Genomic DNA, 55,123 nt, shown 5'->3' with positions numbered 1-55,123 from the left:
GAGGATCGGGGTCATCCGCGCCAGCGTGATCGCATGGTCGAGGTCGCGGGCCTCGATGATGAAGATGCCCGCGATCATCTCCTTGGTCTCGATGAACGGCCCGTCGGTGATCAGGTCGCCGCGGATCGAGGTGGCCGTGCTGTTGTCCTCGAGGGCCATGCCGGCGACCACCTTGCCGCCCTGCTCCTCGATCCGTCCGGCCAGCCGCATGTGCTGCTCGACGATCTCGGGCGGCAGGTCGTTGCCATTGCGCTCGAAGATCATGACCGCGTATCGCGCCATCGTCCTCATCCTTCCTCTGTCAGGGATTCATACACCCGACAAACGGGGACGGCCGGAATCGACAGCGCCGGGGAGGAAAAGATGGCCGGTGGTCCAAGCGGAGGCTCTCGATCCCCTTGAACCACCGGTACACCCTTCGCTACCCGTTCGTGGCCGGGCTAACCACGCCGGACATCAATGTCGGCACGATCTCGGCCAGCACCGCCACGCCGTCGCGACTCAGCACCGACTCGGGGTGGAACTGCACGCCCGCGAAGCCCGGCCCGCGCAGCGCGTGCACGGCGCCGTCCACCGGGTCGCGGGCTATCTCCACCCGGCCGAGCGGCGAGTCCAGCGCGTCCGCCTCCGACACCGCGGCGAAGCTCGAGTAGAAGCCGACTCTCCGCTGCCGGCCGAACAGGTCGACATCGCGGGCCAGACCCTGGTAAGGCGAGTCGCGGCGATGCAGGCGCAGGCCGAGCAGCACGGCGAGGATCTCGTGGCCGAGGCAGACGCCGAGCAGCGGGCGGCGGGCGGCGAGCAGGTCGGCGACGAGGTCGCGCATGGCGGCCATCTTGGGATCGGCGAGGTCGCCCGGATCGCCCGGCCCGGGACCGACCACGATCAGGTCCGCCTCCGCCATCGCGTCGAACTGCTGCCACGGGACCACCCGGACCACCAGGCCGAGGGCCTTGAGCTGGTGGGCGAGCATCGCGGTGAACGTGTCCTCACCGTCGACGATCACCGCGGTCCGGCCGTCGAGCGCGGGCATCGTGAGCGCGCCGGGCGCCCGCGAGTCGAGCCAGAAGCGGGCGAGATCGTGGTTGCGCGCGGCGAGGGCGTCACGCACTTCGGGTGACTCCGCTTCCGCGCGTACGGGAAAAGCAGCGCGACCCCTCGCACCCAGCGCGACCAGGACGCCCGCAGCTTTGGTGTGAGTCTCCGCGACCTCGCCCTCGGGGGTCGAGTGGCGTACCAGCGTGGCGCCGACCGGAACCCGCAGCCGCCCGTCCGGGAAGATCTCGGCGGTGCGGATGAGGATCGGCGCGTCCAGCGTCTGCCGGCCCTCGTCGTCGTGCCCGAGCAGCGCCAGCACCCCGGCGTAGTAGCCGCGGCCCCGGCGCTCGTGCCGCGCGATCACCCGGCACGCGTTCTCGATCGGGCTGCCCGTGACGGTCGGCGCGAACATCGTCTCGCGCAACACCTCGCGCACGTCCAGCGAGCCGCGGCCGGCCAGCAGATACTCGGTGTGGGTGAGGTGGGCCATCCGCTTGAGGTACGGGCCGGCGACCTGCCCGCCGTGCTCGGCCACCGTTGCCATCATCTTCAGCTCTTCGTCGAGGACCATGTAGAGCTCGTCGATCTCCTTGGGATCGCGGAGGAACTCGAGCAGATCGCCCTGCCCGTGCCGGTACGTGCCGCTGATCGGATTCATCATGGTGATCCCGTCGGCGACGCTGACGTGCCGCTCGGGGGTGGCGCCGACCAGCGTCCGCCTGCCGGTGTGCACCAGGAACGTCCAGTAGGTGCCCTGCTCCTCGGCGAGCAGGCGACCGAACGCGGCCCGCGCCGCCTCGACCGGGTCGCCCTCGACCGACGCCTCGTAGACGCGGTGGATCACGAAGTTCGCGCCCTCGCCGTGGCCGATCTCGTCGCGCAGCACCTCGCCGACGATCTCGCCGTACTCGGTGTCCGAGAGATCGAATCCGCCGGGGCCCAGCGTCAGCTCTCCCGGCGGAAAGGCGCTGAGCGGCTGCGTGCTCCGCTCTTCGATCAAGAGGCATTCGAGCGGGGTGCCGTCGTCGACGCACTCGAACCCCCGTTCGGCTATCTGCCGATAGGGGATGAGGGCGAGCGTCTCCCGGCCGCGTTCCACGGGGATCTCGGCGAGCGTGGCGACCGTGATCACGTCGCCGGTGAGCACCTCGACGTGGTCGGCGCCGTCGCGGTGGAGCAGAGCGAAGGGCATTTTCGGACCTCTTCCTGGCGGGCGGCTACCGACCGGGGCGAGGCCATCACACGAGAACGGCCGCCTCGGGGAGGCGGCCGCGGTGTCTTACGCGCGGGGGAGTGTGGCCGCCGGTATGGCGGGCCACCACATGCTCAATCGCGCGTGCATGCCGAGGAGCTTAGGGGCGGGGAGGCTCTGGCGCCACCTCGCCGCCCGTCGGTGTGTCAGGCGAAGGCCAGCCGGATCGCCGACCGCGCCCACCGCATCCGGTCGGGCGCGCAGTCGGGGTGTTCGCCGAACTCCTGCGCCACGAGCTCGGCGCAGCGGGCCTCGCCGAAGCGGGTGACGATGGCGGTCACCGCCTCGCGGATCAGCTCGGCGGTCGGCTCCTGGGAGCGCTGGACATCCGAGACGAACAGCGCTTCGGTGCGAACCTCATCGATCATCGCGGTCATCGGATCCTCCAACCTGGCACGGCGCGGCGGGCGTCGTGGTATCAGGAAACGGCTCGCAGGATGCAGAAGCGATGCCGCTGGGTTGCAGCTAGGTTGCTGTGCCCGGGTTGGGCGAGCGCCCGACAGGCCTCAAATATCGGGATATGGTGCCGATTGGTAGTAAAAGATCGGGCAACCAACCGAGGAGTAGCCGTGACGGTGGTGCTGGTCGCCGACGATGACGCCGACATCCGTGACCTGGTCGCCTTCAAGCTGGAGCAGGCCGGCTTCGACGTGATCGCCGTCGAGGACGGCCAGACCGCGCTCGAGCAGGCCCGCAGCCGGCAGCCCACGCTCGCCGTCCTCGACGTCTCGATGCCGGGCCTCTCCGGCATCGACGTCTGCCGGATGCTGCGCGCCGACCCGGCCACCAGCGGCATGCTGATCATCATGCTCACGGCCCGGGTGCAGGAGCAGGACGTCGAGGGCGGGTTCAGCGCCGGGGCCGACGACTACGTGACCAAGCCGTTCAGCCCCCGCGAGCTCGTCTCACGGATCCAGGCGCTGCTGAGCCGAGCGCGGGCCTGAGAGCGGTCCGCGAGGAATCCGGCCGATGCCCAGGGTCGCGGCGTTCGCAGCCGGTCTCCTCGCGGGAGGGGTGGCGGCCGCGCTGGCGATCGGGCACGAGGCGGAGCGGATCCGCCGGGCGAGCGTGATCAAGGACGCCGAGACCGAGCGCTCCCACCGCCGTGAGGAGGAACTGCTGGCCCGGCTCCGCGCGCTCGACGCCGCCAAGACCGACTTCATGGCCACCGTCTCGCACGAGCTGCGCACCCCGCTGACCAGCATCTCCGGCTACGTCGAGCTGCTACGCGACGCCGAGCCGGGCGGGCTCACCGACGCGCAGGAGCGGATGCTCGAGGTCATCGCCCGCAACGTCCGCCGCCTGCGCGAGCTGATCGAGGACATCCTCACGCTCTCCCGGATCGAATCGGGCGGGTTCCGCAGCGAGCCGGGCGAGGTGGACCTCGCCCAGGTCATCGACCGGGCGCTCACCGAGATCGGCCCGGCGGCCGCCAAGGCGTCGGTCGGGCTTCATGCCGAGGTACGCGGTCCGCTGCCGTTGCGCGGTGACGGGGTGCAGCTCGATCGGGTGCTGGCGAACCTGCTCGGCAACGCGGTGAAGTTCACCCCGGCCGCGGGGACCGTGACCGTGCATGCCCGGCAGGACCCGGGCGAGACGGTGCTGATCGTGGCCGACACCGGGATGGGCATCCCGGCCGAGGAGCAGCAGGCGCTGTTCGTGCGGTTCTTCCGGGCCACCAACGCGATCCGGCAGGCCGTTCCCGGCACCGGCCTCGGCCTCGCGATCTGCCGCAAGATCGTCGACAACCACGGCGGCACGATCGACGTCGACTCCACCGAGAACGTCGGCACCACGGTCACCGTGCGGCTGCCCGCCTTCTGACAGGCGCCGCTCTTCCGGCGACCGCGGCCGCGGGTCTCCTCAAGGAAGCTTGCTTGCCGCCGATGGGTGTGCATCGGCGACAGGGGGAGACCATGACGAGGTGGCCACGCGCGGCCGCGCCGGCATGGCCGGTGCACGCCGGCTTCCTCGTCGCCGCGGTGACGGCCGGCGCGACGTACGCGATGGCCGGCCCGCACCTGCGCACCCAGATCTTCGCCCTCGTCACCCTCGTGCCCATCGCGACCTTCGCCGGCGCCCTCGGCGCCGGCCACCTCATCGACCGCCGCCCCTGGCTGATCGCCACCGCGGGGCTCGTGCTGCTGTCGGTGAGCTTCGCGTTCTGGTCGGACTGGGTTCCCGGCCACCATCTCGGGCGGGCCGAGGGGAGGGCCGCCGACTTCGGCATGGCCGCCGCCCACCTGCTGTTCCTCATCGGCACCGGCGGCGTGCTGCGAAGACACGGCGCCAACGATGTCGCGGGGCTGCTCGACGCGGCGCTGTTCGGCGTGTGCGTGGCCGGGCCGGCCTGGGCCTGGCTGATCGCGCCCCGGCTCACCTCGGCGTCCACCCCGATCGGCTCGATGCTCGCGCTGGCCGACGTGGCCGTGCTCGCCGCCGTGCTGGGCGCGCTCGCCCGCATCGGCAGACGGGCATCCCGGGCCCGCGGCCCGATCGCCTACCTCCTGTTCTGCTGCGGCGCCACGCTCGCCGCGCACGTCGCCGCGGTGCTCACCTCCTCGCACGGCAGCGCCACCCTGACCGCGGTGCTGCTGATGATGGCGTTTCTGACCATCGCCGCCGCGCCGATCCACCCGGCCGCGCCGATGGTCACCAACCCCGACCGGCCCGCCCGCGAGGCGACCGGCAACCCGCCGCTGCTCTGGATGGGCGCGGCGCTCTGCGCGAACCCGCTGATCGCGGCGATCCAGGCGGTGCGCGGCGACGCGTCGGCGAGCCTGCTGCTGCCGGTCGGGACCATGCTCGCGGTGCCGCTCGTGCTGCTGCGGCTGCAACAGATGTCGCTGCTGCGCAGCCGGGCCGAGCGCACCCTGGCCCACCACGCGCACCACGACGAGCTCACCGGGCTGCACAACCGGCGGCACGTGGTGGCCGAGATCGACCGGGCGCTCGCCGACCTGTCCCACGGCTCGCTGGACGAGGTCACGGTGCTGCTTCTCGACCTGGACGGGTTCAAGCCGATCAACGACCGGTACGGGCACCGGGCCGGCGACGCGGTGCTGCGGACGGTGGCCTCGCGCCTCGCCGGGGCGGTCTCCGACGGCGATGTCGTCGGGCGGATCGGCGGGGACGAGTTCTTGGTGCTGCGTCGGCGCGGTGCCGGCGAGTTGCCGGCGCGGGCCGCGGAGTTGGTGCGGCTGCCGGTCGAGGTGGGGGAGGCGCTGGTGCAGGTCGGCGTCTCCTGCGGGGCGGCGACCGTGCGGCGGGGCGAGGTTGTGGACCGGGACGCGCTGATCGGGCGGGCCGACGCCGCCATGTACGCCGAGAAGTCCGCGCACCGGCTCTTAGTCGCCTAGCCCATCTCCGGTTAGGCTGTCCTAACTTCGCGGCCGGTTCTCGTCGCCGCGGTTCGTGGGACGGGGTGGAGATGGCTCAGCCGGAGTCGCTGGCGCAGCTGCTCAACGGGCGGCGGGCCGCGGTCGACGCCACCCTGCCGGCGGCCGGCTTCGTGGTGGGCTGGCTCGCCGCCGGGCAGTCCATCTGGGCCGGCGCCGCGGTGGCCGTGGCCTGCGCGATCGGCGTCTCGGCCTGGCGGCTGCGGGCCGGCGAGAAGCCGCGGGCCGTCCTCATCGGGCTGCTCGGCGTGTGCGTGGCGGCGCTGATCGCCCTGCGCACCGGCCGCGCCGAGGATTTCTTCCTGCTCCAACTGTTCACGAACGCCGCGAGCGCCCTGGCCTGGGCGGTCAGCATCGTGATCAGGTGGCCGCTGCTCGGACTCGTGGTCGGCGGCGTGCTCGGGCAACGCACCCGGTGGCGGCGCGATCCGGCGCTGCTGCGGGCGTACGCGATGGGCAGTTGGGTGTGGGTCTTGCAGTATGTCGTCCGGGTCGCCGTGTTCCTGCCGCTCTACGCGGCCGGGCAGGTGGTGGCGCTCGGCGTGGCGCGGGTGGCGCTGACCTGGCCGCTGGTGGCGGCGTGCCTGGCGGTGAGCTGGTGGGTGATCCGGCGGACGATACCCGCCGACCATCCCGGACTGCGGCACCCGGTTGCCACTTGAGGGTCAGTCGCGCGCCTCGACGCGGTCGCGCAGGCGTTTGCGCGTACGCAGGCTCTGCAGCCAGCCGACCTCGGCGGCCAAGGTCGCATTCGTGAGCTCGGCGCGCGCCGCCTCGGCCGAGAGCGCTTCGTAGGTCTTGTCGTCCCGCAGGCGGCTCAGTTCGAGGTGGGCCAGGCAGACCGAGACGACCATCTCGAAGGTGGCCCGGTCGGTCGCCTCGATCGCGAGCAGCACCCGGGTGCGGATCTCCTCGGCGTCCGCCTCCGGCGGCACCCGCAGCAGCCACATGCGCTGCCTGCGCTCTCCCGTTTCGGTGAGCTCGTAGCGGCGCTGCCGGGCGTGCGTGGGTGAGGCCGCCGACCGCACGTATCCGAGCCGCTCCTGCCGGCTCAGCGTCCAGGCCACCCGCGAGATGTCGACCCGCTGACCGCCCCCGAACGTGGCGGCGTGCCGTCGCTGGATGTCATGGGCGGTCCCGCCGCTGTCGGCGAGCAACACGAGCAGCACGTCCCCCAGCGTCGTCATGCCACCCTCCACTCCTACAAGATGTAGAAGTTAGCAGGTGGTGAAGCCCGCGGCGCTCGCGCCGCTGCCTATAGCAGAACTCATCGCCCGGCGTCACTCCCGTGGTAGGCCCTTCGGCCGGAGTTGGTTGGCCATCTATCCGTCGCCGGTGGCTGAGGGCCGGAGGCGGACGACCGGCACCGCCGACCAGGATGGCCAGCGGGGAGAATCCACGCGTTCCCGGGCCGATGCGCCGCATTCACTTCTGGTGATGGGCAGTGCATGATGGATGAGGCTGACGTCAATGTCTGATGGCATGGCGATCGCGTCGAGGGGAGTGTGGTTCGGTGCCGCAGGATTCGATCAAGAAAGATCCTGCCACCGAGCTGAGTGATGCGCTGATAGCGGCGCTGATCGAGATTCCGTTCATGAGTGCCGTGGCCGACAGGCGCCTCTTGTTGCAACTTATCCGCCGTGCAATAGACGGATTCCCTGACGTCCGCGAAAATGACGAGATCAGATTGCACGTCGTCCAGATTGTGTTGACATGCCTTCAGCAGCGGGGCGGATTACGTGCGCTGACGGGCGCCCTGCTGACGATGGCGCCCGACTCGCCCGGCAGCAAGCGGGCCGTCGAGCTGATCCGAACCGCGTCCTTGCAGAGCCTGGTCCCAGAATCTGAGATTCGCAGAATCCATGACCTGCTGGATCGAGCGGAGAGCGAATCTGGACAGTCGTATGCAAAGTCGTGGCGGCAGGGCCTGGCCCAGAGTTCGATAGAGACGCCCGCCCGCGCCTCGTCGCTCACCGCCGCCTTCGACATCCTCAGCCTCCGGCCCGCCCGCGACGAGGGCATGCCGAACGCCCTGCGGCTGGTCCAGTACGTCGCCGGGCAGACGAGCGGCCAGCTCGAGGTCGAGCTGAGCCACTGGGCCGCCGGTTGGGTCGACCGCCTCGAGCTTGATCATTCGGCACCGATAGGGTCGGTCCCCTCGGACGCCGGACCTCATCCGCCAGCCAATTCCGACGCGGGGCCTGACCTGCGCGAATCCTTGACAGAGGAACCTCGTGGGGGTAGTTCCTACCCCGTCGGGCCCGGGCACCCGGAGGGTGGTGCCGGAGTCGTGGGTGGTACTATCACGACTAGTCCGATAAATACGGGCGATTCGGACAAATACGAGGCGAATGGGATAATGAGGGCGGATCCTGACAGCGACGCGAGTCCCTTCGGAGATATCGCGAGTCCCTTAGGAGATGTGATGCCGCCCATCGCCCCGCCGAAGGTGTCGGAGTCGCTTCCCAGGGTGTGGGGCGACATACCGCAGCGCAATCCGAACTTCACGGGGCGTGAGTCTCTGCTTCAAGACGTCCACGAGAAGCTGTCCCAGACGCAGCAAACCGCCGTTCTGCCGCAGGCATTGCATGGAATGGGTGGTGTCGGAAAATCGCAGGTGGCCATCGAGTATGTCCACCGGCACAGCGCCGAGTACGATTTAATTTGGTGGATCTCCGCCGAGCGGGAATCTCAAATTTTGAGTTCGCTCACGCAATTGGCCCAACGCCTGAATCTGGATGTCAGTCCCGAGGCCAATACGGCCGTGCCGGCGGTGCGGGAAGCGTTGAGCACGGGTGCCACCGGTTATCACAACTGGCTTCTTGTCTTCGACAACGCCGAGGCGCCTCGGGACGTGCAGAGGCATTTCCCCACCGGCGGCGCGGGTAAGATTCTCGTGACGTCGCGAGATCTCGACTGGTCCCGTATCACTCGATCGACCGAGGTCGACGTCTTCGCCCGCAACGAGAGCAAAGAGTTCCTCTCCGGCCGTAACCCGGACCTGTCCGACAGAGATGCGGAGAAGCTGGCCGAGGCTTTGGGAGATCTACCCCTGGCCATCGAGCAGGCGGCCGCCTGGCGGACCGCCACCGGAATGTCCGTCGCGGAATATCTCAAACTGCTGGAACAGAAGCGGATCGAGGTGCTCGACGCCTCGCCGTCCCCGGACTATCCGTCATCGGTGGCCGCGGCGTTCGCCCTGTCCGTGGAAAAGCTGATGGCCGTGAACCCGGCCGCCGTCCAATTGCTGCAGATCTGTTCGTTCTTTGCGCCGGAACCCATTTCTCGCGATCTCTTCTCCGGTTCGCCGGTCGCCCCGATCACTGACGACCTCGATGCGACCTTGAGTGACAGTTTCAGGGTCAGCCGCGCCATTCGGGACATCCAGCGCTACGCGCTTGCCAAGATCGACCATGCGCGGAACGCCCTGCAGATCCACCGCCTCGTGCAGGCTGTCCTGATCGGACGGATGTCGCCGGACGAGCGGATCGTGATGCGTCGCGGCGCGCACACCCTGCTGGCGAACAACAAGCCGAGCAACCCGGGCCGGCGCGCCGACTGGGCGACCTATCAGGCGCTGCAGCCGCACGTCACCGTGTCCCGGGCGGTGGAATCGACCGATCAGCGGGTCCAGCAGCTCGTCGACGGGGTCGTGCGGTTCCTCTACCACTGGGGTGATCACTCCGGCAGTGAGGCACTCGCCGAAGAGGCCCTGGAGTGCTGGCGCGCAGCGGGCGCTTCGGCCGCTCCGCAGACCCTGCAAATGGCGAAGTGGCTCGGCTTCATGCGGTGGACGAACGGAAAGTACCTTCAGGCGCGGGAGCTCAATCGGCAAACCCTCGAACTTTACGAGGGGACCTTCGGCGACCAGGACGAGGGCACCATCGACTCGATGTACATGGTCGCCATCGACTTGCGCACCAGCGGAGATTTCCACGCCGCCCGGGACCTCGACGAGAAAGTCCTTGCCGCCGCCAAGCGTGAGTTGGGTGAGGACGACCCCGCCACCTTGAGATTCGCCCACAGCCTCGGAGTGAGTCTTCGGTTCACCGGTGAGTTCTCGCGGGCGGCGGATCTGGATGTCGACACCCTGAAACGTCGTGAGCTGGTGCTGGGCACCGACGACGTCGACACCTTCAACACGCACGCCGCCCTGTTGATCGACCGCCGGGAGAACGGCGCCTTCCTCGAGACCCTCCCGCTGTTCGACGCTCTGTATCAGCGCATTCTCAAGGCCTTCGACGAGGATGCCCCGCCGACGCTGCAGGCGGCGCGCTATCTCGCCATCTCGAGGCGCAAGGCAGGCGATCACGAAGGCGCCCGGCGGCTGGCGCGCGATACGCTCGAACGCTATCGCCGCCGTTACACCGAAGACTTCCCGGCCACTATCTCCACCGCCGTCAACTACGCCATCGATTTGCGGCAGGCGGGGGAGCTCGACGCTGCGAGAGAGATTGCCGGCGCCACGTTCAGTCGCTATCAGCGAATGTTCGGCGCGAGCCATTCGTACACACTCAGCGCGCGAACGAATCTCGCAATTGTTCTCCGCCTCGGCGGCGATGCGGAGGCCGCGTACGAGCACGACCGCGAAGCGTGGCAGATTCTCGCGGACACCCTGGGCCTGGGCCACCCGGTAACTCTGACGTGCGCCACCAACCTGGCCAGTGACCTGCACGCTTTGGGCCGATTCCAAGACGCCTACGAACGGGACACCGACACCCTGACCCGATCGGAGCGGTTATTGGGCGGCGATCACCCTTCCACCCTCGCCGTCGGCGTCAATCTCGCTCTGGACCTGCGTGCCCTCGGCCGGATCAACGAGGGAGACAAGATTCTCTCGGACACCATGACACGGCTGCGGCTCAAACTCGGTGAGCAGCATCCGGCCACGCTCAACGCGTTGAAGAGCTTGCGGGCGGACTGCGACGTCGATCCTATGCCGCTCTGATGGTGCCGGGTTCGGGCGGTCTATCAGCTGTCTGGCCCGACCAGTGAGATCAGTCGACGCGGCCAGGCGGTCCCGTGCCTCCGAGGTTGGAGCGCGGACGGTCGACCTGGGCGATCAGGTGATCCACCGAGTCGGCCAAGGTGGCGTGATCGCACTGGTTCAGCGTCGACAGGGAGACCTCAGAAAGATCAATCAGATCGGTCTCGACATCGGCCGGAGAAAGATCCACTGGGCGATTCCTCCTTGATTCCGAATGCCGGGCAGGGATCTGCCTCCGTCACTATCCCATACCGAAGCTGAATCGCTCGGCAAAGTTTACCCCTGTACTTCTCCAATGGCCGCGTGTCAGTCTGACCGGCGTGGCCGTTCACCCCGGTAGGGCAGCGCGGAATGAGGGTACCGGCGAGGCGGATCCGTCGCTGGTCAGCATCGGTGTCGTCACCGCGATCACGGTCGAGACCTTGGCGGTCCGAGAGGTCCTCGACGACGTCGTCACGGTCCACCTTCCTGGCGACCACCATCCGTACCATTTAGGAACCTTACCGAGCAGTATCGAGTCCGAGCGGCACGTTGTCGCTGTTGCTCAGCAGACCCGTGACGGCACCAGGGACGCGGCCTGGCTCTGTGGACACATGCCGCACTCCTTCGAGAGCCTGCGCGCGTTCGTGATGTGCGGCATCGCGGCGGGCGTGCCCTCGGACGACCCCGGTGGGCACGTCGCGCTCGGCGACATCGTGGTGGCGACCGACGTCGTCGACTACCGGCACGAGCGCCGCGTCGACGGCGGCGACATCCTGCGCGGGGCGGCTCAGCAACCGGGGACCCTGTGGATGGATGCGGATCACCTGGTGCTGTCCGACGAGATGCTGGGCACCCCGCCGTGGCTGCCTCTGCTGGCGGCGGCCGGCGATCCGTTCCGGCGGCCCGATCCGACCGGGCGGCCACGCGCGCATCGGGGCAGGGTGGGCAGCGCCGATCTTCTGCTTCGCGACCGGGCGTACCGCGACGGAGTGGCCCGGGAGCTCGGCCTGTTGGCGTTCGAGATGGAGGGTGCCGGGGTCGCGATCGGCTCGCAGCTCGGCGGGCGGTCCTGGTACATGGTGCGCGGGATCGCGGACCATGGGGACAATTCCACCAAGAGCGACGAATGGCATCCGTACGCGGCGCTGGCGGCCGCCTCCTATCTGCGGTCTGTCCTCGCCCGCTGTGCTCCGTTCGCGCCGGGCCGGCATCGACAGCGATCCAGCAGCTTGGACCCGTTGAGCGCGATTGCGGACGCGCTGGTCGACCTTCGGATCATGCGGGACGAGCAGCAGCGGCGCGCCGTGCTGGATCTGCTGCCGGCGGCGATCCGGGCGCAGATTCCGGAGAACTCGGTGGGGCGCCTGCACATCATCCAGACGGTCACCACGCTCGAGCGCTACCCGCAGGGGCTCGAGGTTCTGCTCGCGGCGCTGCGGCTGACACTGGGGGAGGGGTCACCGGAATTCGTCCAGGCCGAGCGGGTCCTGCGGGTCAACTGGCGAGGCCAGTGACGGGACGTTGCTGCCCAGCCAGCGGGAGACGGCGACCGGGTCGGCCTCCTTGCCGATGCGCGCCTCGCCGAACGCGGCGCTCAGCTCGCCGAGGACGGCGTAGACCCACTCCGGACGGGAGTGCAGCGGCTCCTCCGTCGTGGTCAGGCTCAAGCCGGCCCAGGCATGCAGATCGTGGGGATCGGCGGCGATCGCGCGGCGGTAGGCCTGGCCGGCCGCCTCCCGGTTGCCGGCCAGCACCGCCAGGTCCGAGGCGGTAGCGTCCGCACGGCCGGTGCGGCCCACCAGGTGGTCGCGGGCCAGATCTTGCCAGCTCAGCGACCAGCGGACCGCCGCCGGGGCCGGCTCGACGGCGGCGCGCAGCGGGCCCGGGCCGGCGGGGGCGTCGGCCTGCCAGCCCGCGGCCAGGGAGCGCACCTGCTCGGCGTCGGGATGCAGGTGCCGCAGCCGCCACTCGGCGCGGTGCGAGGCACAGAGGACCCCGGCATCCGCGGCGGCAACCGGGTCCACCGGCTCGGTCTGCCACGACCGGAGGCGTTCCGCGAGCCCGGTCACGAGCTGACGGCCCGCGCCGGTGAGACCGCCCGCGGCGTTCAGCTCGGCCAGGGCCTCGCGCACCTGCTCCCGCGCGTACGCGAATTCGAAGTCGGCGATCCTTCGATACAGCCCCGCCGACACGTGCCGCCGCGCGCGCCAGAAGTCGGCTATGCCGAAGAACGCGTAGACGCCCTGGACCAGGCCGCCCAGCGGGCGCGGGTCGTCGCGCCAGGGTGCGTGGTGTACGGGCTCGCCGTCGTCGGCGGTCATCGGGAGCAGGTGCATCAGGCCGCCCAGCTTGATGTGCTGGAACTCGTGCACCATCGAGACGGCGAGATCGACCTCGTCGACCGGTGGCGAGATCATCATGCTGGCGAACGCCTCGCCGGTCGAGGCGCTGCGGGTGGTGCCCAGCTCGTCGACCGGGAGCGGAACGATGCTCACCACGCCGGCGGCGAACGCCCTCGCCGTCTCGGTGTGATCCCGGCACAGGATCGCCCAGGCGCCCTCGAGCAGCTCTTGCCAGCGGGCCATGGCGGCCTCATCGAGGCGGTCGGGCGCGACCGGATCGGCGAGCTCCCGGAACGGGTCGATGTCGTCCAGGAACACCGACAACGTGGGATCGCCGCCGACCCGCAAGCGGCGCAGCGGCCACCAGCCGTCGGCCTCGCGCGCGGGATCGGCGGGCACGACGACCGTACGGTTGCCGAGCCGCAGGCGCATCTCGCCGCCGGCGCACTCCGCCTGCGCCACCGCGGTGCCGTCCTCGGCGAGGGACGCCATGCCCAGGGTCGGCAGCATCACCCTGCCGTGCCGCACCGGCACCGAGGTGCCCCACGACGCCGCCGCCCGGGCGGTCGCGACCAGGGCGAGCGTGTGCAGGACGCCCGCGTCGGCCCAGAGCTCCTCGCCGGAGGTCGCCCTGCCCCGCTTGCGGCGCAGCGTGTACGCCGCCCACGAGCCCACCTGCGGGTGGAGCAGCAGTCTGCGGCACGCCGCGGGCGCCGCATCGTCGGCCGCCGCCCAGGCCGACCACGCGCCGGCGGCCGGCGGCAACGGTCCCATGTCGGCCGGGTCGTCCAGGGTCTCGCGCACGGTGTCGAGCAGCAGCAGCCGCCGGCTGCGCTGTCCGGCCCAGAGCGTTCCGATCGTCGCGGCGCTGCCGCCGCCGTCGCACAGCTCGGCCAGCTGATCCACCGGAATGTGGTGCTTCGGGAAGACGTGGCTGTCGCGGAGACCGTGCATCACAGGGACTCTCCCGGTCGGAATCAGCGAGGATCGATGCCTATCGTGATCGTACGCACACTCACCGGTGAGCATTGGGACAGAGGCTTGCGACAATGGCTTGGTGGCTCGGGATGAAGTGCAGATCAGCGCCCTGCTCGCGGTCGAGTACGAGCGGCTCAAGGAGGAGCAGAAAGCGCGCATCGGCCTGCGCGACAACCTGATCTACGCGACGCTGGTGGCGATGGCCGCGGTTGTCGCGGCGATGATGCAGTCCGGTGGGCGTACCGATCTTCTGCTGTTGTTGCCGCCGGTCACGTTTCTGCTCGGGTGGACCTACCTCGCGAACGATCAGAAGATCTCGGACATCGGGCGTTACATCCGCGAGCATCTCGGGCCTCGACTCACCTCGCTCGCCGACGACGAGGCGCCGGTATTCGGGTGGGAGTCGGCGCACCGGGTGGGGCCACGGCGGGCCGGGCGCAAGCTGATGCAGCTGCTGGTCGATCTGATGGCGTTCTGCCTGGCGCCGCTCGCGGGGGTGATCGTGGCCTGGGTGGACGGCCACCTCCCGGCGATGCTCGTCGCGCTGTCGGTCGCGGAGGTTGCCCTGCTCGCGCTGCTGGCGATCCACATCGTCCGGGAGGTCGAGATCACCGCCCGCTGAACGGGCCCGTGATCACGCAGGTCACGCCGGGGTACTGGACGTTGATGAACAGGTGCCGGCCGTCGAGGGTGAAGGTCTCGTTCTCGAACCGGCCCATCGCCTTCAGCCGCCGGTGATCGACCAGTGCCACGGCTCCGACGGCAGGTTGACGAAACCGTACGAGGCGGCGTGCGCGGCCAGCCACTTGAACGCGATACTTTCCCGGCTGTTGATGGACTTTCCGCCCGCGGTCATGTCGATGGCCAGCCCGATCTCGTGCAGGGAGCGGCCGGGGATCGCGGTCGGCACCCGGCACGACGACGCGGGCGCGGTCCAGATGTCGGGGCAGCCGTTGATCACCCGCAGCTCGATCTGCCGTTGCTTGGTGCGGAAGCCGCCGCCGGACAACGGAACTCCGTCCCGCGCCGCGTCGTCGATCATGTGCTTGAACGCGTACGTGATGGTCTTGTTGACGGTGATGCCGTAGACCTGGGTGGTGTCGTCGATCGTGAACCCGGCCCGGGTGTCGGTCACGACCTGGGCGCTGATCTTCCGGGCCCGGGCGGCGGCGTCGGCGTCGTACTCGGCCTGGGCGATCTTCTGCTCGGCGTTGCGCAGCGCGACGGTCGCGGCGCGCCAGGCGTCGGAGGCCGCGGTGAGCTTCGCGGTGGTGTTGCGGTAGCGGGTCTGCGCGGTGCGCAGCGCGACGGTCGACGCGGTCAACTCGGCGGTGCGCCGTTTGAGGGTGGCCCCGGCCTTGGCGTCGGATTTCTTGACCGCGGTGAGTGCGGTCGCATACCGCTTCTTGGCGATGCGGTTAGCGCCGGTGGCGGCCGTGACGCCGGCCTGCGCGGTGGCCTGCGAGCGAGCGGCCTGGGTGGCCGTGGCCGAGCTGGTGACGACGGTCCGGCGCAGCTCGGGCAGCATCGTGCGCCATTTGACGGCGTCGCTCGGGTTGAGGCTGTGGTACATGAGCGCGGACCAGGACTTCGCGGTCGCCGGCTGAGCGGCGGCGGCCGGCGTGGCGACGGCGACGATCGGCGCGACGGCCAGGACGGCGGCGGCGATGGCCTGGAACTTCTTCACAACCCGTTCCTCCCCAGGAGCGTGTATGCCGGAGGCCCGCACCATTGGGGAGTGCGGGCCTCCGTTACGCCGGATGCATTCGGTCACCGGCGCTGCTCCTGAAGGAATTCGCTCAGGTCAGGGCGAACTTCTGCGCTCCGCTACCGTTGCAATCCCAGATCTGCAACCGAGTGCCGTTGGCCGTTGCCCCGTTCGGCGAGTCCAGGCAGCGTCCCGACTGCGGGTTGCGCAGCGAGCCGTCGGACTGCTGCTGCCACACCTGCCCGCCTACGCCGTTGCAATCCCAGAGCTCCACCTGCGTCCCGTTCGCGGTGCCGTTGCCGGCGATGTCGAGGCAGCGCCCGAGAGCGCGCAGCGAGCCGTTGCTGTTGCGGAACAAATGCTGGTCGACCGCGTACGACTGGCAGTCCCACAACTGCACAGCCGCGCCGTTGCCACCGATGTCGTCGGCCGCGACGTCGATGCATTTGCTGCCCGGCCCCACGGCCGGTCCGCCGCCGTTGACCGCGAACTTCTGCGCCGCGGCGCCGTTGCAATCCCAGATCTGCAGCCGTGTCCCATTCGCCGTGGCCCCGTTCGGGGAGTCCAGGCAACGCCCCGACTGCGGGTTACGCAGCGACCCGTCCGCCTGCTGGATCCACTTCTGGCCGCCGACACCGTTGCAGTCCCACAATTCGAGTTGGGCGCCTCCGGCCGTACCGTTGCCGACGATGTCGAGACAGCGACCCAGCACCCGCAGCGAGTTGTCCGCGAAGTGTGCCCAATGCTGGTCCTCGGCATAGGGCTGGCAGTCCCACAACTGCACCGCCGTGCCGTTGACCCCGGTGTCGTCCGCGGCGACGTCGACGCATTTGACGCCCGGCCCGGTGATCGTGCCCTGCGGACCGTTCGGCACGTTGGTCTGGCCCGAATAGCCGACCGAGACGATGTTCGCCTGCACCGCGTTGTCCGCCGCGTCGGTCGGATAGCCGCTGGTCATCACGCCCTCGAAGAACGTGCCCATGTTGCGGTTCGAGTTGTCGCCGCCGGTGCCCAGGATGATCGACCCTTCCTGGTGCATCGGAATGTAGCCGCCGCGGTTCGGGAGCGCGCCGTTCCACCACGTCGACAGGCCACCCGACTGGGAATTTCCGCCCTTCAACGCGTACGTGGTCTGGCCGTTGTTCTTCAAAAGCGCCGTCACGAAGGTGCTGTTGTTGCCGAGGTTCGCCGTATTGGAGCCGTTGGCGCCCTGGAACATGCCGTTCTCGAGGTCGGCCTCGACCCACGGACCCGACCCGGTGCACGGCGCGAAATAGCAGGTCGTCGCGATGCTGACCGCGTCCATGTGCCCGTTTCCGGTGTCGGCGACCTGCGCCTCGGCGTTGCCGTAGTCGAAGCAGCAGTCGCTGCCCACATGCGTGCCGCTGGCGACCATGTACATGCCCTCGGGCTGGCCGTTCTGCGCGACACCGGCGCCGACGTAATGGCGATAGCCATGCTGCGGCGAAATCCAGATTCCGTACGCCTTGTGCCCGCCCGCCGTGATCGCGATTTCGCTCGCGTCGGCCGGATAGTCGGCCGGCCCCGCCGTGCCCGCCGGCGAAACCGTGAGGTCGTTGTGCCGCGCCGACTGGTCGTAGATTTTCGTGATCGAGCAGGTGGTGTTGTTGCAGAACGCGTCGTGGTCGCCGGCGTTGGCGTAGCCGCCGGCCGCCAGCAGGCCGACGTCGTGGGTGGCCCGGTCGGAGGCGCGGGTGAGCTGGTAGAGCGGGCCGTTGTAGGCGGCGAAGAGCGCGCGGACGGTGCTGTGCGCGGCCACGCAGGGGGTGCCCGCCGCGCCGTAGATGTCGCAGGGGAGGGAGGTGGCCGCGGCGGCGGTGCCGGGGAAGCCGATCAGCATGCCGAGCAGGACGAGGGCCGCGCCGAGCGCGGAGAGACGATGTCTGCGCATGGGGATGTGCTCCTCATTCGGGGGAACGGAGCGGTGGGGATTGCGCTGACCGGCCAGGACAGGCATTGAAGTTGTTAACTGTGTTGGAAGTTACGCCCGGTGCTCGAATGAGTCAATCTGTGCGCGAATGTTGTTTGTTTTTGTTGAAATGAACGGATGGGTACCCTGTTCCGGTCGAGGTCCGAGATTCGGAGGTTTCCGGTGAGCAAGGTGATCATGGGGTGCGCCGCCGTCTCGATCGACGGGTTCATCGCCGACGAGAACGACGGCATCGGCCCGCTCTTCGACTGGGCTACCAACGGCGACGTCGAGTGGACGTGGAGCGGTCAGCCGGAGGAGCACGCGATGCGCAGCACGCGCCCCTCCATCGAGTTCGTGCGGGAGGTCTACCCGCGTATCGGCTGCGTGATCATGGGCCGCCGGCTGTTCGACCTCACCGACGGGTGGGACGGCGTGCCGGCCGCCGGCGAGCACGTCTTCGTCGTGACGCACGAGGCGCCGACGGACTGGAAGCACGCGGGCACTGCCCCGTTCACGTTCGTCACCGACGGGGTCGAGTCGGCGATCTCGCGGGCGCGGGCGTTCGCCGGCGACGACCGGATCGTCGACCTCGCCGCCGGCCAGATCGGCGGTCAGGCGCTGCGGCTCGGGCTGGTCGACCAGGTCGTGATGAACGTCGTTCCGGTTGTGTTCGGGTCGGGCCGCCCGTTCTTCGGCGCGATGGGCGCCGGCGACGCCGTCCGCCTCGACGACCCCGCCCGCGTCGTCCGCGGCGACCGCGTGACGCATCTGCTGTACGACGTCTCCCGCCCGGCGGCATGACGGTGAGCGACCTGACGCCGTACACGAAGAAGCTTGTCGTTCCGGCCGGCTTCGACCCACCGCGCCGCCTGGAGTTCGACGACGTCGCCGCGCACGCGATCAGCCGGGACGACCTCGCCGAGGACGTGCGCGGCATCAACGCCAGCCTCGACCTCATCCGCGAGACGCGAGGCGGGCGCTGGCCGACCGGCCCGGTGACGGAGGAGGAGAACTACGTCGACCTGATCTGGCACGAGTGCGAGTTCCGCGACAGCAAGTCCTTCACGTTCGTGCTGGAGGCGCGCGACCGCGGCTACATCGGATGCGCCTACCTGTATCCGCTCGGCGTCCGCGCGCCGCTGACGGCCGGGCTCGCGCAGCATGACGTCGACGTGAGCTGGTGGGTAACGCCGGACGCGTACGAGGCGGGGTATTACGAGCGGGTTTTCCGGGCCCTCGAGCGGTGGGTCGTCACCGACTACCCGTTCATCCGGCCGCACTACTCCAACGTCCGGCTACCGCCCGGGTAGCCTGCCCGTCATGCAGCCCGCCACGAAGCTGGAACGCCGGGTCGTGACCGCCGCCGAGCAGGCGCTGACGAGCCGGCGCTACGTGAGCCCGCTCGACGTGCTGACCGGGATCGGCTGGGTGCCGCCCGGGCTGGTGACCGACTGGCAGCAGGGCCGGGCGCCGCACCTGGAGGCGGTCGCGGTGGTGTCGGCCGACCGGCTCGCCGACGCGCTGGAGGTGTTCCACCGCTGGGTGGACAGCCGCGGCCTGCGCCCCAGCGAGGTCGAGTACCTGGCGGCCACCCGCGACCGGCAGCCGCTGCGCTTCACCGCCGCCGGCGATCCCGCGCTGGAGCTGACGTACCGCACTCACTGGATGCCGGCCGACCTGCCGGAGCGGCAGCGCGAGCAGCTGACCGCGAAGCAGAGCAAGCCGCCGGAGCTGGTGGTGGTGCAAGCGCTGAAGGCGTTCACCTGCGTCGGCTGCGGGCGCGGCGACGCCGACCTGTTGATGATGGAGAACGCCGGGCCGGTCTGCCTCACCTGCGCCGACCTCGATCACCTGGTGTTCCTGCCGGCCGGCGACGCCGCGATGACCCGACGGGCCAAGAAGGCGAGCCGGCTCGCGGCGGTGGTGGTGCGCTTCAACCGTTCCCGCAAGCGCTACGAACGGCAGGGACTGCTGGTCGAGGAGGCGGCGGTCGAGCAGGCCGAGCACGAGTGTCTCTCCGACGAGGACGCCCGGGCCCGCCGCCGCGAGCGGGACCGGGAGCGGCGGGAGGCCGCGGACGAGACCTTCCAGCAGGAGCTCGCCCAGCTCATATTCCAGCTGTTCCCCGGCTGCCCGCCACCGCGGGCGGCCGCGATCAGCGAGCACACGGGCACGCGCGGCAGCGGCCGGGTGGGTCGCAGCGCCGCCGGCCGGGCGCTCGACCCGGACGCCGTGACCCGGGCCGTGGTCGCCTCGGTGCGGCACGAGGACACCGCGTACGACGAGCTGCTGATGGCCGGCGTGCCCCGCGACCAGGCCCGGGAGCAGATCCGGAACGACATCGACCGGGTCCTCGACCGCTGGCGGCGCGAACCGTCCTAGACCGGCTGCTGCCGGCGCACCATCTCGGTGATCCAGATGGGTGCGAACGGCGACGTGCAGTTGGGCGGCGTCGGGTAGTCCTTGAGCACCCCCAGGCGCTCACCGATGCCGATGGCCCGGACGCGGTACGAAGGATGGTCGATGCCGATCTGAGCGAGGCAATGGTTCATCGCCCATTGCAGGCGGTCCGGGGCGTCCTTCATCTGCGCCTCGATGACGTCGAGCAGCTCGTCGAGGTCGAGGCCCTCGGGCTTCCTGGCCACGCGCTCGGTGGTCAGCGCCCAGCCGGCGCTCGCGACCACCGGATCCGGATCGGCGGACCAGGCCAGGCGCAGCTGTTCGGCGTGCGGGCTCTTCTTCACCACGTAACTGACGAGCCAGTCGTGCACCTTGGGGGTGCGCGCCTCCCGCAGCATGGCGTCCAACTCGTCACGCTCGAAGGCCTTCGGGCGGCAGATCAGCATCGCCAGCAGTCGCGCCGCGGCGTCATCCGTCCGCCAGAGCTCGCGCGCCAGCTCCTGCTGCGTCTTCAACCGCTTCGCGACCGCGCGCAGCAGGCCGAGGTTCACGGCGTGCTCGTCGCCGTGCTTCCGGTTCACATCGCGGATCTTCGGGTCTTCGAGGGCGGCCAGCTCGGCCATCACCTCGGCCACGGTCGTCGCGGTCACCTGACCTCCGGTCCATCGCGCTAAAGTCGTCCGGTGCGGGAAGGGTAACCAGCGTAATCCCGATGGGCATTCTGGCCGGGGCTGACGAAAGATGGTCCGGCTGACGGAGGTCGGCCGACTCGTGCCGGACCCGGTCGCCGGCCTCCATCTCCAGACAGGCGGGTCCGTCTCAGAATGAGACGGGCGGGGACGGCGCGACGGGATGTCATAGGCAGCATGGAGCTGGCGGAGATGTTCGCCCTGTTCGGCGCGCTGGGGATGGTGCTCGCCGGATGCAACGTCCTCGCGCTCAAGGTGGTGCAACCGAACGACGTGCCCGCCTACGTCCGCGCCCGGGTCCGTTTCTGGACCGCGCACAACTCGACCTTCATGGCCGGCAGCGCCGTCCTCGGCGCCGCCGGCCTGACCTGGCTTTTCCTGGTCTGACGCAGACCTGGACTAGAACAAATCAAATATCAGGTACGCGTTGAGCCCGATGATCAGAACGGCCACCGTGCCCGCCACGAAGGTCGTCATGGGGTGGTTCACGAACGTGCCCATGATGTCCCGCCGCCGGGTCACCATCAGCAGCGGCACCAGCGCGAACGGAATCCCGAACGACAGCACCACCTGCGAGATCACCAGACTGTCCGTGGGCGGCAGCCCCAGCGCCAGCACCGTCAGCGCCGGCGTCATCGTCACCGCCCGCCGCACGAACAGCGGGATCCGCCGCCGGATGAACCCCTGCATGACGATCTGCCCGGCATATGTCCCGACCGAGGACGACGACAACCCGGACGCCAGCAGCGCCACCGCGAACGCCAGCGCCGCCCCGCCCCCGACCAGCCGGCCGAGTCCGTCGTGCGCGGCCTGGATCGTGTCGCCCTCGAGGGAGACCGCCGACCCGTGGAACAGCGACGCCGCCACCACCAGCATGGACAGGTTGATCAGCCCGGCCGCCCCGAGCCCGATCATCACGTCGAGCCGCTGGAAGCGCAGCAGCTCCCGCCGCTCGCCGTCGTCGCGGCAGGCCACCCGCGACTTGGTCAGCGCCGAGTGCAGGTACACCACGTGCGGCATGACCGTCGCGCCGATGATGCCGCAGACCAGCAGCAGGCTGTTGCTGCCCGCGAGCCGCGGCATGAGCCCCGACGCGACTCCGGCCGGATCGGCGCCGACAACGATCAAGTCGTACAGAAAACCCAGCAGGACAATGCCCAGAAGCCCGGCAATCGCCAGTTCGAAGCGGCGATAGCCGCGTTGCTCGAGGGCCAGGATGCCGAACGCGACCACCGCCGTGATCAGCCCGGCCGGGAACAGCGGCACGTGGAACAACAGGTAGAGGCCGACCGCCGCGCCCAGGAACTCGGCCAGGTCGGTCGCCATCGCGATGATCTCGGCTTGCGCCCAGAGGCCGCGCGACACCGGGCGGGGCAGGTGTTCCCGGCACAGTTCGGGCAGGTCGCGGCCGGTGGCGACGCCGGCCTTCGCGGAGAGGTACTGCACCAGCATGGCGGTGAGGTTGGCGACGACGATGACCCAGACCAGCGTGTAGCCGAACTTCGCGCCGGCGGTGAAGTTGGTGGCGAAGTTACCCGGATCGATGTAGGCGACCGCGGCGACGAAGGCCGGGCCGAGCAGCGCGATCGTGCCCCGAAGTCGACCCCGAGCCCGAATTTGACGGAAAACGGACTCGGGGACGACCTCGACCCCTTCAATGAGGCCCATCTATCCGACCGACGGGCCGAGACCGAGCGACTGCGGGGTGCTGGAGTCCGGCGACGGCTGGCGCAGGCCCTCGTCGAGCTCGCCGATCTCGGTCATCAGCGCGGGGCTGCCACCCCACGGCGTCTGCTCCTCGGCGACCAGGGTGTTGGTCGTGAGCAGCAGGCCGGCGACCGACGCGCCGTTCTGCAGCGCCGAGCGGGCGACCCGCAGCGGGTCCACGATGCCCATCTCGATCATGTTCCCGTAGCGGCCTTGCAGCGCGTCGAAGCCCTCGTCCGGCCCGAGCTGGCCGACCCGGGCGACGACCTCCTGGCCGGAGAAGCCGGCGTTGGTGGCGATCAGGAACGCCGGCTCGGGCAGCGCACGCCGCACGATGTCGATGCCGGTGGCGTAGTCCTCGTCCTTGATCTCCAGGTTGTCGAGCGCGTCCGCGGCGTGCAGCAGGGCAGCGCCGCCGCCGGCCACGATCCCCTCGGCCATCGCCGCGCGGGTGGCCGAAAGCGCGTCCTCGACCCGGTGTTGCAGCTCCTTGAGCTCGGCGGGCGTCGGGGCGCCGACGTGAATCACCGCGACCTTCCCGGTCAGGGCGCCGATCCGCTCGGTGAGAATGTCCTCGTCCGCGCCGAACGTCGCGCGGGCCAGCTCCGCCCGCAGCTGGGTGACCCGGAACTCGATGTCGTCGGGGGAGCCGCCGCCACCCACGATCGCGGTGCGCTCCGACTCGACCCGTACCTGGTCGGCCCGGCCGAGCTGGTCGATGGTCATCGTCTCGAGGGTGAAGCCGGAGTGCCGGCTGTAGACGGCGCCACCGGTGATCGCGGCGATGTCCTCGAGCTTGTGCAGCCGCCGGTCGCCGAAGCCGGGCGCGCGCACGGCCACGCATTGGAAGATGCCGTTGACGTGGTTGTGGGTGAGCATCGACAGCGCGGTGCCCTCGACGTTCTCGGCGATGATGATCAGCGGCCGCGGCGCCCGCATGATCTTGTCGAGCAGGGGCATGAGCTGCTGCACCTTGGTGATCTTCTCGCTGCACAGCAGGATGTAGGGGTCGTCGACGATCGCCTCGAGCCGTCCCGGGTCGGTGACCATGTAGGGCGACAGGTAGCCGTTGTCGAACTCGAAGCCCTCCACGAAGTCGACGCTCATCCCGTGCCGCTGCGACTCCTCGACGGTCACGATGCCGCCGTCGCCCACCGTGTGCAGCGCCTTCGCGATGACCGAGCCCACGGTGTCGTCGTCGTTGGCCGAGATGGCCGCGACTCGCATCAGCTCCTCTTCGCTGCTCACCGCGCGGGAAACGATGCGCAGCCGCTCCACGAGACGGTCAACCGCAAGATCAACACCACGTTTCACGAGTACGGGATTAGCACCCGTCCCGATGGCGGACATGCCCTCCCGGACGATCGCCTGCGCCAGCACGGTCGCGGTGGTGGTCCCGTCGCCGACGATGTCGTTGGTCTTGATCGCGGCTTCCTTGACCAGCTGCGCGCCCATGTTCTCGAACTGGTCCTTGAGGTAGATCTCCCGCGCGATGGTGACGCCGTCGTTGGTGACCACGGGCGAGCCGGTGATCTTCTCGATGATGACGTTGCGGCCTTTCGGGCCCAGCGTCGACTTGACCGCCTCGGCCAGCTTGTCGACCCCGGTCAGTAGGAGGGTGCGCGCGTCCGCGCCGAATCGAAGTTCCTTGGCCATCGCGGGTTATCTCCTCGGGCTCGGGCGTTAGTCCGGTTATGGGCGGCGGGCGGGGTGGTCGGATGGCTCTTCGCCCTGGCCGTCGGTGGTGTAGCGGTGCCGCAGCATGCCGCGGCAGATGCCGGTGTTCGCGTCGAGGCTGGTGCGGGTCAGGCGGGCCTTGCGCAGGTGCAGCGGCACCGATGCGACGCCGATCGGGGCGCCGGTGCTGGGATCGATCAGAAGGGGCGCCCCGTCGTCGAAAGGCAGTCCGAGCTCGCGGCGCCGACGACGCAGCCGGTCGAGCGCGGCCGACGAAGGCACATCGCCGAGCGTGGCGGCGGCGAGCTCGTCCGGGCCGAGACCGAGCGGGCGACACACGACGTCGGTCCCGGCCATGACCGATTTACGAAGGAAGTCCGCGCGCAGGCTGTCCAGCTCGTCGACTGCCTCACCCTCGAACGACCGCACGAACCCGGCCCGGGCGGCGACGCCGTCGTTGATCGCGTCGGACGCGAAATGATCATCGAGAACAACGGCCGTGCGCCGCACTCCATCGAGGGCGGACACCGAGTCGTACGCGTCGGCCACCATCAGATAGGCGAAGTTCGGCGCACAGAAGTAGGTCGGCAGCCTCAGGTGCACCTCGGCCGTCCCGTCGTCGTCGACATCGGCGGACGTGACGAAGCCGAGCGTGGTGATCGGCTCGTCCAGCTCGGGGTCGCGCACCTCCGCCAGAGCGGCGAGGATGCGCGACCCCATCATGGCGCTGGTCATGCCGGCGAAGCCGCCGGCGACCCGGAGCTGACGCCGACCGCGTCGTCCCGGGCCGCCGGAGCCCCCTCGCCCGCGCCGAGCTGGTATTCCCGCGGTACCTCGATGCCGTAGAGCTTCGCGGCGTTGAGGCCGAGGATCTTCTTCTTGGTGGCCGTGGTCACCCTCGGGAAATCGTCGAACTCCGCACCGGGATAGTCCCAGTCGACGAAGCCCTCGATCTGCCACTTCGGCTCCCAGATGCCGTAGTCGCTGCCGAAGGTCATCTTGTCCTCGCCCACCCAGAACAGCAGCTCGCCCATGACCTTCGCAAAGAACCGGGGGCGTGCGTGCATGAGGCCGCCGATCACCACGGACAGCCCGGCGTACACGTTGGGCTCCTGCGTCGCCATGAAGCAGAAGTCCTCGATCCGGGGCAGCCCGACGTGCTCGACGATGAAGTTGAGCGCCGGGAAGTCGGTCGCGGCATGGTCCACGTCGGAGACGTCGAACGCGTCCTTGTCCAGCGGCCAGATGGTCGGGCCCTTGTGCACGTGGATGTTCTTGATGCCGAGCTCCTGGCACTTCTCGAGGTACCGGTACGCGGCCGGGTCCTTGAGCGTCCAGCCGCGCGAGCCGTTGTTCCACTCGGCGGTGTAGAGCTTCACCCCGATGCTGCCGTAGCGGTCGACGTTCTCGGCGAGCTTCTTGAGCCCGTCGTCGCCGTCGCGCGGGTCCCACCGGGTGTTCGCGATGAACTTGCCGGGGTGCTTGGCGCCGAGCGCGGCGTTGCGCTCGGTCGTGTTGAAGCCCTCCTTGTACCACTCGGTCAGGTACGTCGGCTGGAAGATCGCGACGTCCACGTACCCGTCCTGGAAGACGTCCTTCATCAGGTCGTCCTCGGTGTAGGCCATGAACTTCTCGATCGGCCAATGCGTCTCGGCGGGGCCGAGACCCTGGTACGCGTGGAAGCACTCGATCCAGCCCTTGGCGTACTGCTCGGCCCCCGGCACCCAGTTGGACGGCGCCGCGTTCCAGTAGTGCATGTGGCTGTCGACGACGAAGTACTTTTCCCCGTCCTTCTCGTACAAGGCGCTACCTCCTGTCGGCCTGCAGGTCGAAGCCGATGAACTCGGCCGCGTCCTCGGGGTTGGCGAACATGATCGTGCGGTCGTCCTCGTGGATCATGCGGCCGTAGTGGGTCGACATGCTCTCCTCGAACTGGGCCGCGTCGAAGAAGCCGGGCTCCTCGCCGAGCGCCTCGGAGACCTCGTCGTAGACGACGTCCATCCGGTTGGTGGCGTCCACCCGGATCATCGAGGGCAGGGGCGTCACCCGTACGTTCGGCTTGGTCTTCATGACGTCGGCGACGACCACGCCGATCTGGTTGTTCATGAGCGTGAAGCCGCACATGTTCGACGCCGTGTTGTCCGACTTGAACGGGCTCTCCGCGATCTTGAACTGCGTCATCGCTCCAGCTCCTTCGGAAGGTCCAGGCCCAGGTCCTCGACGATGCCGGCGAAGCGGCTCTTGACCCGGTCGAGCGCGTCCTCGAAGCGCGCCGGCTTGCTGTCCGGCTGCGACCACAGCGGCTGCATCGCCCGGGCCGCCGGGACCGCGAGACCGACCCAGTTGGCCAGCCAGCCGTTGAGGATCCGGCTGTTGTGCTCGGCGAACTCACGATCGTTGGTGAGCAGCTCGAAGATCGCCCGGCTGTAGCGCAGGTCGCGCTCGGAGAAGTCGAACTCCTCGGCGCCCACGATCGTCGGGGTGACGAAGTCGCCGTTGCGCGCGGCGGCCTGCATCACCAGGTGGCTGCGGAACAGCTCGCCGACCAGCGGCTGGAAGACCACGTTGGCCGCGAAGATCGCCTCGCCCCAGTCGTCGATCGCGGTCAGCCGCTCGGCCAGGTCGCGCACGCCCTGCCAGGCCGGGTCGGAGTTCCAGGTCTCCAGGTGCGCGCTGCCGTCGAAGCCGGGGATCTCCTCGCTGAGCGTGAGCTGGTACAGCGCGAGATCCTGGGCGGCCCGGATCAGGTGCATGCTGTTCACGGCGATGGCGGTGTTGTGCATGTTGGTGGGTCCGCGCCGGTTCGCGTTCGCGAACAGGTAGAGGCCGAGCCCGTGGTCGACGTGCATCCACGCGCCGACGTGCTGCGCCACGAACCGCACCCAGTTGGGGCCCCACTGCTCGAACGACTTGGCCTGCTTGGCGGCGTCGATGTTCTGGTTGACCTGCCGCACCACGTTCGCGTTGTAGCGGTACAGCGACAGCTCCCACTCCTCGTTGGGGTCGCGGAACTCGTGCCAGCCGTGCGCCGGCCACTCGTAGCCCTGTCCGCCCGTCCCCGGACCGCGCTCGGGCTCGGGGCGGTCGCTGCCCCACGCCTTGAGGGCGGTCCACTCCAGCGGGTAGCCGCCCCGGCCGTCGGAGAATCCGTAGAGCCAGCCCTGGGCGAGGTAGTGCCGTGGGTCCGGCTGCACCTCGACCGTGACGTCCTCGTAGTGGGTCTGCTTGCGCTTCTGCGGGACGTAGTAGTTGAAACGGCGCGCGGTCGAGTCCGGGAACTCCTTTGCGCCGGCCTCGGCGTCGGTGAAGACGGGCTTGGGAACGCTACGTTCCGTCGCGGTCGTCATCAGTCCTCCCCACCTGTGGTCGTGAACTTGTCGTAGTAGATGTGCTTCTCGGGGGCGCCGAGCGTGGCCAGCAGCGGCATGGCCGCCTCGACCATCGGGGGCGGCCCGCAGAGGTAGGCGTGCGCGCCCTTGAGGTCGACCTCGTAGCGCTTGAGCACGTCGGTGATGAACCCGACTTCACCGTCCCAGTCCTCGCCCTCGGCCGGCTCGGACAGAGCGGGCACGAACTGGAAGTCCGGGAGCTTCTCGCTGAGGGCCTCGATCTCCGCGACAAAGCAAAGATCTTCTGCCGTACGGGCGCCGTAGTAGAAAACGGCTTTGCGCTCGATCCCGCGCTCGGCCATCGACCGCAGCAGCGCGAGGATCGGGGCCAGCCCGGCCCCACCGCCCACGAAGATCAGGTCTCGGTCGGGGGCGTCGCGCAGCGTGAACACCCCGAACGGGCCGGTCAGGTCGAGCCGGTCGCCGACCTTCAGCTTCCCGTCCAGGAACGAGGAGAAGACCCCGTCCGGATAGACCTTGATGACGAACTCGAGCCGGCCACCCTCTTTGCTCGACGTGTTCGCCATCGAGAAGGAGCGGGTGATCTCGGTGCCCGGCACCTTGATGTCCATGTACTGGCCGGGGAAGAACGTGATCTCGGCCGGCTCGATCAGCTTGAGCACGAGGTGCCGGAGATCGTGTGTCACCTTGTCGATCGACACGACCTCCGCCACCGCGTTCACGATGGGCAGCCCCGAGCGGATCATCTCCTCGTCGAAGTTGAGCAGCTCGATCGTCACGTCCTCGTACACGTGCGCCCGGCACAGGAGCGTGAACCCCTCCTCCTTCTCGTAGTCGGGCAGCGCGAACGTGGAGTAGCGGTCGAGCTCGATGTCGTCACCGTCGAGGACGAACGACTTGCAGGCCGCGCACTGGCCCTCCTTGCACCCGTGCATGAGCATCAGCCCCTGCTCGGACGCGGAGCGCAGCACGGTCTGCTCCTCGTCGACCTCGATCTCGATGCCGACCGGCTCGAACCGGACCCGGTGCTTCTCGCCCATCGGTGATCAGGTGTCCTCGCGGGCGAAGCGACCGGCCGGGCCGCCCTTGATGTACTGGGCGTGGAACTTCGCGCGCTCCTCGTCGGTCATCTGGTTGAGCAGCACGTTCGGGCTCTGCAACGGGCCCATCCGGCGCAGGTGGTCGAGCGTCCACATCTTCCGCGGGTCGTCCAGGTGCAGGTGCGGCTGTGCGACCATGGTCTTGCCGTCGTCGCGGACGAAGCCCATGTCCTTGACCACGTCGGCCCAGTTCCAGCCGTGGTACAGCGTCTCCCATTCGCGAGCGCCGATCAGCTGGCCCATGTTCGGGGTGTTGCGGCCCTGGAAGGTCGGGCGGAACGCCTCGACGTCGGTCCACCGGCACGCCTCGTGGCAGTACGTGCGCCACTGACCGTCGACCTCGGCCATCACCATGTCCTCACGCACCAGGCACGGGACCATGCAGACCCAGCAGCGGTGCGGGTACTGGTAGTCGACGTCCTCGGCGACGATCGGGTGGTGGCCGTTCGGCGTGGACAGCCGGTTGTACTGCTCCCACCACTTGCCGTAGCGGTCGTACCAGCCCGGGTACTTGAACTCGAACCACTCGAAGTCCTTGTCGGTCATCGGGTCGATCCGCCAGTAGTTGGCCAGCCAGCCGGTCGCGAAGAACTGGGCCACCTCGTGCACGTAGCCCTTGTTCCAGATCTGGTTCCACGCCTCCTCGATCAGGTCGTGCGGGATGACCAGGCCGTACTTCTCCAGCGGCACCAGATAGCTGCGGTAGTAGTCGTCGTAGATCCAGCGGCGCCACATCTCCGCGTACGACTCCCGGTCCTTCCTGCGGTCCTTCGTGCCGTACTCGATGAACGTGCCGATCGCGGCGTCGACGACGCGGTGGTTGTTCCACCAGGCGTAGCGCAGGTCGCGCTCGAGCAGCTGGTGATTTCCCTCGTCGGCGAGAGCCATGAGCAGCGTCGCGTACCCGTTGGAGATGTGCCGCGACTCGTCCGACTGCACCGAGTGGAACACGGTGGGCAGCAGGTAGTCGCCGTTCGCGGCGGCCTCGGCCGGCATCGCGACGAACAGCGTGTTGGTGAAGGCGGTCTCGGCCACGATGGTCAGGTAGATGCTGGCCGCGGTGATCGCGTCGCCCGTGATGAAGCCCTCGGCGAACTGCCGGCCGATCGTGCCGCAGTAGTCGTTCTGGAAGTTGCGCAGGCTCGAGTTGAAGCCGGCCGGGTCGATGTAGTTGTTCATGTACAGGCGCTTGAGGTTCTGCTGGATCGTCGAGTGCCGAACCTCGTCGATCATCTGGATCGCCTGTCCGTTGTGCAGCTCCGGGTTCGGCACATTGCGGAACAGCAGCGGCATCGCCCGGGCCGCCGAGATCTCCGGTAGCGGGATGATCGACAGGAACAGCTTCTGCCATTCCAGCCAGCGCTCCTGCACCTGACGGAACATGTTGCCGCGGATCGCGCCGTCCGACGCGCCGTACACCCGGTGGTCCTTCTCCTCCTGCATCGGGAAGTACGACCGCAGCACCTGCTTGAGAGGGTCCTTCTTCTGTGCCTTGCGGAACGTGTAGTCCGTTCCGTACTGCGAGACGGGCTGGTGGTACATCGGTTCCCAGGACAACTCCTGGATCTTCTGATGAGCCCTGGCCACGCTCTGCCGACTCATGAGTCACTCCTCATCTGTGGCTGCGTCCTTCAGCGGGATCAGACCCCGACTTGCCGCGATCTGCGGTCTCACATTGAGCCGTTCTCGTCTCCGAAGATCGCTGCTCTGATCTCGGCGAGGTGGCGCTTGACGTTCTCGCCGACCTGGCGGTCGCCCTCGGGAGCCGGCTCGATGCCGAGCGCGCGCAGCAACTCGGCTGCGGGCGCGCCCGGGTCGGCGCCGCCCAGCGTCGGATGCAGCCCCTGGGCCGCGAGGTGATGGAAGACGACGTTGACCACGGTCCAGGGGTTGAACGACTCGGGTGCCGGCTCCATCTCCCGAGTCAACGCGGCATTCGCGAAAAGGGGGTCTCAACATGAGACGAGAGCTTTCGATGCCGCGCGTACCGTGTAACCAGCATGAAACAAGGGGGCGCCGATGCCACCTTCACCCTCGGACAGCGCACGACTTGCCAAGACGCGCGAACAGTTCCTCACCGCCGAAGAGATCGAGCCCAACCAGGTCCGGGACGCGATCCTGGCCTCCTGGTGGCGGTCCCGCCACTGGAACGTGGCCGCCGACCGGATCGACCTGACCTACCAGCGCGACCCCGACCTCGACACCCCGCTCACCCGGAGTGCCCTCCCCGTTTTGCGGCATCTGCGCGAGAACCTCGACCACCAGCCGATCAGCATCATCCTGACCGACCAGGCCGGGCTCGTGCTGACCCGGCTCGACGCCGGCCGCGACCTCGACGCGCACCTCGACCGGGTCAACCTGGCGCCCGGCTTCAGCTACGCCGAGGAGTACGTCGGCACGAACGGGATCGGCACCGCCCTCGAGGGCGGCCGGCCCATGCACGTCTTCGGCCACGAGCACTACGCCGAACACCTGGAAGACCTCGCCTGCGCCGGCGTGCCGATCCACCACCCCATCTCCGGCAAGACCGTGGGCGCGGTCGACCTGACCTGCTGGCGCAAGGACGCCGACCCGCTGCTGCTGGCCCTCGCCAAAACGACCGCCGGGCAGATCCAGCAGGCGTTGCTGGCCGACAGCGGCATCCGCGAATTGGAGCTCCTGCAGGAATATCTGCGCACGTGCCGTCGTACGGCGGGAATCGTCTTCGCCCTGAACAACGACGTCGTGATGATGAACGACAACGCGCGTCACGCCCTCGACCCCGCCGAACAATCGGTGCTGCTGGCGCAGGCGGCCGAGACCCTGGCCGGCCGCAACCCGACCGCCTCGCTCGAGGTGGAGCTGCCGAGCGGCCTGAAGGCCCGCATGTTCTGCCGCCCGGTGCGCGGCGAGGGCCGTCTCAGCGGCGGCGTCGTGCACGTCAAGCTCGAGGAGCGACCCGCGGGCGTACGCCTGGATGCAGTGCCTTCTCCGCGGATGTTCCTTCCCGGCCTGGTCGGCTCCGGCGGCCTCTGGCTACGCGGCTGCCACCAGGTCAAGTCGGTGTACGCGGCCGGCGACTGGCTGGCCCTGGAGGGCGAGGCCGGCGTGGGCAAGCTGGCCGTGATCCGGGCGATCCACCAGCACGACAAGCCCGGCGCCCACTTCGCCGTGGTCGACGCGGCCTCGCCCGGTCGCGCCTGGCTCAACGACGTCCGCACCGAACTCGCCGGAGGCGACGGCGCCCTGGTGATCCAGCACGCCGACCGCATCGGCGGCGGCACCCTGCGCGCCCTGTCCCGCCTGCTCGAGAAGTCCCGCTCCGACGGCCCCACCCCGTGGGTGGCGGTGACCCTGAGCCAGCGCCACGACGGCAGCGAGCTGGCCGACCTGCTGCGCTTCTTCCCGAGCACGGTGGAGCTGCCGCCGTTGCGCTACCACCTCGAGGACGTCCAGGCGCTGGTCCCGTTCTTCCTGAACAGGCTCGTCCCCGACGGGCGCCTGGTCTGCTCACCCGAGGCCATGCAGATGCTGAGCCGCTCGAGCTGGCCCGGCAACATCGAGCAGCTGTGGCAGGTCCTCCGCAACATCGTCCAACATCGCCGCAGCGGCGCCATCCAGCCGAGCGACCTGCCGCCCGAATGCCGCACGGTGAGCCGCCGCCTGCTGAGCCCGTTGGAGGCCATGGAGCGCGACGCGATAGTCCGAAGCCTGATCGACTGGGACGGGAGCAAAATCAAGGCGGCGGCGGCCCTGGGCATGTCCCGAGCCACCATCTACCGCAAGATTCACGAGTACGGCATCGTCGCGCCCACGAAGTAAACCACGGCCGCCGATCAGGGTTCGAGTCCCGCTCGCCCCACTCCGCTTACCTGCGGGCGACCCCCCTGACAGCCGGTGCGGCCCAGCTCGAACGCGGTCCGCCGCTGAACCCACTGCCGTTGGTCGCCAGGGGGTCAGATTGCTCGGCACAACGTGTCGCTGGTCATGGTCTCCGGCGTACACGCCGTGATCTGTTCTCAGGGCCTGCCGGCGTGTGGCAGGTTCACGTCGACCGCCAGGAGGCGACCTTCGCGGGCGTTCTTGCGGGCTTCTTCGTGGAAGTCCGGCGCGGAACACAGGAACAGCGTCCGTCCGTCGTCGCCGCCCAGCATGCAGGCGAACACTCCGCTGCCGGGCTCGACGGTCCGCTCGATCTTGCCGCCCTCGAAGACCCGAATCGCTCGTCCGCCCGTGGCGTCCGCGATCCAGAGCGCACCTTCGGCGTCCAAGCCACAGCCGTCCGGCGCGACGACCAATTGACCGAGCAGCGGCTCGAGGTCTCGCTCGGTGGGTGTGGGACCAAACTCGGCCCAGGTACGTCGGTTCTCGAGCGTCCCGTCCTCAGCGATGTCGAAGGCGGCTACTCGGTTGCCGAAGGTCTCGCAGACCAACAACATGTTGTCGTCTGTGATAACGCTACCGTTCGGGAAGAACATCTCGTCCGCGGCGACGCTGACCGTTCCATCAGGGTCGACGCGGAGCAGCCGGGCCGGTACGAGCGAAGCCCCTCCCATGAGGTCGAACCCGAACTCGCCGACGAACGCGCGCCCGCGGGAGTCCACGACCATGTCGTTGGGGTGTCCACTCACGTGGCCGGAAAGGTCGGCGTGGACGCTGAGGCTTCCGTCTGTCTCGAGCCGCAGGATCCGTGCGTCTCGCATCGAGACGACGAGCAGTCTTCCGTCCGGCAACCAGCCGAGCCCGGAGGGTTGCTGGGGCACCTCGACCTCCTTGCGCAGGTCGCTGCCGTCGGCTGCAGCCGAGTACACGGCGTAGGTGTAGAAGTCGGAGAACCATATCCGGCCGTCGTGCCACCGCGGGCACTCCAGGTAGGACAGGCCCTCGATCACCGTTCTGGGTTCCGTCGCGCTCATGGTCGCTCCGTGTGTGGTCTGGTCGATGGTGGACGGGTTCAACGCGCGACCTCAAGGAAACGTTCGAGCTCCCGCTCTGGGTCAGGACCGCACGGCTGGAAGACGATCTCAGTGATTCCCTGGGAGCTGATCTTGTCGAGCTTGTCACGCATCTGCGCGCGGGTCCCGGTGAGCGTGACATCGCGTAGCGTGACGTTGCCGCCGGCGTTCCAGGCGGCCTGGTCGGCCTCGTTGAGGCCGACGCAGTGCTGGGCGTGGACGGCGAGGTGACGCTCGGCGGCCGGTGCCCGCTCCACCACCTCCATCCACTGCTCACCGCCCGGAAGAGCGCGGACGGCGTCAGGCCCACCGAACTCGAAGGCGCCGTGCAAGGACAGTGCCCATCCCGGGCCGCCGGCAGCACGAGCGTGCTCGGAGTCGTCGCTGTCGTCGTCGTCGAGGACGGTGCCCCAGGCCAGGTAGGCCGACCAGGGGTAATCGTTGGCGAAATCCGGCAGCAGCAAGGTGGTGAACAGTCCGTCGCCGATGTCGTTGGCCACCTTGTTGCCCTTCGGGCCGAGTGCGCCAACGATCACCGGGACCTTCACCGGACGGTGTGGGGCGTGTCCGTCGGGGTGCAGCATCTGCATGCTGGCTCCTTCCCACTCGACCACCTCACCGCGCAGGAGGCCTTGGTAGGCACGGATGTAGGAGTCCATGAACGACCAGGTGACCGCCCCGTAGCCCATCGCTCGACGCCCGGTGAAACCGGTGCCGAACGCCACCGCGACCCGGCCCGGAGCGAGGGCACACAGCGTCGCCGTGGCGGCAGCGTTGACCATCGGGTGCCGCAGGCTGGGGACAAGGACACCCGGACCGAGACCAATGCGCTCGGTCCGGACCGCGGCCAGGGCCAGTGTCATCCACACGTCCGGGCTCTGTTGCGGGGTGTCGTAGAGCCAAGCCCGCTCGTAGCCGAGCGACTCTGCCACCGCGATCATCTCGGGCGAGTCCAGAGCCGTCGGAAACGCACACGACACCTTCATGGTCATTCCCTCATCTGGTAGACGGGCGGTTGCCTTCAGCTCCGCAGTGCGCGGCAGGCCGACATCTTCCGAGCGAGTGCTTACTAAGCGCATAGTCACAGGGTGCGCTAGAGTGTGTCAACCCTCACACCGCACCCTTGGACTACCGTCGTTGCAGTGCGTAGGAAGGCGTCATCACTTTGGCTAAACCACGGCAGGCGCGGTTGACCGCCGCCGAGGTCGGCCTGCTCCAAGAACTGGACGACGAGTCCCCCAGCCCGTGGCCCGCCGACCTCAATGAGGTCGCTCGTAAGCTGCTGACCTCCGCGGTGCGCTGCTTCGCCTCGAATGGTTTCCACGGCACGACGACTCGAGACATCCCCGGCATGGTGGGCCTCAGCCCGGCAGCTCTCTACGTCTACTTCCCGTCCAAAGAGCAGGTGCTCTTCGAGCTCATCCGAACAGGGCACGAGAAAGCGCTCGATTACATCCGAGCCCCGGAGATCCAGCACCTCGGAGACGCAGCCGAGCGCCTACGCGCCATCGTCTCGCGCTACACCGAGTGGCATGCCCGTCACCACGTGATCGCCAGGGTCTGCCAGTACGACCTCGCGGCCCTGAGCGTCGAGCATTACAACGACATCCTCGAGCTACGACATCAGACGAACTCCGTGTTCCGCGGTGCCGTTCAGCAAGGCGTCGACGACGGGACGTTCGCGACCGTCGATGTCCACCGGGTCGCGCGCGCCATGCTGTCGCTCGGCATCGACCTGGTCCGCTGGTACCGACGAGACGGATCAGAGACACCCGAACAACTCGGCAGGTCCAACGCGGATCTCGCTTTGAAAATGGTTGCGTAGAACGCATTCACGTCACCCGCGGTTCCCGTACCCGCGCTCGGTGGCCGTAGTGAGCGGGCCGCCTTGCGGCCAACAGCGATCGCCCGAGGATTTATCCTGCCTGAGGCAACCGGTTCCGTTGTCACGTGATTATGTCGTGAGCTGGTCAAACATGCCGGCAGCGGTTCGACGGGGACCACGGTGGGGCAGTGGAGGAGGTACTTCATTTCGGTGCGGACCGGCCCCGGCACTCGACCCGGTCAGTGGCCCCTTGGTTTCGCCGGCAGGCGTAGGTCACCGATTTCGACTGCCCAGAGGATGTCAGCGAGTTGGTCGAGGGCTTTGGCCAGGTAGCGGCGGTAGGTGCTCAGCGGTAGGTCGAGGACTTCGGCGGCGGCTTCCTGGGTGGGGGCGGCGCGTACGTACGTGCGGTACAGGACTGCCCGGAGTTGGTCGCCCTTGGGTTGGTTGCCGAGGTGGTCGACGGCGGTTTCGATAGTGGCCCGGAGCTGGTCGGTGCTCGGGCCGGTCGGTCCGGTGGCCAGAGCCGAGCCGACGAGCGGGTTGGCGGCGAGTTGAGCGGGCCGGTGCAGGCTCTGTAGTGCTGTCTTGACCGCAACGCCGAATTGGCTGCGGTCCAGTGGGGGCGGGCGAAGCAGCGCGGCCGGCGGTGGTCCGGTTGCTCCGGAGCGGCCCCGCTCGTGCATCAGATCGAACCAGGCGTCGACCGGGAAACGGCGCCAGTCGATGCCGTAGATGACGTGCCGGACGCCGCCGACGTCGACGTCGGCCAGCCGCGCGAAGGCGAGGTAGTCGAAGTACGCGTGCCAGAACTCGACGTCGATGACGACGATGAACGACCAGGCGAGCGGCCGGGTGAGCCACTCGATGACGCTTGAGACAGGCCCGGCCAGCAGCGCGTAGGGGTCGCGTTGATGTGTGCGCGCGCCGCCGTTGTAGCGAACAATGTCGATACCTTCGCCGGGGCGGGCCGGCCCGTGCCGCGCGACATGGTCGAGCACGGCTCGCACGACCGGGTCGCGTTGTTCCAGCACCGAGTCGCTGGGGCACAACACGTGGTAGGCGAAACCGGCGACGCTGTCGCCGGTGCGAATGACGCTGAGGTGTTCGGGTCGCTCGGAGAGCCAGGCCCGGGCGAGGTCGGCGCTCGCCGTTCCTTCGAACTCTTCGATGATCGCGCACACCTGACCATGGTCGTCCGGATGGGCCGGCATGACGATGGCTGAGCCCTGCGCCCGCAGAGTGGCGTACCCCTCGGCGAATGGGCTGTTGCGCATCAGGTAGAGCAGTTGTTGAGCGTGCAGCTGCCGGTCCTGATCGGTGGCAGTGCGGAGGCGGCCGCGCGGGCACGCGCGCGGAACTCCCGCAGCAGGGTGGTCTTGCCGATACCGCCGGGGCCATACAGGAACAGCAGCCGCCGCGGTGAGCGTCCGGAAACCGCGTCGTCGAAACTGGCCAGTTCGCGGTGCCGTCCCACAAGGCGCTGCCGCCGTGCGGTGTCCAACAGATCGCCGAGGTGCGTCGACACGCCAACACCTCCAACCGGGTCGGCTCCACTGTCCATTGCCGGGGCGCGATTGGACAGCGACTAACCACTATCTGACCTGGAAAGTGAGCGCCCGGCCGGCCGATCCTCGGGCCACATCGCTTTCACCGAGCCAAACGGGGACATGAACATGAATGGACGGGCGGTCGGGCTCAGAAACTGGACTGTCAGCCTCGCCGCCACCGTGGCGTCGAGCTACGCGTTGGACGCCTGCGCGGCAGCGGCCGGGGTCGCCCTGGTCGCTTCAGGGCTGCTCGCCGGCCTCGACCAACCATGGCTGCTGCTGTTTCTGGCGGCGAGCTACGCAGCCTGGGCCGTCGGGCTGCGGGCCAGCCTGCGGGCGAACTGGACCCTGCTGGTGACTACCGGGACCAGCACCAACGTGCTGTCCAAGGCGGCGTACGACCTAGCCCGTCGCACCTCGAGCAAAACCGGCGTGTCGCGACTGGCGGCGGCAATCGGTTACGCCGGCACTCAGGTTGCCGCGGAGGGGCTCTACTATGCCGGTGCCTTCGGCGCCGCGGCGTTCAGCGACACCGTCACCGGCGCCGAGGCGCTCGGCTTCCTCGCCGGCGCCAACCTCGCCGCCGCGCTGTACGAGTACGGGCTCGCCCGCATCACCAAAGGCTTGCTGCGTCGCTGCCGCCGGTACGCGTCGTTCGACACCGACTGGGAACCGGTGGAGTACCTCGCCGGCTACTACCGCGCGGTGGAACCGGACGAGGTGGCCACCGTCGCCTTCCTCGTCGACGCGATGCGGCACGCCGAAGCCGGCCAGCCGGTGCTGTTCTTCGGCGTCGGGCCAACCCTGCACCATGTGTTCGCAGCGGCCGAAACCGCATCCGAGATCCACCTGGGTGACTACCTACCGGCAAACCTGGCCGAGATCCAGCGGTGGATCCGCCGCGAACCGGGAGCCCACGACTGGCGTCCGTTCGTCCGGTACACCCTGCAGTGCGAGGGCACCAGCCGCCCGACCGACGAGGAGATCGCCGCACGCGAGGACCTCACCAGAACGAAGATCACCAAACTGGTCCAGGTCGACGCCCGGCACCCCCGTCCGGTCGACCGTAGCTACCCGACGGTGATCAGCCCGTACTGCGCGGATTCCGCCACGGCCGACCGCACGACCTGGTTGCTGTTCATGCGCCACATCACCGGCCTGGTCCAGCCGGGAGGTCTGTTCATCACCGCTGCCCTACGCCGCTGCCGGGGCTACACCGTCGCCGGAAAGACCTTTCCCGGCGCCGATGTCGACGAACACGACCTCCGCGCGGCGCTACGGCCCGAGTTCGAACCACTCGACGGTTCGATCGAAGTCCGAAAGACATCGCAGGCTGCCGCCCACGGCTACTCGGCGGTCCTGCTCTGCCAGGCCCGCAGGCGCATCCAGCCGAACCAGGACGGCGCCATCACCGAGGTCGACCCGGCCGCTTCGCCGCACGCCCGCATCGGCGGCCCGCCGGCATCCGCGGCGGTGGGCTCATCCCAACCGCCCGGCGCGTAGCCCCGGCAGCCTGTTCAATCGCCGCGAGAGCGAGCCCCAGATGCGGGCTCTCCGTAAGGAGAGCCGTCGGCGCAGGCTGGAACTCCCGCCCACGTTCGATGTTCCCGACCGCGGCCTATGGGCGCCCGGCTACGCAGCAGAGGCCCGTCGCGCAACGGGTCTGTCTGCGGTTGGACTCGACGACGCTCTGACCGTGGTCAGGCCGTTCCTGAACCATTGTTGGGCGGGTCCGCTACCGGGGGCTGGAGCCCCGGACAACGCGTGTGGTTGCGGAGTGTCTGAGCGGCTGCCACTGACGCGTCGTTTCGTCGGCTGCCTACAGCAGACCGCCGTGGGTGAAGGTCATGCCGACCGACATCGGGTCGTCCTTGAGCGGGCGACGGTAGCCGAGCACCGTGTCGGCCTGCGGGCCGGGCCAGCGGGCGTTCAGCAGTTCCCAGTAGCCGATGTGATAGCGGTAGCCTCCCGGGTCCTGCGCCGATTTGTCGTACGGGAAGGTTGCCGGATCGTGCACCCAGCCCACGATCCGTTCGTAGGCCTGGCGGAGGGTTCGCCCGTTCGGGGAGTGGTAGTCGAACAGGTCCAGGCCGTTGACCCGCATGATCTCCGCGGCCAGGGTCTGCGGGTGCAGTGTGTAGCTGGTGTACCAGATTCCTTTCGTACCGTTTTCCCGCTGCACCTCAAGCGGTAGCTCCCCATTGGCTGCGATCTGATGCGCGATGAAGTATTTCCATCGTGTCGCCGCCTTGTCGAACGCCATCCGGTCTCGGAGATACGCGGCGGCCGACGCCTCGAGCACCAATCCCCAGTTGCCCCAGTTGTTCTCCTGGCTCATGGTGCTCATCGTGAAGGCCCTCCTGCGCAGGTACGTCGCGAATTCCTGTTGTGCGTCCGCGGGGAATGCTGTGGAGGGCCTGAGCAGGTCTGCCGCGGCGATCATGAGGGGGAAGTTGACGGAGAACTCCAGTGTCGAGTCCTCGGCCGTGCTGTATTTCTTCACATCCCGGATCCAGGTGGTGATCTGCCGGGCCCCGGCGACGGCGTAGCGCTCGTCGCCCGTGATCCGGTAGACCAGCGCCAGCCGGTACGCGGCGTTGGCCCGGTCTCGCAGCTTGGACATCATTTCAGTGGCCTCGGCGGAGTGCGGGCCGTAGGCCCACGGCACCATCCACACCTCGGGGACCGTAGGTTCACGGCTGAGGTCGCTGTCGGCCGCGGTGAACAGCGCATTCCACGCGTCGTACGTCGGCTCCGTTTTGGCCGCTACCCGTTCCTTCAGGGCAGCGATCCTGCTGTCTGTGAGGAAGACCGCCGACCCGAACGCTGCAGATATCGGATACTCCATGTCTGCCGATGCGAGAAACGCGTCGCGGTCACACGTGCTGCTCGTCATGTTGTCGTTGATGAAGCTGACACGTACGGCGTGCCGGCCCGGCTCCACGGGAGTGCCTACGGCATACGCGCCGTACTCGTTGGTGCTGGTAATCGTGACTTCACCGCGGACCGTGCCGTCCACCGTGACCCGAAGCGTCGGCCAGCCTTCGCAATTGCTGGCGATCGCGCCGAGGACGACACGGCCGGAGCCGTCGACGGTCGTCGTCGCGGCACTCGTGTTGCGGACCAGGGCCGCCTGCTTCCCGGACGGAGGCATCGGTGTGCCGGTCGCGGGCAGCCTCGCGGCCGACTCAAGGACGAACGGGAACGCAACCTCGGCATGGGACTCGCCCGGACGCGCAACGGTGCCCAGCAGCGTCGTCAACAGGGCGAACACCACCGCGAACGCCGTAGGCATCCATGCTTCTCGATCACCCACCCTCACGACCGGATGCTACCTGGCTGCGGGCGTGGGTTGCCGCCGACCGGCCAAGGGCCGCGCTGAAGCGCATCGATGGAAACTGCTTGTTACCTTCGGTGAGGTGAGCGGGCGGCCCCGAACTCGGCACGGCGAGACCGGCGACAGAGCGGCGCTGCCGGGGCGCCGCCATCGTGCGGGGGAGAACGCGGCTTCTCCTCGTATCACGGTAGGGAGCGTGGCCGCGGCGCATGAAGTCGTCGCCAGGGCCGCGCGAGCCGGCCGGCCTGGCTCGGGCGGCGCAGTCGAGCCGGGCGAGGGCGTCAGCATTCCTGCCGGCCACGCCGGGGAGTTTCGGTCCGATTTTCCCCGCGGCTCTCAGTTCATGGATGGTGGCGCCGGGTTCACACAACGGGCTGCCGAAGCCTACCGGCGGATCCGCAACAGTCCCGAGGACGCGGCGACTGCGGCCGAGAACATCGGCATCGATCCGCGAATCGTGGAGGGAATGCGCCAGAACCTTTTCGTCCAGCAACACGACATTGCTCTCGGCCCTGACCGCGTCGAGCGCGGCTACTTCACGCCGGACGACGACATCGCGGACCTATGGGACGGTGCCGCTCGCGGAACGCTGAGCCCGGACAAGGTGGCCGAGTTCCGCAATCTCGCCGCGCACGAGTACGTCGAGAACAAGCTCATGGAAGCCGGCCTGCCCTACCGCTCCGCCCATCCCGAGGCCTTCGACGCCGACGGAGACCACATCGTCCATCCCGACCATCCGGGAGCACATGACTTGGCCCCCAGCGAATGGCAGCCCGAGGCGCCCCTGCGGCATTGGAGCCTGTTCGGTCTTGACAGTTCCGGACTTCAGATCGCTGCCGACCTGTCGAACCTCGACGAGGTTGTCGGGGCTGCTCTGCGAGGATTAGGACGATGACACCGGACGAAGCCGTACGTGCGATGGCTGAACGCTTGAGCGCAATCGACTGGGAACGTCGAGGCGACAAGACGTGGTCGAAGGCCGCCTTGCTGAAGGAGTACTTCCGCCGGGCGGCCCGATGGGCTGCCGCCTTTGACTGCGACACGCCCGTTCCCTTCTACGACATCGCCGCATGCGTCGACCCGAGTATCCGCGCCAGCGAGGGCGCCGTGGACGACGTGCTCGACAAGGTGGCGGCCGGCGGCAGAAGCATTGCCCGGATAGCGCCGTTCCTCCTGAACTGGGCGGCCCTGCGCGCGACCCCCGGTATCGATCTCCCCGGTGAGCTGGAAGACCCGTTCGAACCGCTGATCCTGCTCTTCGAACGCGGCGGTGGCTTCCACACCGAGAACGGCCAGGTGAACCTGGAGTGGAAGTCCGTCCGCATGGCGGGGTGGCGCGACCGAGCAAACGATGCGCCCATGGGCAGCTTTGCGACCGACGTCCTCGACGAGATCGATCGAGCCGGCTCGCTCGCCCAATTCGGCTACATCATGGGGCCCTCGGAATAGGCGATTGTCGACCGCCGCGGATCGATGAGGCGGTCACATGGCGGTCAGCTGCTGCGCCAGCCGATCCAGGCCACCCCTGATCAGCCGCGCGTACTCGTCGTCGCCGAGCTCGCCGATTCCGGCCTGGGCTCGCTGAAGGTGCTCGCGAGCCTGGCCGAGATCGCCGAGCTTGCGGTAGCACTCGCACAAGTTGAGGTGCAACGACGGATACAAGCCGGCCACCGGCAGCGTCACCCCGGCCTGCGCCGCCCGGGCATCGGTGAGCAGGTCGGCCGCCGCCAGCGCTCGGTGGTCCCAGACCAGCTCTTGGTGTACGTCGTCCTGCACATCGGCCATCGCGTGCGCGAGGACGCAGACGTGCAGCGGGTCTCCCTGCTCTCCGCCGATCTCGTCCCAGATCTGCGTGAACAACAGGCGAGCAGCCGCACGCTGGCCGCGATGATGATGTAGCTCTACGCCCTGGCCGATGCGAAGGAGCGTCTGGTCGACGATCATCGGCTGCCCTTCCGCGGCTCATCTCCGACGATGCACGGATCCTATCGGGGCGTATGCCGGTGGACCGGCGCACAATATTGAGCCAGGCCCCGCAGGTCAGCCGTCCGCTCGATGCGGGACGGCGTCGACCAGCACGGGCTCGCTCGCGGGCGGCTGGCCGCGATGATCGTTGACGACCCAGACGGCGTTCTTGAGTTCAGCCCAGGAGCGGTGCCGCTGGAACGGTGACTCGAACAGTTTGGCGAAGAGCCAGGCGCCGGCCAGCGAAAGCCCGCCGGCGAGCAAGGTCGCGACCGTGAACGAGGCGGTTCCGCGGCCGAGCCGCGGTATGACCAGTTTCTGGGTGATCACGACCACGATCGGCAGGTGGATCAGGTAGAGGCTGTACGAGAACGATCCCAGCCGCTGCAGGGGCCGCGAGTCGAGCAGCCGGATCAGCGCGGCGGGCCGGCCGCTCACGACGGCCAGCAGGAACATGGTCATCGCCGGGGCGATCGCCATGTCGACCCAGTAGTAGTTGTCGACCATCCAGCGTGAGCCTTGATGCAGGATCAAGATTCCGACCGGCACTGCGGCCAGCACCGACAGCCAGACCCAGGGCAGCCGGCGGAACCGGTCACCGGCCGCGACCACGCCCGCCGCCACGACGCCGGCTGCGAAGACCGGGACGAGGTGCGGGGTCAGCCAGTTGTCGCCGGCCGGGGGTGACCCGTCGAAGACGGCGAACCCGATCAGAATCACCGGCACCGTGACGACGGCCAGCATCGCGGCCGGGCCGATCCGCCGGCACAGCACCAGGAGCAGGGGGAGCGCGCCGTACAGCAGCACCTCGACGCCGATCGACCAGAAGGCGCCGTTCGGGGTTGGCCCCGCGATCAGGTCCTGCAGCAGCAGCGTGTAGACGACCACGGACTCGGCATTCGGCTCCGCCGAGTGCGGCTGGCGCACCACGGTCCAGGCGATGACCAGGCTGAACGCCAGCGCGGCCCAATACGCCGGAAGGATCCGCCAGGCCCGCCGCCGGGCGTATCGGCTCAGGCTGCCCAGGCGCCAGCCGTTCCGGGCGGCGGTCATCGCCAGCGAGAACCCCGACAGGACCAGGAACAGCACCACGGCGAGCCGGCCGAACCCGAGCCAGCTCAGCCACTCCGGGCCGCGATAGCGGGGAAAGCCCCGGAACGTGTACGCCCAGCAGTGGAACAACAGCACGTACAGGGCGCAGAGGCCGCGCAGACCGTCCAGTCCGGCCACCCGTTTCCGGTTCACTTCACAGTTCACGCACAGCGGGGGGTCAACGGTTCGATCCCCGCGAAAGATTGACCACCGGCGATTTCACCGATGCGTGGCGACTTTTATGCACCGACGATGCAGATACCCCGAACCCCCCAGGAGGTTTCATGCGTCGTCTCGTCGTGCTCCTCACCGCCGTGCTGGCCGCCCTCGCGCTCAGCCCGGCCCCGCCCGCGGCCGCCGCGCCCGGCACCCCGGTGGTCTTCGTCCACGGATACACCGGCAGCGCCTCGAACTGGACCACCGCGATGTCGGTGTTCCGCGCCGGTGGCTATTCGAGCAGCCAGTTGTTCGCGTACGAGTACAACTCCTACGGGAACAACATCAGCAACGCCCAGGGGCTGGCCAGCTACGTCAGCCAGGTCCGGGCCCGCACCGGCGCGGCCCAGGTCGACATCGTCAACCACTCGATGGGCGGCCTGGTCAGCCTCTGGTACCTCAAGCAGCTGGGCGGCGCCCAGTACGTCCGGCACCAGGCGTCGATCGCCGGCGCCAACCACGGCACCACGTACGCGGCGGCCTGCCTGATCTACGTCACCTGCCAGCAGATGTATCCCGGGTCGTCGTTCATCAACACGCTGAGCTCCGGCGACGAGACCCCGGGCAGCACCAGGTACGGAACGTGGTACTCCCCATGTGACGGCATCATCATTCCGTACACGAGCACCGTGCTCAGCGGGGCCACGAACAACTACGTGGCGTGCCAGACCCACATCGGCTACTTGACCGACACCGTCACGCTCACCCAGATCAGATCGTTCCTGGCCAGGTAGCGTGCGCTCGGTGCGGCCGCGCGTCCGGAAGGGTGCGCGGCCGCATTTCGACGGGAGGCTCGACACTGCACCAGCGGCGCCGCGAGTTCCCTAGCATGACGACGTGAGCCGCGAGATGGAGGATCTGAACCGGCGCCTGTTGCGCGCCCGCGATGCCATCGACCGCGCCTACGCCGAGCCGCTCGATGTTCCTGCCATCGCGGCGGTGGCCCACCTCTCGCCGGCCCACTTCAGCCGCTGCTTCCGCATGGTGTTCGGCGAGACGCCGCACCGCTACCTGCAACGGCGGCGGATAGAGCGCTCGATGTTCCTGCTCCGGGAGACCGGCCGCAGCGTCACCGAGATCTGCTCGGACGTCGGCTTCACCAGCCTCGGGACCTTCAGCCGGACGTTCCGGAAGATCGTCGGAGAGACGCCGTCGGGCTACCGCGGCGGCCACGGGCCGATCGTCGTGCCCAACTGCATGCAGGTGGCGCATACCCGGCCGCGGGCCGCGCCGACGGTGGCGACCGGATCGAGCAGTTTTGGAGAAGCAGCCGCCGACCAGGTGCCCCTAGCCTGACGACGTTCCCATCGGCGATGGCAGAGGAGACGAACGATGATCACGAAGCTGAACGTCACGTCCATCTTCGTTCTCGACAAGGACGAGGCGCTGGACTTCTACGTCGGCAAGCTGGGGCTCGAGAAGGGCAACGACGTCGAGCAGGGCTCGTACCGCTGGCTGACCGTCCGGGTCCCCGGCGACGACGGCGGCACCGAGATCTCCCTGGAGCAGCCCGGCCCGCCGCTGCACGACGAGGCGACGGCCGAACAGCTGCGTGAGCTGATCACGAAGGGGGCCCTGAACGGCGTCGTGCTCAACACGGACAACGTGCGGGAGCTGTACGAGACGCTCAAAGCGCGCGGTGTCACCGACTTCACGCAGGAGCCCACCGACCACTTCTACGGCACCGACATGGGTCTGCGGGACCCGTTCGGCAACGCCATCCGGGTCCTGCAACAGGGCTGAGGTCGCCCAGGCGTGATCACGGCCACCCTGCTCCGCGGCGAGTACGCGAAGTGCACCAACAAGACCAACAATCACCAGAAGGCCTGGATCAAGAAGCACTGAGCCAGCGCTGCCGGCCCGGAACGTTCCGGGCCGGCGAGCCCGTCGGCCCGGGTCAGGCGGCGTCGTGGAAGACGAGGCCGAGGGTGTGCCGGCGTCCGGAGTGGACGGTGCTCACGCCGTGCCGCATCGGGGCGTTCGACCAGCCCCGCTTCGTGGCCACCGGCCGGTCCCGGGTGGTGAACACCAAGCCGTGGCCCTGCGGCAGGGTGATGGAGTGGCCGCGGGACTGGGCGCGGGGCCGCTGCTCGGTCATCAGGAACTCGCCGCCGGTGAAGTCGGCGCCGGGCGCGTCGAGGCCCACGACGACCTGGAGCGGGAAGAGCATGTCGCCGAACACGTCGCGGTGCAGGGCGTTCCAGTCGCCGGGGCCGTAACGCAGCAGGATCTGCGCCGACTTGGACTGCCCGGCCTCGTGGCACAGCCGAAGCCACTCGTGCAGGCTGTCGGGCCAGGGTGCGGGCTTGCCGAGCTTGGCCGCCCAGTCCCGGGCGATGGGCAGCAGGCGGGGGTAGAACGCCTCGCGCAGCTCCCGCACCAGGTCGGGCAGATCGTGGGTGAAGTAGCGGTACTGGCCGGATCCGAAGCGGTGGCGGGCCATGTCCACTGTGGTGCGGAAGCGGGCGGGCTCGTCGTACAGAGCGGAGATCTTCTGACACTCGGCGGCGGTGAGAATCGGGCCGGTGAGCGCGCTGCCGTACGCGTCAAGATCGCCCGTCAGGCCCGTCCAGTCGACGTCGGCGATCATAGCGAGAGGAGGGCCGGCTGCAGCGCGCCCTCGTGGGTCAGCAGTTGTACCTTGCGCTCGACGCCACCCGCGTAGCCCCGCATCGAGCCGTCGGCGCCGATCACGCGGTGGCAGGGGCGCACCAGCAGCAGCGGGTTCGCGCCGATCGCCGCCCCGAGGGCCTGGATCCGATCGCGCGGCAGACCGAGTTGCCCGGCGAGGGTCCCGTACGTGGTGGTGGCGCCGTACGGGATCTCCTCCACCGCGCGCCAGACGCGCTGCTGAAAATCGGTGCCGCTGCTGGTGAACCGGATGTCGAACCGGGTGAGCTCGCCCGCGAAGTACGCCTCCACCTGGCGGATGATCTCCGCGAACGGCCGCGCATCCTGGCGCCGGCCGGGCCGAGCCGCGGGGCCGGGCCGAGCGGCGGGGCCGGGCCGAGCGGCGGGGCCGGGCCGAGCGGCGGGGCCGGGCCGAGCGGCGGAGCCGGGCCGAGCGGCGGGGCCGGACATGGACAGCGAGGTCAGGGTGATCCCGTCCGCGGTCTCCTCGCCCACCAGGAGCAGGTCGCCCAGCGGGCTGGGGATCGTCGTGCCGGCGGTCATCGTCGCCTCCTTGGCAGTCAGTTTTGTTCTGCCTCAACTGTGCTGCCGGGCAAGCGCGAATGCTGGCGGGATTCGGACACGACGCTGCGGAGCGGGTAGGGGGAGCGGGTAAGGGGAGCGGGTAAGGGGCCCGAGGTCACCGCCCCGGCCAGAACGGGTCCCGGCCGATGAAGCCCAGCATCTTGGTCTGGACGTCGGCGTCGGCGGGCACCTCGACCCGCGGGCCGTACTGGCCGGAGGAGCGGATCAGCTCCTCCATCGGCTCCATCCCGGCGAGGAGCCGGGCGCAGAAATCGGGGTCGAGCCGATCGTCCTGGCCGGTGGCCCGGGACAGGTCCCAGGTGTGCATGAAGACATCCGACGTATAGAACTGGTCGATCGCGGCGTCCAGCGGCAGGCTGCCCAGGTGCGGGTTGGTGAGCTTGCGGTCCGGGGTCTCCGGATCGTCGAGAACCGCCTGCACGCCGTCGGCGTGCACCTGCCACGCGGCTACCGGGTCCTCGTCCACCGACGGGCCGCGGGGCAGGTCGATGCCGGCGCCCGAGGCGAGGAAGCTGGTGAACCACTCGGTCAGGTGCCGCACGACGTCGCGGGCGGCCCAATCCGGGACGGGGGACGGCGCGTCCCAGGAGCGGGCGCCGCGCACCCGCTCGGTGAACAGGCCGGCGATCTGCCGGTGCCGGTCGGCGGGGTCGTCAGAAATTGCCATCGATGAGCATCCTCTCCAGTTTTGCGTAACCCTGGTTCATGCCGGTCTCCATGCCGGAGCGCAGCCACGCGTCGCGGGCCTCGAAGCTGTCGACCAGCGCCTGCGTCCGCAGTCGTGTGCGGCCGCCGCCCAGATCGTCGAACCACAACGTCTCCAGCGCCACCCCGTCGGGATTGCCCTCGGAGGTGAAGGTCTGCACGATGCGGTCGGGTCGTATGTCGTGGAAGCAGCCGTGGAACCAGTAAGGCCCGGAGGCGTACCGCCAGCTGCCGCCGGTGCGCGCGTCCCAGTGGTCGATCCGGGTGGTCATGCGGTCGGGGCCGATCCACCGGGCGAACAACGCCGGGTCGGTGTGGGCGCGGAACAGCTGCCCGGGGGTGGCTGCGAAGTCACGCCGGATCCGGATCACCGGCAGTTTCCGGTCGGCCTCGATGACCGCTTCCGTGCTGGTGCTCATCGTCGTCTCCCTCCAGCGATGCCAGGACGGTGTCGAGGCGGCGGTAGCGCCGCTCGACGCGGACCCGGTGACGTTCGATCCAGGTGTCCAGCAGGTCGAGGGCCTGGACCTCCAGGTGCACCGCCCGGGGCTGCGGCCCTCGCGGCCGGCTGACCAGCCCCGCCTCCTCGAGCACCCGCACATGCTTGTAGACGGCCTGCAGCGTCATCCGGTACGGCTCGGCCAGCTGGTTCGCGGTCGCGTCGCCGTCGGCGAGCCGGGCCACCATGTCGCGGCGGGTCGGATCGGCCAGGGCGGCGAAGACGCGGGACAGCGTGTCCGTGGTCATCGGGCCCCCGTTTCAACTCCAAGGTTTAAAGGGACCGTAGACCGCGGCGGAACGATCCGTCAACCCCGCGGTTGAAAGGGCAGCTGGATCAGGCGTCGGAGTGGGCGATGCGGGTGAGCTGGGGCCACAGCATCACCACGAAGACGGCGGAGCCGATGAACGCGAACCAGAACGGCGCCGTGACGCCGAAGTGGGTGGCCAGGGTGCCGCCGATCGCCGAGCCGACGACCAGGCCGCCGAAGACGCCCAGGGTGTTGACCGCGCCGACCCGGCCCTGGAGCTGCTCGGGGACGGCGCGCTGGCGGACGGTGATCGAGGTGGTTCCCCAGATGAAGGCGTGCGCGCCGAAGATGAAGAAGACCGGCAGGGCCACCGCGGGCGACGTGGTCACCGCCAGCGCCAGGTGGGTCAGGGTCTCGATGATCAGGCCGGCGCGCATCACGTTGCCGAGGCTCACCCGCGCGGTGATCCAGCCGTAGAGGCCCGTGCCGAGCAGGCCGCCGACCGCCGACACCGTGGTGAGCAGGCCGAACCCGATCGCGCCCAGCCCCAGCCTCTCGGAGGCGTACAGCACCAGCACCGACCAGGCCGCCCCGAACGTGACATTGAAGATCAAAATCGTCAAGACCAGGGTGCGTACGGCCGGATGGCGCACCGTCCACGCGAGGCCTTCCCGGATCTCGCGTACGGCGTTGCCGCGCTCGGGAACCTCGAAGGTGGCCACCCGGATTCGCGAGACGAGCAGCACCCCGGCCGCGACCAGCACCGCCTGCGCGACGAACGGCCAGCTGCGCCCGGCCGCGAACAGCGCGGCCCCGATCGGCGGCCCCACCAGCTGGTTGAGCGTCAGGAAGCCGACCTGCAACCGCGAGTTGGCCAGCGACAGGTCGTCGCGCGGCACCATCATCGGCGCCAGCGTCGAGGCCGTGTTGTCGGCGAAGACCTCGGCAGTCGCGAGCAGGCCCAGCGCGACCAGCGCCCCGGTCGCCGTCAGATGGCCCGGGGCCAGCGCCGCGACCACCACGGCGAGCACGACCGCCCGGCTGCCGTCGGCCAGCATCACGATCCGCCGCCGGTCGTGCCGGTCGGAGAGCACCCCGGCCCACAGCCCGAAGACCAGTGGCGGCGCCCAGCGCAGCAGCGCCGCCAGCGAGATCAGGAACGGGTCCTGGGTGAGCGAGGCGACCAGCAGCGGGCCGGCCGCGACCTCGATGCCGTCGCCGAGGTTGGTCGTCCACGACGACGCCAGCAGCCAGCGGAACGACGAGCCCAGCCGCGGGGGAAGGAACACGCTGAGCACCGCGCGACTCTATGTCCGGAAAAGGCCGCGCCAAAAGCGATTATCGGGCGGGCGACCAGCCGAGGGCCGGGGCGATCTCCTTGGCGATCAGCTCGAGCGCGTGCACGGCCGCGTCGAAGTCGGGGATGCCGGGGTTGAACTGGGTGATCAGGTCGGTCGCCACCGGCAGCACCTTCTCCTTCTGCAGGGCCGCGATGATCTCGTCCGGGTGGCCGTAGAAGGCGTGGAACCGGCGCAGGTACTCGTCGAGGCTCTGCCCGGCCGGGAAGTCGCCGCGCTCGATGAAGCCGGCCGTCGCGTGCCGTACGCCGTCCTGGATCTGGGCGAGCGCGGTCCGCTTGTCCTTCGCCGGGAAGACCATCCGGGACAGGCCGATCCGGGGCCGGTGCGGGCGATCCCAAGCGGCCAGGAACTCGTCGGCCCACACCCGCTGCACCTCGTCGGTGGGCTCGTCGTACCCGTACGCGGCCCGGTTGAGAAGGAGATTGGTGCCGGAGGCGGCGGCGTATCGAGCACCGGCCGCGCTGAAGATCCCCTGCCAGATCCGGTCGGCGAAATCGCTGATCGGTTGCGGCTGGATGCGGAAGTCCGAAGCGCCGGTCAGCGCCCGGCGCAGCACCTCGAGGCCCTCGCTGGTCAGCTCGCGCTTGCGGGCGAAATCCGCGCCGAACGCCTCGTACTCGGCCGGTCCGGAACCGCTGCCGATGCCGATCTCGACGCGGCCGCCGCTCAGGTTGTCGACCACCGAGACGTCCTCGGCGAGGCGCAGCGGGTTCTCGAGCGGAAGGATGGTGATCGCGGTGGAGAGGCGGATCCTTTGGGTGCGCGCGGCGGCGTACGCGAGAAAGGCCCATGGCGACGAGAGGCCGCCACCCTGCAGCGCCGTGTGATGTTGCGCGACCCAGCCGACGTCGAAGCCCAGCTCGTCGGCGACCACGAACAGCTCCTGCGCGCGGCGGTAGGTCTCCGCCAGGGAGCCCCGGCCCTGCACGTGGGTGAGGAAGCCGAGCCTCATGACGCGTGGACGTTCTGCGGAACGGGCAGGCCCAGGTTGCCACGCAGCGTGCTCGACTCGTAGGACGAGCGGGCGATGCCGCGCGAGCGCAGGATCGGCAGCACCTCGTCGGTGAACGTCGCGAACTCGCTCGGCGCCGTGATCGTGAGGTTGATGCCGTCGAACGCGCCGGCCTCGAACCACTCCTGGATCGCGTTGGCGACCGTCAGCGGCGACCCGACGAACGGCGAGCGCTGCGAGTCGATCGAATGCTGGACGACCTGGCGCAGCGTGTAGTTGTTCTCCCGGGCCAGCCGCTTGATGTTCTCGGCCTGCGTCTTGAAGCTGCGATCGCCGGCGTCGCCGAGCTCGGGGAAGGGAGCATCCAGGTCGTACTGGGAGAAGTCGTGCCAGCCGAACGGCCGCCCGAGCTCCTTGAGCGCGCGGTTGAAGTCCTTGCCGCCGAGCCGTTCCTCCTCGATCTGCAGCGCGGCGGCGTCGGTCTCCGCGATGATCGGCGAGATCCCCGGGACGATCAGCACGTGGTCGGGGTCGCGGCCCTTGGCGGCGGCCCGGTCACGCAGGTCCTTGCGGAACGCCTGGGCCTGCTCGATCGTCGCGGAATGCGTGAAGATCGCCTCGGCGACCGACGCGCCGAGGTCGCGGCCCTCATCCGAGTCGCCGGCCTGGAAGATCACCGGCTGGCCCTGCGGGGAGCGCTGGATGTTGAGCGGCCCGACCACCCGGAAATGCTCGCCGACGTGGTTGAGCGGGTGCTGCTTCGTCTTGTCGAAGAAGACGCCGCGCTCCTTGTCGCGGGGAAAGGCGTCGTCCTCGTACGAGTCCCACAGCCCCTGCACCACCCGGACGCTCTCGAGCGCGCGGCCGTAGCGGGCCGCGTAGTCGTAATGCTCCTTGCGCCCGTAGTTGCCCGCGGTCCCGCCGTCCCCGGTCGCGACCACGTTCCACCCGGCCCGGCCCCCGCTGATCACGTCGAGCGAGGCGAGCCGCCGTGCCAGGTTGAACGGGTCGTTGTACGAGGTCGTCAGCGTGCCGACCAGCCCGATGTTGGTGGTCTGCACCGCGATCGCGGAGAGCAGGGTGAGCGGCTCGAGCCGGTTCAGGTAGTGGTTCGGCGAGTCCGGGGTGATGAACTGGCTGTCGACGATGAAGACGTGGTCGAACTTCGCGGCCTCGGCCTGCTGCGCGCGGGCGATGTACCAGCGGATGTCCACGCTCGCGTCGCCAGGAATCTCCGGGTGGAGCCAGGTGTGATGCTGCCCCGGTCCGCCCACGCCCATCAGGACGGCGCCGAGCTTGAGGTTTCTGCGGGTACTCATGCGAAAGAGTCTCGGCGGCGGCTCTCGCGCACGTCCAACGAGAGATCATGATGACAATCCATTACGCCGGCTCATCAATTCCTAGTAACCTGGTAGGTATGAGTCGGATTCTCGACATCGGCCCGCTGCGCAGCTTCGTCGCGGTGGCGGACTGCGGTGGCTTCCAGCGGGCGGCGTCGGCGCTGCACCTCACCCAGGGTGCGGTGAGTCAACACGTACGCCGATTGGAATCCGCTCTCGGCCGTGCGCTGGTGGAGCGGGACGGGCGGGGATCGCGCTTCACCGCCGACGGGGAGACCCTGCTGACCCGGGCCCGCCGGATCCTCGCGGCCCACGACGAGACCCTCGCCGCGTTCGCGGTCGAGGCCGAGGCCCGGCTGGTGATCGGCTCGACCGAGCACGCCGCCGACCAGCTCCTGCCCGCCCTGGCCGCGGCCTTCCCGGGACACCGCGTCCGGTTCCGCATCGATCGCGGAGCGCCGCTGCGGGCCGCGCTGGCCGACGGGCGGATCGACCTGGCCCTGCTGATCGGCCCGGGGGAGCACACCGTCGGCGCGCTGCCGCTCACCTGGTACTCCGCGCCCGGGCTGGACCTCGACGGCGGAGTCTCGCTGGTGGCCTTCGACGCGCCCTGCGCCCTGCGTAATCGGGCATTGGAGACTCTCGCCTCGCGCGGCGTGCCGGCCGAGGTGGGCTGCGAGGCTGCGAACCTCGCCGGCGTGCAGGCCGCGGTGCGGGCCGGGCTCGGGGTCGCGCTGATGGCGACGCTCGGCCAGAAGATCGATGGCCTGGTCGCCCGCGACGACCTGCCGGCGGCCGAGCCGCTCGCCCTGTCGGTGTGGCCGCGGAGGGGACTTTCGCCCGATTTGCTGGGCGATGCGGCCGATAGCCTTCGCTCTCTGCTCTGACTATCTTGCTTGCGGTCGTCACCATCATGGGTGTCGAAGCGGATTTCTACGGGGGAGAGCGATGCGCGCGAAGCGTCTACTGGCCGGCGCCGCAGCCGGAGTCACGGCCCTGGCCGTCATCGGCGGGTGTGCCAACCAGATCAAGCAGCTGGAGCCGAAGCTGGAGCTGCGCGCCGCCGCCCAGCACCTCGGCGCGGAGAAGCAGGCCGGGTTCACCCTCCGGCTCACCGGCAGCGCCGACGACCTGGTCGCCGCCGTGAAGAAGCAGGATCCCGACGCCTCGTCCGACGACACCGACATGCTCAAGAAGCTGTTCAACTCCTCGTTCACCATCGCCTACGACCAGGCGGCCGAGGGCCCCAACGACGACCGGATGTCCGTCGCCGCCACCATCGACGGCGTCACGGGCACCGAGCTGCGGATCGTCGACAAGGTTCTGTACGTGAAAGCGCCGGTCACCGATCTGGTGCAGAAGTTCGGCGGCGCCGCCTCCGACATCGACGAGATCCGTGACGAGGCCACGGCAACCGACCCGGCGTTCAAGGCCCTCTTCGACGGCGGCTGGGTCTCCCTCGACGTCAGCGAGGCGGTGAAGACCAGCGGACTGCCGACCCAGGACACCGACTCCGCGAAGGCCGCCGCCGAGATCAAGAAGAGCGCGCAGAACCTGTTCGACGGCGCCGAGATCGTCCGCGACCAGGCCGACAGCAAGCATCTGATCGTCACCACCTCGACGACGAAGGCGTACTCGGAGCTGAAGCGCCTGGTCACCGCCGTCGGCGGCGACGAGACCAAGGAGCTCACCGACGAGCTCGACAAGGCGCCCAAGGACCGGCCGATCGTGATCGACCTGTGGATCGACGACGAGAAGCTGACCGCCCTCGAGATCAACCTCCTCCAGTTCGTCGACGGCGCGACCGGCCGCGTGGCGGTCCGGCTCGAGGTGACCACCGGCGCCCCGATCGACGCGCCCCCGGGCGCCACGAAGATCGACCCGAAGCTGCTCTCCAGCCTCACCGCGCCGGCCGGGGCCGCGCCCGGCGCCGGTGGCGGCAACGCGAACGGCATCGCCCTGTCCGTGGGCTACGGCGCGCTGGCGGTGGCCGAGGAAGAGGGCATCAAGCCGGCGAAGGCGCTCCCGAAGGCAATCGCCGAGCTGAACGGCCTCCCGTTCAAGGCCAAGATCGTCCGCAGCGGCGTGGCCGAGGTGACGGTCGGCAGCGACAAGGCGTGCGTCAAGGTTCCGGCCACCACCACCGGCCAGCCCAAGGTGACCAAGGGCGCCTGCTGACCGTCTCATCGCGGGAATCCACCCCGGCGCCGTGAGGTTGGTGCCGGGGTGGACAAAAAGATCGGGTTCCTTTCGTTCGGGCATTGGCGTAATGCCGCGGGGTCGGAGACGCGCAGCGCGGCCGACTCGCTGCTGCAGACCATCGAGCTGGCCGAGGCCGCCGAGGAGCTGGGTGTCGACGGCGCGTTCGTCCGGGTTCACCACTTCGAGCGGCAGCTGGCCTCGCCGTTCCCGCTGCTTTCGGCGATCGGCGCCCGCACGCGGCGCATCGAGATCGGCACCGGCGTGATCGACATGCGCTACGAGAACCCGCTCTACATGGCCGAGGAAGCGGCCGCCGCCGACCTGATCAGCGGCGGCCGTCTCCAGCTCGGCGTCTCGCGCGGATCGCCGGAGACCGTCCTGAACGGCGCGTACGCGTTCGGATATGTCCCTCCTGCGGAGGTGTCCGCGGCCGACCTGGCTCGCCAGAAGACGTTGACCTTCTTGGAGGCCATCAGCGGCGTCGCGGTGGCCCGCACCGACCCGGCGCGCACCGGCGTGAGCGGTGGCCTCGCCATCCAGCCCCAGTCACCCGGCCTGCGCGACCGCATCTGGTGGGGCGCCGGCACCCGGCAGACGGCCCAGTGGGCGGCGCAATCCGGGATGAACCTGCAGAGCTCGACCCTGCTGTCGGAGGACACCGGCGTCCCGTTCGACCAGCTGCAGGCCGAGCAGATCGCGCTGTACCGCGCCGCGTGGGCCGAGGCCGGCCACACCCGCGAGCCGAGGGTGTCGGTGTCCCGCAGCGTCCTGCCGATCACCGAGGAGATCGACCGGATCTACTTCGGCAACCAGGCCCAGGAGGACCAGGTCGGCCTGCTCGAGGGCGTGCGGTCCCGCTTCGGGCGCACGTACGCCGGCGAGCCCGACCAGATAGCGGCTGAGCTCGCCGCGGACGAGGCGGTCCGGTCGGCGGACACGATCCTGTTCACGGTGCCGAATCAGCTGGGCGTCGCCTACAACGCCCGCATCCTCGAAACCATCACTAAGCACATAGCGCCCGCGATCGGCTGGAAGCCCGGCGGCTAGGGCGTGTTTATGAAGTGTCATAGCCACTCGTTGATCGCGGCGATGTGGACCGTGGCCTGGTACCGGACGGCGAGTTTGTCGTAGCGGGTGG

General features: G+C 69.1%; 56 protein-coding genes (1 of these 56 cut by a window edge). 22 read left to right on the top strand and 34 right to left on the bottom strand.

The window, feature by feature from the left end; genetic code table 11:
* The 3 genes from ACIA5D_RS45825 to ACIA5D_RS45815 form a co-directional block, all read right to left on the bottom strand.
* On the bottom strand, nt 1-282 hold the 5' portion of the coding sequence (locus ACIA5D_RS45825; RefSeq protein WP_396036982.1) for a YciI family protein. Its footprint begins 81 nt before the window's first position; only the first 282 of its 363 coding nucleotides appear in the window; it begins with the start codon at nt 280-282; the stop codon falls past the left edge of the window.
* Between the two features lie 139 nt (nt 283-421).
* Nucleotides 422-2,230 carry an anthranilate synthase family protein gene (locus ACIA5D_RS45820; protein ID WP_396036981.1) on the bottom strand — a complete coding sequence of 603 codons (1,809 nt, stop codon included), beginning with the start codon at nt 2,228-2,230 and terminating at the stop codon, nt 422-424.
* Between the two features lie 206 nt (nt 2,231-2,436).
* Entirely contained in the window at nt 2,437-2,667 is a 231-nt protein-coding gene (locus ACIA5D_RS45815; RefSeq protein ID WP_396036980.1) for a hypothetical protein, read from the bottom strand.
* 192 nt (nt 2,668-2,859) lie between these two features.
* On the opposite strand from ACIA5D_RS45815, the gene ACIA5D_RS45810 reads away from it, so the two are divergent.
* From ACIA5D_RS45810 to ACIA5D_RS45795, 4 genes are all read left to right on the top strand, one after another.
* Nucleotides 2,860-3,234: a response regulator transcription factor gene (locus tag ACIA5D_RS45810; RefSeq protein WP_396036979.1), complete on the top strand. Its 375-nt coding sequence runs from the start codon at nt 2,860-2,862 to the stop codon at nt 3,232-3,234.
* A gap of 25 nt (nt 3,235-3,259) precedes the next feature.
* Entirely contained in the window at nt 3,260-4,114 is an 855-nt protein-coding gene (locus ACIA5D_RS45805) for a sensor histidine kinase (RefSeq protein ID WP_396036978.1), read from the top strand.
* Between the two features lie 92 nt (nt 4,115-4,206).
* Entirely contained in the window at nt 4,207-5,649 is a 1,443-nt protein-coding gene (locus ACIA5D_RS45800) for a diguanylate cyclase domain-containing protein (RefSeq protein ID WP_396036977.1), read from the top strand.
* Nucleotides 5,650-5,720: 71 nt separating this feature from the next.
* Complete coding sequence (locus ACIA5D_RS45795) at nt 5,721-6,350, top strand: DUF3159 domain-containing protein (protein WP_396036976.1); 630 nt, start codon at nt 5,721-5,723, stop codon at nt 6,348-6,350.
* A gap of 3 nt (nt 6,351-6,353) precedes the next feature.
* Here ACIA5D_RS45795 and ACIA5D_RS45790 read toward each other — a convergent pair whose 3' ends face one another.
* Nucleotides 6,354-6,875 (bottom strand): hypothetical protein, encoded by a 522-nt coding sequence (locus ACIA5D_RS45790; protein WP_396036974.1) that lies wholly within the window; start codon nt 6,873-6,875, stop codon nt 6,354-6,356.
* 326 nt (nt 6,876-7,201) lie between these two features.
* Here ACIA5D_RS45790 and fxsT point away from each other — a divergent pair, with 326 nt between their 5' ends.
* Entirely contained in the window at nt 7,202-10,636 is a 3,435-nt protein-coding gene (fxsT, locus tag ACIA5D_RS45785; protein ID WP_396036973.1) for an FxSxx-COOH system tetratricopeptide repeat protein, read from the top strand.
* Nucleotides 10,637-10,685: 49 nt separating this feature from the next.
* On the opposite strand, the gene ACIA5D_RS45780 is transcribed toward fxsT, so the two are convergent.
* Nucleotides 10,686-10,865 (bottom strand): hypothetical protein, encoded by a 180-nt coding sequence (locus ACIA5D_RS45780; RefSeq protein ID WP_396036972.1) that lies wholly within the window; start codon nt 10,863-10,865, stop codon nt 10,686-10,688.
* 130 nt (nt 10,866-10,995) lie between these two features.
* Between ACIA5D_RS45780 and ACIA5D_RS45775 the strand changes: the two genes are divergently transcribed.
* Nucleotides 10,996-12,171: a hypothetical protein gene (locus ACIA5D_RS45775; protein WP_396036971.1), complete on the top strand. Its 1,176-nt coding sequence runs from the start codon at nt 10,996-10,998 to the stop codon at nt 12,169-12,171.
* Here the strand turns inward: ACIA5D_RS45775 and ACIA5D_RS45770 are convergent.
* Nucleotides 12,115-13,953, bottom strand: coding sequence for an HEXXH motif domain-containing protein (locus tag ACIA5D_RS45770; protein ID WP_396036970.1), 1,839 nt, complete (start codon nt 13,951-13,953; stop codon nt 12,115-12,117). The genes ACIA5D_RS45775 and ACIA5D_RS45770 overlap by 57 nt on opposite strands.
* Nucleotides 13,954-14,056: 103 nt before the next feature.
* On the opposite strand from ACIA5D_RS45770, the gene ACIA5D_RS45765 reads away from it, so the two are divergent.
* Nucleotides 14,057-14,599, top strand: coding sequence for a hypothetical protein (locus ACIA5D_RS45765; protein WP_396036969.1), 543 nt, complete (start codon nt 14,057-14,059; stop codon nt 14,597-14,599).
* Here ACIA5D_RS45765 and ACIA5D_RS45760 read toward each other — a convergent pair.
* The 3 genes from ACIA5D_RS45760 to ACIA5D_RS45750 all read right to left on the bottom strand — a co-directional run bounded on the left by ACIA5D_RS45760 (nt 14,586) and on the right by ACIA5D_RS45750 (nt 17,597).
* On the bottom strand, nt 14,586-14,729 hold the full coding sequence (locus ACIA5D_RS45760; RefSeq protein ID WP_396036968.1) for a hypothetical protein: 144 nt from the start codon (nt 14,727-14,729) through the stop codon (nt 14,586-14,588). The two genes, ACIA5D_RS45765 and ACIA5D_RS45760, sit on opposite strands and share 14 nt — an antisense overlap.
* Nucleotides 14,702-15,664: a M15 family metallopeptidase gene (locus tag ACIA5D_RS45755; RefSeq protein ID WP_396036967.1), complete on the bottom strand. Its 963-nt coding sequence runs from the start codon at nt 15,662-15,664 to the stop codon at nt 14,702-14,704. Before ACIA5D_RS45755 ends, ACIA5D_RS45760 begins: the two co-directional genes overlap by 28 nt.
* A 112-nt stretch (nt 15,665-15,776) precedes the next feature.
* Nucleotides 15,777-17,597 carry an arabinofuranosidase catalytic domain-containing protein gene (locus ACIA5D_RS45750; protein ID WP_396036966.1) on the bottom strand — a complete coding sequence of 607 codons (1,821 nt, stop codon included), beginning with the start codon at nt 17,595-17,597 and terminating at the stop codon, nt 15,777-15,779.
* Between the two features lie 201 nt (nt 17,598-17,798).
* Here ACIA5D_RS45750 and ACIA5D_RS45745 point away from each other — a divergent pair, with 201 nt between their 5' ends.
* From ACIA5D_RS45745 to ACIA5D_RS45735, 3 genes are read left to right on the top strand one after another with little or no spacing between them, the layout of a single operon-like run.
* Nucleotides 17,799-18,419, top strand: coding sequence for a dihydrofolate reductase family protein (locus tag ACIA5D_RS45745; protein WP_396036965.1), 621 nt, complete (start codon nt 17,799-17,801; stop codon nt 18,417-18,419).
* Nucleotides 18,416-18,928, top strand: a complete 513-nt coding sequence (locus tag ACIA5D_RS45740; protein ID WP_396036964.1) for a GNAT family N-acetyltransferase — start codon at nt 18,416-18,418, stop codon at nt 18,926-18,928. The genes ACIA5D_RS45745 and ACIA5D_RS45740 overlap by 4 nt, the downstream gene beginning before the upstream one ends.
* A gap of 10 nt (nt 18,929-18,938) precedes the next feature.
* A complete protein-coding gene (locus tag ACIA5D_RS45735; RefSeq protein ID WP_396036963.1) occupies nt 18,939-20,000 on the top strand; it encodes a DUF2293 domain-containing protein in 1,062 nt (353 codons plus the stop codon).
* On the opposite strand, the gene ACIA5D_RS45730 is transcribed toward ACIA5D_RS45735, so the two are convergent.
* Nucleotides 19,997-20,641 (bottom strand): DNA alkylation repair protein, encoded by a 645-nt coding sequence (locus ACIA5D_RS45730; protein ID WP_396037032.1) that lies wholly within the window; start codon nt 20,639-20,641, stop codon nt 19,997-19,999. The genes ACIA5D_RS45735 and ACIA5D_RS45730 overlap by 4 nt on opposite strands.
* A gap of 243 nt (nt 20,642-20,884) precedes the next feature.
* Here ACIA5D_RS45730 and ACIA5D_RS45725 point away from each other — a divergent pair, with 243 nt between their 5' ends.
* A complete protein-coding gene (locus ACIA5D_RS45725; RefSeq protein WP_396036962.1) occupies nt 20,885-21,094 on the top strand; it encodes a hypothetical protein in 210 nt (69 codons plus the stop codon).
* A 12-nt stretch (nt 21,095-21,106) separates the two neighbouring features.
* Here ACIA5D_RS45725 and ACIA5D_RS45720 read toward each other — a convergent pair whose 3' ends face one another.
* The 9 genes from ACIA5D_RS45720 to ACIA5D_RS45680 form a co-directional block, all read right to left on the bottom strand.
* A complete protein-coding gene (locus ACIA5D_RS45720; RefSeq protein WP_396036960.1) occupies nt 21,107-22,375 on the bottom strand; it encodes an Nramp family divalent metal transporter in 1,269 nt (422 codons plus the stop codon).
* On the bottom strand, nt 22,376-24,070 hold the full coding sequence (gene groL, locus ACIA5D_RS45715; protein WP_396036958.1) for a chaperonin GroEL: 1,695 nt from the start codon (nt 24,068-24,070) through the stop codon (nt 22,376-22,378).
* A gap of 36 nt (nt 24,071-24,106) precedes the next feature.
* Nucleotides 24,107-24,826, bottom strand: a complete 720-nt coding sequence (locus ACIA5D_RS45710) for an iron-sulfur cluster assembly protein (RefSeq protein WP_396036957.1) — start codon at nt 24,824-24,826, stop codon at nt 24,107-24,109.
* Nucleotides 24,823-25,893 (bottom strand): amidohydrolase family protein, encoded by a 1,071-nt coding sequence (locus ACIA5D_RS45705; RefSeq protein ID WP_396036956.1) that lies wholly within the window; start codon nt 25,891-25,893, stop codon nt 24,823-24,825. The genes ACIA5D_RS45710 and ACIA5D_RS45705 overlap by 4 nt, the downstream gene beginning before the upstream one ends.
* A 4-nt stretch (nt 25,894-25,897) precedes the next feature.
* Nucleotides 25,898-26,272, bottom strand: a complete 375-nt coding sequence (mimD, locus tag ACIA5D_RS45700) for a propane 2-monooxygenase effector subunit MimD (RefSeq protein ID WP_396036955.1) — start codon at nt 26,270-26,272, stop codon at nt 25,898-25,900.
* A complete protein-coding gene (locus tag ACIA5D_RS45695) occupies nt 26,269-27,438 on the bottom strand; it encodes a toluene hydroxylase (RefSeq protein ID WP_396036954.1) in 1,170 nt (389 codons plus the stop codon). Before ACIA5D_RS45695 ends, mimD begins: the two co-directional genes overlap by 4 nt.
* A complete protein-coding gene (locus ACIA5D_RS45690) occupies nt 27,438-28,481 on the bottom strand; it encodes an NADH:ubiquinone reductase (Na(+)-transporting) subunit F (RefSeq protein WP_396036953.1) in 1,044 nt (347 codons plus the stop codon). Before ACIA5D_RS45690 ends, ACIA5D_RS45695 begins: the two co-directional genes overlap by 1 nt.
* Nucleotides 28,482-28,487: 6 nt before the next feature.
* Entirely contained in the window at nt 28,488-30,143 is a 1,656-nt protein-coding gene (locus ACIA5D_RS45685) for a methane monooxygenase (RefSeq protein WP_396036952.1), read from the bottom strand.
* A 68-nt stretch (nt 30,144-30,211) separates the two neighbouring features.
* Nucleotides 30,212-30,457 carry a hypothetical protein gene (locus ACIA5D_RS45680; protein WP_396036951.1) on the bottom strand — a complete coding sequence of 82 codons (246 nt, stop codon included), beginning with the start codon at nt 30,455-30,457 and terminating at the stop codon, nt 30,212-30,214.
* 103 nt (nt 30,458-30,560) lie between these two features.
* Here ACIA5D_RS45680 and ACIA5D_RS45675 point away from each other — a divergent pair, with 103 nt between their 5' ends.
* Entirely contained in the window at nt 30,561-32,342 is a 1,782-nt protein-coding gene (locus tag ACIA5D_RS45675; protein ID WP_396036950.1) for a sigma-54-dependent Fis family transcriptional regulator, read from the top strand.
* Nucleotides 32,343-32,539: 197 nt separating this feature from the next.
* Here the strand turns inward: ACIA5D_RS45675 and ACIA5D_RS45670 are convergent, their stop codons facing one another.
* On the bottom strand, nt 32,540-33,436 hold the full coding sequence (locus ACIA5D_RS45670) for an SMP-30/gluconolactonase/LRE family protein (RefSeq protein WP_396036949.1): 897 nt from the start codon (nt 33,434-33,436) through the stop codon (nt 32,540-32,542).
* 38 nt (nt 33,437-33,474) lie between these two features.
* Nucleotides 33,475-34,416: an LLM class flavin-dependent oxidoreductase gene (locus tag ACIA5D_RS45665; protein ID WP_396036948.1), complete on the bottom strand. Its 942-nt coding sequence runs from the start codon at nt 34,414-34,416 to the stop codon at nt 33,475-33,477.
* A 248-nt stretch (nt 34,417-34,664) separates the two neighbouring features.
* Here ACIA5D_RS45665 and ACIA5D_RS45660 point away from each other — a divergent pair, with 248 nt between their 5' ends.
* A complete protein-coding gene (locus ACIA5D_RS45660; protein ID WP_396036947.1) occupies nt 34,665-35,300 on the top strand; it encodes a TetR/AcrR family transcriptional regulator in 636 nt (211 codons plus the stop codon).
* Between the two features lie 239 nt (nt 35,301-35,539).
* Here ACIA5D_RS45660 and ACIA5D_RS45655 read toward each other — a convergent pair whose 3' ends face one another.
* Entirely contained in the window at nt 35,540-36,577 is a 1,038-nt protein-coding gene (locus tag ACIA5D_RS45655) for a hypothetical protein (RefSeq protein WP_396036946.1), read from the bottom strand.
* A complete protein-coding gene (locus ACIA5D_RS45650; RefSeq protein ID WP_396036945.1) occupies nt 36,577-36,828 on the bottom strand; it encodes an AAA family ATPase in 252 nt (83 codons plus the stop codon). The genes ACIA5D_RS45655 and ACIA5D_RS45650 overlap by 1 nt, the downstream gene beginning before the upstream one ends.
* 148 nt (nt 36,829-36,976) lie before the next feature.
* Between ACIA5D_RS45650 and gntF the strand changes: the two genes are divergently transcribed.
* Complete coding sequence (gene gntF / locus ACIA5D_RS45645) at nt 36,977-38,353, top strand: guanitoxin biosynthesis pre-guanitoxin forming N-methyltransferase GntF (RefSeq protein ID WP_396036944.1); 1,377 nt, start codon at nt 36,977-36,979, stop codon at nt 38,351-38,353.
* 316 nt (nt 38,354-38,669) lie between these two features.
* Here the strand turns inward: gntF and ACIA5D_RS45640 are convergent, their stop codons facing one another.
* The gene (locus ACIA5D_RS45640) at nt 38,670-40,145 is read right to left on the bottom strand and encodes an alginate lyase family protein (protein ID WP_396036943.1); all 1,476 of its coding nucleotides are present in this window, start codon (nt 40,143-40,145) and stop codon (nt 38,670-38,672) included.
* Nucleotides 40,146-40,383: 238 nt separating this feature from the next.
* Here ACIA5D_RS45640 and ACIA5D_RS45635 point away from each other — a divergent pair, with 238 nt between their 5' ends.
* The gene (locus tag ACIA5D_RS45635) at nt 40,384-41,082 is read left to right on the top strand and encodes a hypothetical protein (RefSeq protein ID WP_396036942.1); all 699 of its coding nucleotides are present in this window, start codon (nt 40,384-40,386) and stop codon (nt 41,080-41,082) included.
* The gene (locus ACIA5D_RS45630; protein WP_396036941.1) at nt 41,079-41,636 is read left to right on the top strand and encodes a hypothetical protein; all 558 of its coding nucleotides are present in this window, start codon (nt 41,079-41,081) and stop codon (nt 41,634-41,636) included. The genes ACIA5D_RS45635 and ACIA5D_RS45630 overlap by 4 nt, the downstream gene beginning before the upstream one ends.
* Nucleotides 41,637-41,669: 33 nt before the next feature.
* On the opposite strand, the gene ACIA5D_RS45625 is transcribed toward ACIA5D_RS45630, so the two are convergent.
* On the bottom strand, nt 41,670-42,131 hold the full coding sequence (locus tag ACIA5D_RS45625) for a hypothetical protein (RefSeq protein WP_396036940.1): 462 nt from the start codon (nt 42,129-42,131) through the stop codon (nt 41,670-41,672).
* Nucleotides 42,132-42,227: 96 nt separating this feature from the next.
* Complete coding sequence (locus ACIA5D_RS45620) at nt 42,228-43,397, bottom strand: acyltransferase family protein (RefSeq protein WP_396036939.1); 1,170 nt, start codon at nt 43,395-43,397, stop codon at nt 42,228-42,230.
* Between the two features lie 131 nt (nt 43,398-43,528).
* Here ACIA5D_RS45620 and ACIA5D_RS45615 point away from each other — a divergent pair, with 131 nt between their 5' ends.
* The 3 genes from ACIA5D_RS45615 (at nt 43,529) to ACIA5D_RS45605 (ending at nt 45,203) form a co-directional block, all read left to right on the top strand.
* Nucleotides 43,529-44,194 (top strand): esterase/lipase family protein, encoded by a 666-nt coding sequence (locus ACIA5D_RS45615; RefSeq protein WP_396036938.1) that lies wholly within the window; start codon nt 43,529-43,531, stop codon nt 44,192-44,194.
* 103 nt (nt 44,195-44,297) lie between these two features.
* Complete coding sequence (locus ACIA5D_RS45610) at nt 44,298-44,756, top strand: helix-turn-helix domain-containing protein (protein WP_396036937.1); 459 nt, start codon at nt 44,298-44,300, stop codon at nt 44,754-44,756.
* A 36-nt stretch (nt 44,757-44,792) separates the two neighbouring features.
* Entirely contained in the window at nt 44,793-45,203 is a 411-nt protein-coding gene (locus ACIA5D_RS45605) for a VOC family protein (protein ID WP_396036936.1), read from the top strand.
* A gap of 154 nt (nt 45,204-45,357) precedes the next feature.
* Here ACIA5D_RS45605 and ACIA5D_RS45600 read toward each other — a convergent pair whose 3' ends face one another.
* The 8 genes from ACIA5D_RS45600 to ACIA5D_RS45565 form a co-directional block, all read right to left on the bottom strand.
* Nucleotides 45,358-46,050 (bottom strand): 2OG-Fe(II) oxygenase, encoded by a 693-nt coding sequence (locus ACIA5D_RS45600; RefSeq protein WP_396036935.1) that lies wholly within the window; start codon nt 46,048-46,050, stop codon nt 45,358-45,360.
* Nucleotides 46,047-46,634 (bottom strand): methylated-DNA--[protein]-cysteine S-methyltransferase, encoded by a 588-nt coding sequence (locus ACIA5D_RS45595; RefSeq protein WP_396036934.1) that lies wholly within the window; start codon nt 46,632-46,634, stop codon nt 46,047-46,049. The genes ACIA5D_RS45600 and ACIA5D_RS45595 overlap by 4 nt, the downstream gene beginning before the upstream one ends.
* A gap of 136 nt (nt 46,635-46,770) precedes the next feature.
* Nucleotides 46,771-47,343, bottom strand: a complete 573-nt coding sequence (locus ACIA5D_RS45590) for a TIGR03086 family metal-binding protein (RefSeq protein ID WP_396036933.1) — start codon at nt 47,341-47,343, stop codon at nt 46,771-46,773.
* Complete coding sequence (locus ACIA5D_RS45585; RefSeq protein WP_396036932.1) at nt 47,330-47,800, bottom strand: SRPBCC domain-containing protein; 471 nt, start codon at nt 47,798-47,800, stop codon at nt 47,330-47,332. Before ACIA5D_RS45585 ends, ACIA5D_RS45590 begins: the two co-directional genes overlap by 14 nt.
* A complete protein-coding gene (locus ACIA5D_RS45580; RefSeq protein WP_396036931.1) occupies nt 47,733-48,128 on the bottom strand; it encodes an ArsR/SmtB family transcription factor in 396 nt (131 codons plus the stop codon). Before ACIA5D_RS45580 ends, ACIA5D_RS45585 begins: the two co-directional genes overlap by 68 nt.
* 88 nt (nt 48,129-48,216) lie before the next feature.
* Nucleotides 48,217-49,428 carry an MFS transporter gene (locus ACIA5D_RS45575; protein ID WP_396036930.1) on the bottom strand — a complete coding sequence of 404 codons (1,212 nt, stop codon included), beginning with the start codon at nt 49,426-49,428 and terminating at the stop codon, nt 48,217-48,219.
* 40 nt (nt 49,429-49,468) lie between these two features.
* Nucleotides 49,469-50,443 carry an LLM class flavin-dependent oxidoreductase gene (locus ACIA5D_RS45570; protein WP_396036929.1) on the bottom strand — a complete coding sequence of 325 codons (975 nt, stop codon included), beginning with the start codon at nt 50,441-50,443 and terminating at the stop codon, nt 49,469-49,471.
* Nucleotides 50,440-51,762 (bottom strand): LLM class flavin-dependent oxidoreductase, encoded by a 1,323-nt coding sequence (locus tag ACIA5D_RS45565; protein ID WP_396036928.1) that lies wholly within the window; start codon nt 51,760-51,762, stop codon nt 50,440-50,442. The genes ACIA5D_RS45570 and ACIA5D_RS45565 overlap by 4 nt, the downstream gene beginning before the upstream one ends.
* 98 nt (nt 51,763-51,860) lie before the next feature.
* Between ACIA5D_RS45565 and ACIA5D_RS45560 the strand changes: the two genes are divergently transcribed.
* The 3 genes from ACIA5D_RS45560 (at nt 51,861) to ACIA5D_RS45550 (ending at nt 55,032) form a co-directional block, all read left to right on the top strand.
* A complete protein-coding gene (locus tag ACIA5D_RS45560) occupies nt 51,861-52,670 on the top strand; it encodes a LysR family transcriptional regulator (RefSeq protein ID WP_396036927.1) in 810 nt (269 codons plus the stop codon).
* 61 nt (nt 52,671-52,731) lie between these two features.
* Nucleotides 52,732-53,961 (top strand): hypothetical protein, encoded by a 1,230-nt coding sequence (locus ACIA5D_RS45555; RefSeq protein WP_396036926.1) that lies wholly within the window; start codon nt 52,732-52,734, stop codon nt 53,959-53,961.
* 48 nt (nt 53,962-54,009) lie between these two features.
* The gene (locus tag ACIA5D_RS45550; RefSeq protein WP_396036925.1) at nt 54,010-55,032 is read left to right on the top strand and encodes an LLM class flavin-dependent oxidoreductase; all 1,023 of its coding nucleotides are present in this window, start codon (nt 54,010-54,012) and stop codon (nt 55,030-55,032) included.
* The last annotated feature ends 91 nt before the right edge of the window (nt 55,033-55,123 follow it).

Source organism: Actinoplanes sp. NPDC051513 (genome assembly GCF_044454685.1).
Classification (GTDB): Bacteria; Actinomycetota; Actinomycetes; order Mycobacteriales; family Micromonosporaceae; genus Actinoplanes.
The sequence above is the reverse complement of the archived record's forward strand: the minus strand, read 5'-3'. Positions and strand labels throughout refer to the sequence as shown.

Coding starts and splice junctions, on each gene's coding strand:
- ACIA5D_RS45740 (WP_396036964.1), top strand. CDS start 18,416: ATGACGGTGAGCGACCTGACGCCGTACACGAAGAAGCTTGTCGTTCCG.
- ACIA5D_RS45615 (WP_396036938.1), top strand. CDS start 43,529: ATGCGTCGTCTCGTCGTGCTCCTCACCGCCGTGCTGGCCGCCCTCGCG.
- ACIA5D_RS45670 (WP_396036949.1), bottom strand. CDS start 33,436: ATGAGCGCGACGGAACCCAGAACGGTGATCGAGGGCCTGTCCTACCTG.
- ACIA5D_RS45560 (WP_396036927.1), top strand. CDS start 51,861: ATGAGTCGGATTCTCGACATCGGCCCGCTGCGCAGCTTCGTCGCGGTG.
- ACIA5D_RS45720 (WP_396036960.1), bottom strand. CDS start 22,375: ATGGGCCTCATTGAAGGGGTCGAGGTCGTCCCCGAGTCCGTTTTCCGT.
- ACIA5D_RS45820 (WP_396036981.1), bottom strand. CDS start 2,230: ATGCCCTTCGCTCTGCTCCACCGCGACGGCGCCGACCACGTCGAGGTG.
- ACIA5D_RS45735 (WP_396036963.1), top strand. CDS start 18,939: ATGCAGCCCGCCACGAAGCTGGAACGCCGGGTCGTGACCGCCGCCGAG.
- ACIA5D_RS45680 (WP_396036951.1), bottom strand. CDS start 30,457: ATGGAGCCGGCACCCGAGTCGTTCAACCCCTGGACCGTGGTCAACGTC.
- groL (WP_396036958.1), bottom strand. CDS start 24,070: ATGGCCAAGGAACTTCGATTCGGCGCGGACGCGCGCACCCTCCTACTG.
- ACIA5D_RS45725 (WP_396036962.1), top strand. CDS start 20,885: ATGGAGCTGGCGGAGATGTTCGCCCTGTTCGGCGCGCTGGGGATGGTG.
- ACIA5D_RS45750 (WP_396036966.1), bottom strand. CDS start 17,597: ATGCGCAGACATCGTCTCTCCGCGCTCGGCGCGGCCCTCGTCCTGCTC.
- ACIA5D_RS45690 (WP_396036953.1), bottom strand. CDS start 28,481: ATGGGCGAGAAGCACCGGGTCCGGTTCGAGCCGGTCGGCATCGAGATC.
- ACIA5D_RS45625 (WP_396036940.1), bottom strand. CDS start 42,131: ATGATCGTCGACCAGACGCTCCTTCGCATCGGCCAGGGCGTAGAGCTA.
- mimD (WP_396036955.1), bottom strand. CDS start 26,272: ATGACGCAGTTCAAGATCGCGGAGAGCCCGTTCAAGTCGGACAACACG.
- ACIA5D_RS45685 (WP_396036952.1), bottom strand. CDS start 30,143: ATGAGTCGGCAGAGCGTGGCCAGGGCTCATCAGAAGATCCAGGAGTTG.
- ACIA5D_RS45795 (WP_396036976.1), top strand. CDS start 5,721: ATGGCTCAGCCGGAGTCGCTGGCGCAGCTGCTCAACGGGCGGCGGGCC.
- ACIA5D_RS45570 (WP_396036929.1), bottom strand. CDS start 50,443: ATGAGGCTCGGCTTCCTCACCCACGTGCAGGGCCGGGGCTCCCTGGCG.
- ACIA5D_RS45585 (WP_396036932.1), bottom strand. CDS start 47,800: ATGAGCACCAGCACGGAAGCGGTCATCGAGGCCGACCGGAAACTGCCG.
- ACIA5D_RS45605 (WP_396036936.1), top strand. CDS start 44,793: ATGATCACGAAGCTGAACGTCACGTCCATCTTCGTTCTCGACAAGGAC.
- ACIA5D_RS45800 (WP_396036977.1), top strand. CDS start 4,207: ATGACGAGGTGGCCACGCGCGGCCGCGCCGGCATGGCCGGTGCACGCC.
- ACIA5D_RS45770 (WP_396036970.1), bottom strand. CDS start 13,953: ATGCACGGTCTCCGCGACAGCCACGTCTTCCCGAAGCACCACATTCCG.
- ACIA5D_RS45590 (WP_396036933.1), bottom strand. CDS start 47,343: ATGGCAATTTCTGACGACCCCGCCGACCGGCACCGGCAGATCGCCGGC.
- ACIA5D_RS45790 (WP_396036974.1), bottom strand. CDS start 6,875: ATGACGACGCTGGGGGACGTGCTGCTCGTGTTGCTCGCCGACAGCGGC.
- ACIA5D_RS45805 (WP_396036978.1), top strand. CDS start 3,260: ATGCCCAGGGTCGCGGCGTTCGCAGCCGGTCTCCTCGCGGGAGGGGTG.
- ACIA5D_RS45695 (WP_396036954.1), bottom strand. CDS start 27,438: ATGACGACCGCGACGGAACGTAGCGTTCCCAAGCCCGTCTTCACCGAC.
- ACIA5D_RS45555 (WP_396036926.1), top strand. CDS start 52,732: ATGCGCGCGAAGCGTCTACTGGCCGGCGCCGCAGCCGGAGTCACGGCC.
- ACIA5D_RS45595 (WP_396036934.1), bottom strand. CDS start 46,634: ATGACCGCCGGCACGACGATCCCCAGCCCGCTGGGCGACCTGCTCCTG.
- ACIA5D_RS45655 (WP_396036946.1), bottom strand. CDS start 36,577: ATGCGCAACAGCCCATTCGCCGAGGGGTACGCCACTCTGCGGGCGCAG.
- ACIA5D_RS45580 (WP_396036931.1), bottom strand. CDS start 48,128: ATGACCACGGACACGCTGTCCCGCGTCTTCGCCGCCCTGGCCGATCCG.
- ACIA5D_RS45600 (WP_396036935.1), bottom strand. CDS start 46,050: ATGATCGCCGACGTCGACTGGACGGGCCTGACGGGCGATCTTGACGCG.
- ACIA5D_RS45710 (WP_396036957.1), bottom strand. CDS start 24,826: ATGACCAGCGCCATGATGGGGTCGCGCATCCTCGCCGCTCTGGCGGAG.
- ACIA5D_RS45640 (WP_396036943.1), bottom strand. CDS start 40,145: ATGCCTACGGCGTTCGCGGTGGTGTTCGCCCTGTTGACGACGCTGCTG.
- ACIA5D_RS45815 (WP_396036980.1), bottom strand. CDS start 2,667: ATGACCGCGATGATCGATGAGGTTCGCACCGAAGCGCTGTTCGTCTCG.
- ACIA5D_RS45675 (WP_396036950.1), top strand. CDS start 30,561: ATGCCACCTTCACCCTCGGACAGCGCACGACTTGCCAAGACGCGCGAA.
- ACIA5D_RS45630 (WP_396036941.1), top strand. CDS start 41,079: ATGACACCGGACGAAGCCGTACGTGCGATGGCTGAACGCTTGAGCGCA.
- ACIA5D_RS45565 (WP_396036928.1), bottom strand. CDS start 51,762: ATGAGTACCCGCAGAAACCTCAAGCTCGGCGCCGTCCTGATGGGCGTG.
- gntF (WP_396036944.1), top strand. CDS start 36,977: ATGAATGGACGGGCGGTCGGGCTCAGAAACTGGACTGTCAGCCTCGCC.
- ACIA5D_RS45665 (WP_396036948.1), bottom strand. CDS start 34,416: ATGATCGCGGTGGCAGAGTCGCTCGGCTACGAGCGGGCTTGGCTCTAC.
- ACIA5D_RS45730 (WP_396037032.1), bottom strand. CDS start 20,641: ATGGCCGAGCTGGCCGCCCTCGAAGACCCGAAGATCCGCGATGTGAAC.